General features: G+C 63.5%; 65 protein-coding genes and 1 tRNA gene (1 of these 66 only partly in view). 27 read left to right on the forward strand and 39 right to left on the reverse strand.

The window, feature by feature from the left end; genetic code table 11:
• Positions 1-436: helix-turn-helix domain-containing protein (locus NKI72_RS16990; RefSeq protein ID WP_352850359.1), on the reverse strand; the 436-nt coding region annotated here is incomplete at its 3' end.
• Positions 437-796: 360 nt separating this feature from the next.
• Between NKI72_RS16990 and NKI72_RS16995 the strand changes: the two genes are divergently transcribed.
• Entirely contained in the window at positions 797-1,429 is a 633-nt protein-coding gene (locus NKI72_RS16995; protein ID WP_352474734.1) for an HAD family hydrolase, read from the forward strand.
• A gap of 20 nt (positions 1,430-1,449) precedes the next feature.
• Here the strand turns inward: NKI72_RS16995 and NKI72_RS17000 are convergent, their stop codons facing one another.
• The 8 genes from NKI72_RS17000 to ureC all read right to left on the reverse strand — a co-directional run bounded on the left by NKI72_RS17000 (position 1,450) and on the right by ureC (position 7,895).
• On the reverse strand, positions 1,450-2,217 hold the full coding sequence (locus tag NKI72_RS17000) for a class II aldolase and adducin N-terminal domain-containing protein (protein ID WP_352836101.1): 768 nt from the start codon (positions 2,215-2,217) through the stop codon (positions 1,450-1,452).
• Between the two features lie 82 nt (positions 2,218-2,299).
• Positions 2,300-2,941, reverse strand: coding sequence for an urease accessory protein UreG (gene ureG, locus NKI72_RS17005; RefSeq protein WP_352836104.1), 642 nt, complete (start codon positions 2,939-2,941; stop codon positions 2,300-2,302).
• Positions 2,938-3,378: a DUF3995 domain-containing protein gene (locus NKI72_RS17010; RefSeq protein ID WP_352836107.1), complete on the reverse strand. Its 441-nt coding sequence runs from the start codon at positions 3,376-3,378 to the stop codon at positions 2,938-2,940. The genes ureG and NKI72_RS17010 overlap by 4 nt, the downstream gene beginning before the upstream one ends.
• Positions 3,375-4,064: an urease accessory protein UreF gene (locus tag NKI72_RS17015; RefSeq protein WP_352836110.1), complete on the reverse strand. Its 690-nt coding sequence runs from the start codon at positions 4,062-4,064 to the stop codon at positions 3,375-3,377. The genes NKI72_RS17010 and NKI72_RS17015 overlap by 4 nt, the downstream gene beginning before the upstream one ends.
• Positions 4,057-4,632 (reverse strand): urease accessory protein UreE, encoded by a 576-nt coding sequence (locus NKI72_RS17020; protein ID WP_352836112.1) that lies wholly within the window; start codon positions 4,630-4,632, stop codon positions 4,057-4,059. Before NKI72_RS17020 ends, NKI72_RS17015 begins: the two co-directional genes overlap by 8 nt.
• Before the next feature lie 57 nt (positions 4,633-4,689).
• Positions 4,690-5,283, reverse strand: a complete 594-nt coding sequence (locus NKI72_RS17025; protein ID WP_352474742.1) for a hypothetical protein — start codon at positions 5,281-5,283, stop codon at positions 4,690-4,692.
• Between the two features lie 114 nt (positions 5,284-5,397).
• Positions 5,398-6,174: a hypothetical protein gene (locus NKI72_RS17030; RefSeq protein WP_352836115.1), complete on the reverse strand. Its 777-nt coding sequence runs from the start codon at positions 6,172-6,174 to the stop codon at positions 5,398-5,400.
• Positions 6,175-6,182: 8 nt separating this feature from the next.
• Positions 6,183-7,895, reverse strand: a complete 1,713-nt coding sequence (gene ureC, locus NKI72_RS17035; RefSeq protein WP_502898626.1) for an urease subunit alpha — start codon at positions 7,893-7,895, stop codon at positions 6,183-6,185.
• A gap of 179 nt (positions 7,896-8,074) precedes the next feature.
• Here ureC and NKI72_RS17040 point away from each other — a divergent pair, with 179 nt between their 5' ends.
• A complete protein-coding gene (locus NKI72_RS17040) occupies positions 8,075-8,458 on the forward strand; it encodes a hypothetical protein (protein ID WP_023677006.1) in 384 nt (127 codons plus the stop codon).
• A gap of 126 nt (positions 8,459-8,584) precedes the next feature.
• Entirely contained in the window at positions 8,585-9,079 is a 495-nt protein-coding gene (locus NKI72_RS17045; protein ID WP_023677007.1) for a hypothetical protein, read from the forward strand.
• Positions 9,080-9,105: 26 nt separating this feature from the next.
• Here the strand turns inward: NKI72_RS17045 and NKI72_RS17050 are convergent, their stop codons facing one another.
• The 5 genes from NKI72_RS17050 to NKI72_RS17070 are packed head-to-tail and all read right to left on the reverse strand — an operon-like array spanning position 9,106 to position 11,470.
• Complete coding sequence (locus NKI72_RS17050; protein ID WP_023677008.1) at positions 9,106-9,411, reverse strand: urease subunit beta; 306 nt, start codon at positions 9,409-9,411, stop codon at positions 9,106-9,108.
• A 7-nt stretch (positions 9,412-9,418) separates the two neighbouring features.
• On the reverse strand, positions 9,419-10,012 hold the full coding sequence (locus tag NKI72_RS17055; RefSeq protein WP_352850361.1) for a HupE/UreJ family protein: 594 nt from the start codon (positions 10,010-10,012) through the stop codon (positions 9,419-9,421).
• Positions 10,013-10,040: 28 nt separating this feature from the next.
• The gene (locus NKI72_RS17060; protein WP_352539910.1) at positions 10,041-10,298 is read right to left on the reverse strand and encodes a DUF1272 domain-containing protein; all 258 of its coding nucleotides are present in this window, start codon (positions 10,296-10,298) and stop codon (positions 10,041-10,043) included.
• A 19-nt stretch (positions 10,299-10,317) separates the two neighbouring features.
• Entirely contained in the window at positions 10,318-10,620 is a 303-nt protein-coding gene (locus NKI72_RS17065) for an urease subunit gamma (protein WP_023677011.1), read from the reverse strand.
• Between the two features lie 28 nt (positions 10,621-10,648).
• A complete protein-coding gene (locus tag NKI72_RS17070) occupies positions 10,649-11,470 on the reverse strand; it encodes an urease accessory protein UreD (RefSeq protein WP_502901196.1) in 822 nt (273 codons plus the stop codon).
• Between the two features lie 223 nt (positions 11,471-11,693).
• Between NKI72_RS17070 and NKI72_RS17075 the strand changes: the two genes are divergently transcribed.
• From NKI72_RS17075 to NKI72_RS17085, 3 genes are all read left to right on the forward strand, one after another.
• The gene (locus NKI72_RS17075; RefSeq protein ID WP_023677013.1) at positions 11,694-11,948 is read left to right on the forward strand and encodes an acyl carrier protein; all 255 of its coding nucleotides are present in this window, start codon (positions 11,694-11,696) and stop codon (positions 11,946-11,948) included.
• A gap of 4 nt (positions 11,949-11,952) precedes the next feature.
• Positions 11,953-13,161: a beta-ketoacyl-[acyl-carrier-protein] synthase family protein gene (locus NKI72_RS17080; protein ID WP_352836119.1), complete on the forward strand. Its 1,209-nt coding sequence runs from the start codon at positions 11,953-11,955 to the stop codon at positions 13,159-13,161.
• A 136-nt stretch (positions 13,162-13,297) separates the two neighbouring features.
• The gene (locus tag NKI72_RS17085; RefSeq protein WP_352771134.1) at positions 13,298-14,002 is read left to right on the forward strand and encodes a glutathione S-transferase family protein; all 705 of its coding nucleotides are present in this window, start codon (positions 13,298-13,300) and stop codon (positions 14,000-14,002) included.
• Positions 14,003-14,023: 21 nt separating this feature from the next.
• Here NKI72_RS17085 and NKI72_RS17090 read toward each other — a convergent pair whose 3' ends face one another.
• The 4 genes from NKI72_RS17090 to NKI72_RS17105 all read right to left on the reverse strand — a co-directional run bounded on the left by NKI72_RS17090 (position 14,024) and on the right by NKI72_RS17105 (position 16,273).
• Positions 14,024-14,152 carry a hypothetical protein gene (locus NKI72_RS17090; protein WP_302893450.1) on the reverse strand — a complete coding sequence of 43 codons (129 nt, stop codon included), beginning with the start codon at positions 14,150-14,152 and terminating at the stop codon, positions 14,024-14,026.
• A complete protein-coding gene (locus NKI72_RS17095; RefSeq protein WP_352539907.1) occupies positions 14,139-14,399 on the reverse strand; it encodes a hypothetical protein in 261 nt (86 codons plus the stop codon). Before NKI72_RS17095 ends, NKI72_RS17090 begins: the two co-directional genes overlap by 14 nt.
• Positions 14,400-14,469: 70 nt before the next feature.
• Positions 14,470-15,090, reverse strand: a complete 621-nt coding sequence (locus NKI72_RS17100; RefSeq protein WP_352539906.1) for a nucleoside triphosphate hydrolase — start codon at positions 15,088-15,090, stop codon at positions 14,470-14,472.
• A 76-nt stretch (positions 15,091-15,166) separates the two neighbouring features.
• On the reverse strand, positions 15,167-16,273 hold the full coding sequence (locus NKI72_RS17105) for a hypothetical protein (RefSeq protein WP_352836122.1): 1,107 nt from the start codon (positions 16,271-16,273) through the stop codon (positions 15,167-15,169).
• 247 nt (positions 16,274-16,520) lie between these two features.
• Between NKI72_RS17105 and NKI72_RS17110 the strand changes: the two genes are divergently transcribed.
• Positions 16,521-17,411 (forward strand): D-alanyl-D-alanine carboxypeptidase family protein, encoded by an 891-nt coding sequence (locus NKI72_RS17110; RefSeq protein ID WP_352836125.1) that lies wholly within the window; start codon positions 16,521-16,523, stop codon positions 17,409-17,411.
• Positions 17,412-17,444: 33 nt separating this feature from the next.
• Here the strand turns inward: NKI72_RS17110 and NKI72_RS17115 are convergent, their stop codons facing one another.
• Positions 17,445-18,251 carry an AraC family transcriptional regulator gene (locus NKI72_RS17115; RefSeq protein WP_352474758.1) on the reverse strand — a complete coding sequence of 269 codons (807 nt, stop codon included), beginning with the start codon at positions 18,249-18,251 and terminating at the stop codon, positions 17,445-17,447.
• Between the two features lie 202 nt (positions 18,252-18,453).
• Between NKI72_RS17115 and NKI72_RS17120 the strand changes: the two genes are divergently transcribed.
• The 5 genes from NKI72_RS17120 to NKI72_RS17140 all read left to right on the forward strand — a co-directional run bounded on the left by NKI72_RS17120 (position 18,454) and on the right by NKI72_RS17140 (position 21,618).
• A complete protein-coding gene (locus NKI72_RS17120) occupies positions 18,454-19,374 on the forward strand; it encodes a zinc-binding dehydrogenase (protein WP_352501145.1) in 921 nt (306 codons plus the stop codon).
• A gap of 163 nt (positions 19,375-19,537) precedes the next feature.
• Positions 19,538-19,614 (forward strand) — tRNA-Arg (locus NKI72_RS17125).
• Between the two features lie 257 nt (positions 19,615-19,871).
• The gene (locus NKI72_RS17130; RefSeq protein ID WP_352539902.1) at positions 19,872-20,861 is read left to right on the forward strand and encodes a DUF2332 domain-containing protein; all 990 of its coding nucleotides are present in this window, start codon (positions 19,872-19,874) and stop codon (positions 20,859-20,861) included.
• A 274-nt stretch (positions 20,862-21,135) separates the two neighbouring features.
• Positions 21,136-21,345: a hypothetical protein gene (locus NKI72_RS17135; RefSeq protein ID WP_352474763.1), complete on the forward strand. Its 210-nt coding sequence runs from the start codon at positions 21,136-21,138 to the stop codon at positions 21,343-21,345.
• 39 nt (positions 21,346-21,384) lie between these two features.
• On the forward strand, positions 21,385-21,618 hold the full coding sequence (locus tag NKI72_RS17140) for a hypothetical protein (protein ID WP_352539901.1): 234 nt from the start codon (positions 21,385-21,387) through the stop codon (positions 21,616-21,618).
• Positions 21,619-21,724: 106 nt separating this feature from the next.
• On the opposite strand, the gene NKI72_RS17145 is transcribed toward NKI72_RS17140, so the two are convergent.
• The 3 genes from NKI72_RS17145 to NKI72_RS17155 all read right to left on the reverse strand — a co-directional run bounded on the left by NKI72_RS17145 (position 21,725) and on the right by NKI72_RS17155 (position 23,989).
• Complete coding sequence (locus tag NKI72_RS17145) at positions 21,725-22,039, reverse strand: hypothetical protein (protein WP_352540042.1); 315 nt, start codon at positions 22,037-22,039, stop codon at positions 21,725-21,727.
• Positions 22,040-22,112: 73 nt separating this feature from the next.
• Positions 22,113-23,411, reverse strand: a complete 1,299-nt coding sequence (locus tag NKI72_RS17150; protein WP_352539900.1) for a cytochrome P450 — start codon at positions 23,409-23,411, stop codon at positions 22,113-22,115.
• A 50-nt stretch (positions 23,412-23,461) separates the two neighbouring features.
• Positions 23,462-23,989, reverse strand: coding sequence for a metallophosphoesterase (locus NKI72_RS17155; protein WP_502898628.1), 528 nt, complete (start codon positions 23,987-23,989; stop codon positions 23,462-23,464).
• 257 nt (positions 23,990-24,246) lie between these two features.
• Here NKI72_RS17155 and NKI72_RS17160 point away from each other — a divergent pair, with 257 nt between their 5' ends.
• Positions 24,247-24,576: a hypothetical protein gene (locus tag NKI72_RS17160; protein ID WP_352615107.1), complete on the forward strand. Its 330-nt coding sequence runs from the start codon at positions 24,247-24,249 to the stop codon at positions 24,574-24,576.
• Between the two features lie 101 nt (positions 24,577-24,677).
• Complete coding sequence (locus tag NKI72_RS17165) at positions 24,678-25,226, forward strand: DNA-3-methyladenine glycosylase (RefSeq protein ID WP_352615109.1); 549 nt, start codon at positions 24,678-24,680, stop codon at positions 25,224-25,226.
• 36 nt (positions 25,227-25,262) lie between these two features.
• Here NKI72_RS17165 and NKI72_RS17170 read toward each other — a convergent pair whose 3' ends face one another.
• Entirely contained in the window at positions 25,263-25,529 is a 267-nt protein-coding gene (locus tag NKI72_RS17170) for a DUF3606 domain-containing protein (protein ID WP_352455899.1), read from the reverse strand.
• 157 nt (positions 25,530-25,686) lie between these two features.
• Here NKI72_RS17170 and NKI72_RS17175 point away from each other — a divergent pair, with 157 nt between their 5' ends.
• Together NKI72_RS17175 and NKI72_RS17180 are read left to right on the forward strand one after the other, a co-directional pair.
• Positions 25,687-26,217 (forward strand): EF-hand domain-containing protein, encoded by a 531-nt coding sequence (locus NKI72_RS17175; RefSeq protein ID WP_352836132.1) that lies wholly within the window; start codon positions 25,687-25,689, stop codon positions 26,215-26,217.
• 170 nt (positions 26,218-26,387) lie between these two features.
• Entirely contained in the window at positions 26,388-26,729 is a 342-nt protein-coding gene (locus NKI72_RS17180) for an antibiotic biosynthesis monooxygenase family protein (protein WP_352539894.1), read from the forward strand.
• Positions 26,730-26,755: 26 nt separating this feature from the next.
• Here NKI72_RS17180 and NKI72_RS17185 read toward each other — a convergent pair whose 3' ends face one another.
• The 11 genes from NKI72_RS17185 to NKI72_RS17235 all read right to left on the reverse strand — a co-directional run bounded on the left by NKI72_RS17185 (position 26,756) and on the right by NKI72_RS17235 (position 38,896).
• A complete protein-coding gene (locus NKI72_RS17185) occupies positions 26,756-27,589 on the reverse strand; it encodes an SMP-30/gluconolactonase/LRE family protein (protein ID WP_352836135.1) in 834 nt (277 codons plus the stop codon).
• 11 nt (positions 27,590-27,600) lie between these two features.
• Positions 27,601-29,376 carry a CoA-transferase gene (locus NKI72_RS17190; protein WP_352836138.1) on the reverse strand — a complete coding sequence of 592 codons (1,776 nt, stop codon included), beginning with the start codon at positions 29,374-29,376 and terminating at the stop codon, positions 27,601-27,603.
• Complete coding sequence (locus tag NKI72_RS17195) at positions 29,373-30,161, reverse strand: enoyl-CoA hydratase/isomerase family protein (RefSeq protein ID WP_352615119.1); 789 nt, start codon at positions 30,159-30,161, stop codon at positions 29,373-29,375. The genes NKI72_RS17190 and NKI72_RS17195 overlap by 4 nt, the downstream gene beginning before the upstream one ends.
• Before the next feature lie 2 nt (positions 30,162-30,163).
• Positions 30,164-31,369: a CaiB/BaiF CoA transferase family protein gene (locus NKI72_RS17200; RefSeq protein ID WP_352615121.1), complete on the reverse strand. Its 1,206-nt coding sequence runs from the start codon at positions 31,367-31,369 to the stop codon at positions 30,164-30,166.
• Positions 31,370-31,387: 18 nt separating this feature from the next.
• Positions 31,388-32,173, reverse strand: coding sequence for an SDR family NAD(P)-dependent oxidoreductase (locus NKI72_RS17205; RefSeq protein ID WP_023677038.1), 786 nt, complete (start codon positions 32,171-32,173; stop codon positions 31,388-31,390).
• A 1-nt stretch (position 32,174) separates the two neighbouring features.
• Positions 32,175-33,170, reverse strand: coding sequence for an ABC transporter permease (locus NKI72_RS17210; protein WP_352836141.1), 996 nt, complete (start codon positions 33,168-33,170; stop codon positions 32,175-32,177).
• A 30-nt stretch (positions 33,171-33,200) separates the two neighbouring features.
• Positions 33,201-34,733 (reverse strand): sugar ABC transporter ATP-binding protein, encoded by a 1,533-nt coding sequence (locus tag NKI72_RS17215; protein ID WP_352615123.1) that lies wholly within the window; start codon positions 34,731-34,733, stop codon positions 33,201-33,203.
• Complete coding sequence (locus tag NKI72_RS17220) at positions 34,723-35,706, reverse strand: ABC transporter permease (RefSeq protein WP_352539886.1); 984 nt, start codon at positions 35,704-35,706, stop codon at positions 34,723-34,725. The genes NKI72_RS17215 and NKI72_RS17220 overlap by 11 nt, the downstream gene beginning before the upstream one ends.
• A gap of 141 nt (positions 35,707-35,847) precedes the next feature.
• Complete coding sequence (locus NKI72_RS17225; protein ID WP_352473034.1) at positions 35,848-36,879, reverse strand: sugar ABC transporter substrate-binding protein; 1,032 nt, start codon at positions 36,877-36,879, stop codon at positions 35,848-35,850.
• A gap of 23 nt (positions 36,880-36,902) precedes the next feature.
• Positions 36,903-37,754 carry an IclR family transcriptional regulator gene (locus tag NKI72_RS17230; RefSeq protein WP_352615125.1) on the reverse strand — a complete coding sequence of 284 codons (852 nt, stop codon included), beginning with the start codon at positions 37,752-37,754 and terminating at the stop codon, positions 36,903-36,905.
• On the reverse strand, positions 37,754-38,896 hold the full coding sequence (locus NKI72_RS17235) for an ABC transporter substrate-binding protein (RefSeq protein WP_352615127.1): 1,143 nt from the start codon (positions 38,894-38,896) through the stop codon (positions 37,754-37,756). The genes NKI72_RS17230 and NKI72_RS17235 overlap by 1 nt, the downstream gene beginning before the upstream one ends.
• Positions 38,897-39,505: 609 nt before the next feature.
• On the opposite strand from NKI72_RS17235, the gene cyoA reads away from it, so the two are divergent.
• Genes cyoA through cyoD form a run of 4 tightly spaced genes read left to right on the forward strand, consistent with a single transcriptional unit; the run spans position 39,506 to position 43,510 of the window.
• Positions 39,506-40,429, forward strand: a complete 924-nt coding sequence (gene cyoA, locus NKI72_RS17240) for a ubiquinol oxidase subunit II (RefSeq protein ID WP_352539884.1) — start codon at positions 39,506-39,508, stop codon at positions 40,427-40,429.
• 2 nt (positions 40,430-40,431) lie between these two features.
• Entirely contained in the window at positions 40,432-42,438 is a 2,007-nt protein-coding gene (gene cyoB, locus NKI72_RS17245; RefSeq protein ID WP_352836144.1) for a cytochrome o ubiquinol oxidase subunit I, read from the forward strand.
• On the forward strand, positions 42,435-43,085 hold the full coding sequence (gene cyoC / locus NKI72_RS17250) for a cytochrome o ubiquinol oxidase subunit III (protein WP_352449535.1): 651 nt from the start codon (positions 42,435-42,437) through the stop codon (positions 43,083-43,085). The genes cyoB and cyoC overlap by 4 nt, the downstream gene beginning before the upstream one ends.
• Entirely contained in the window at positions 43,082-43,510 is a 429-nt protein-coding gene (cyoD, locus tag NKI72_RS17255; RefSeq protein WP_352769325.1) for a cytochrome o ubiquinol oxidase subunit IV, read from the forward strand. Before cyoC ends, cyoD begins: the two co-directional genes overlap by 4 nt.
• A 78-nt stretch (positions 43,511-43,588) precedes the next feature.
• Here cyoD and NKI72_RS17260 read toward each other — a convergent pair whose 3' ends face one another.
• Positions 43,589-43,786: a hypothetical protein gene (locus tag NKI72_RS17260; protein WP_352836147.1), complete on the reverse strand. Its 198-nt coding sequence runs from the start codon at positions 43,784-43,786 to the stop codon at positions 43,589-43,591.
• 46 nt (positions 43,787-43,832) lie between these two features.
• Positions 43,833-44,300 (reverse strand): YbhB/YbcL family Raf kinase inhibitor-like protein, encoded by a 468-nt coding sequence (locus NKI72_RS17265; RefSeq protein ID WP_352836149.1) that lies wholly within the window; start codon positions 44,298-44,300, stop codon positions 43,833-43,835.
• A 168-nt stretch (positions 44,301-44,468) separates the two neighbouring features.
• On the opposite strand from NKI72_RS17265, the gene NKI72_RS17270 reads away from it, so the two are divergent.
• From NKI72_RS17270 to NKI72_RS17280, 3 genes are all read left to right on the forward strand, one after another.
• Positions 44,469-45,650: a DUF3182 family protein gene (locus NKI72_RS17270; RefSeq protein ID WP_352836152.1), complete on the forward strand. Its 1,182-nt coding sequence runs from the start codon at positions 44,469-44,471 to the stop codon at positions 45,648-45,650.
• 99 nt (positions 45,651-45,749) lie between these two features.
• Positions 45,750-46,121, forward strand: a complete 372-nt coding sequence (locus NKI72_RS17275) for a SpoIIAA family protein (protein ID WP_352539879.1) — start codon at positions 45,750-45,752, stop codon at positions 46,119-46,121.
• 17 nt (positions 46,122-46,138) lie between these two features.
• Entirely contained in the window at positions 46,139-46,354 is a 216-nt protein-coding gene (locus NKI72_RS17280) for a hypothetical protein (RefSeq protein ID WP_352473044.1), read from the forward strand.
• A gap of 39 nt (positions 46,355-46,393) precedes the next feature.
• Here NKI72_RS17280 and NKI72_RS17285 read toward each other — a convergent pair whose 3' ends face one another.
• The gene (locus NKI72_RS17285) at positions 46,394-46,717 is read right to left on the reverse strand and encodes a hypothetical protein (RefSeq protein WP_352539878.1); all 324 of its coding nucleotides are present in this window, start codon (positions 46,715-46,717) and stop codon (positions 46,394-46,396) included.
• 197 nt (positions 46,718-46,914) lie between these two features.
• Entirely contained in the window at positions 46,915-47,352 is a 438-nt protein-coding gene (locus NKI72_RS17290; RefSeq protein ID WP_352449541.1) for an Lrp/AsnC family transcriptional regulator, read from the reverse strand.
• 129 nt (positions 47,353-47,481) lie between these two features.
• Between NKI72_RS17290 and rocF the strand changes: the two genes are divergently transcribed.
• Positions 47,482-48,402, forward strand: coding sequence for an arginase (gene rocF / locus NKI72_RS17295; protein WP_352473047.1), 921 nt, complete (start codon positions 47,482-47,484; stop codon positions 48,400-48,402).
• A 3-nt stretch (positions 48,403-48,405) separates the two neighbouring features.
• Positions 48,406-49,476, forward strand: a complete 1,071-nt coding sequence (gene ocd / locus NKI72_RS17300; protein ID WP_352834193.1) for an ornithine cyclodeaminase — start codon at positions 48,406-48,408, stop codon at positions 49,474-49,476.
• A gap of 16 nt (positions 49,477-49,492) precedes the next feature.
• On the opposite strand, the gene NKI72_RS17305 is transcribed toward ocd, so the two are convergent.
• Positions 49,493-49,654: a hypothetical protein gene (locus NKI72_RS17305; protein WP_292655465.1), complete on the reverse strand. Its 162-nt coding sequence runs from the start codon at positions 49,652-49,654 to the stop codon at positions 49,493-49,495.
• 270 nt (positions 49,655-49,924) lie between these two features.
• Between NKI72_RS17305 and NKI72_RS17310 the strand changes: the two genes are divergently transcribed.
• Together NKI72_RS17310 and NKI72_RS17315 are read left to right on the forward strand one after the other, a co-directional pair.
• Complete coding sequence (locus tag NKI72_RS17310; RefSeq protein WP_352449545.1) at positions 49,925-51,874, forward strand: PrkA family serine protein kinase; 1,950 nt, start codon at positions 49,925-49,927, stop codon at positions 51,872-51,874.
• Positions 51,875-51,893: 19 nt separating this feature from the next.
• Positions 51,894-52,962, forward strand: the 5' portion of a protein-coding gene (locus NKI72_RS17315) for a YeaH/YhbH family protein (RefSeq protein ID WP_352473049.1). 254 nt of this gene lie beyond the right edge of the window; only the first 1,069 of its 1,323 coding nucleotides appear in the window; its start codon is at positions 51,894-51,896; its stop codon lies beyond the right edge, outside the window.

Raw genomic sequence — 52,962 nt, forward strand, 5'->3', positions numbered from 1 at the left:
CGCCCCGCGCGGGCGCCCGCGGCCGCCGCCCCCGGCGGGGGCGCGGCCGGGCGGGCGCGGCGCGCCGGCGCCCCCGGCACCCCCCCCCCCCCCCCCGCGACCGCAGCCGCCGTTCGATCTCGGCCGCCGCCGCCTCGGCGACGCCGATGACGGTGGAGGACGAAGAAGGGTCGCTCGGCACCACCTCGACCAGATCAAGCGCAAAGCGCGATTTCAGCCGTGCCGCAAGGTCGAGGCAATTGGCGATCGGGTGGTCGACGCGCACCTTGATCAGCCCTTCGGAGACTGCGAGCGACACCAGCCGCTGCGCCGTCTGCCGCGAGATGCCAAGCGTGGCGGCGATCTGGTCCTGGGTGTTGCCTGCGACATAATAGAGCCAGCCGGCACGCGCCGCGTCGTCCAGCCTGTTGCCGCCGCTGTCCTGCCGCGAATTCAAGTTCCTACCTCCCAACCCCGCCGAGCATAAGAGGCGGAGCGCAGTAGTCTCGCAGGGAATGAACTTGCGCGCAATTGCCTATTGTAAGAGCAATTGCTTAGTGATGAAACTTGGTGTTTGGAGCGAAGTGACAGGTCGACCCAGTCTCGTTGCAACAGCAAGGCTGTCGAGGTCGCACCAATCCCGGTTCTAAAGCGCGTTGCGTTCGATCGGCCTCATGCGACGGGTTTTAGGTTGCTTTTTATGCATGTCGTCATTGCAAAACCGCTGCACACTTTGCGCGACATGCATTAGCGGGGACGCGGCGGTTTATCTCGTGCGCTAAACGCTTTAAGGAATTTTTTGAGAATGGAGCCTTGCATGACGCCGAAAGCGGTTTTCTGGGATATGGACGGCACGCTGGTCGACAGCGAGCCGCTGCACGAGGCGGCGCTGATTGCGGCGCTGCACAGCGTCGGCATCGCGCCGCCGGCCGACCTGCATGAGCGCGTGCTCGGCATCGCCGCATGGCCGGTCTACGAAATGCTGCGCGACGAGTTCGGCCTCGACCTGCCTTTCGACGACTGGATCGTGCGCAAATACGATCACTATCTGCCGATGGCCGAAACGCTGACGCCACGCACCGGCGCGATCGAGATTTTCAACGAGTTGCGGGAGCTTGGCGTGGCACAGGCGGTGGTATCAAATTCCGACCGGCTGATCGTCGACGCCAATCTGCGCGCCGTCGGCCTTTTCTATCCCGGCATGAAGACCATCAGCCGCAACGACGTGCGCGAAGGCAAGCCGCATGCCGAACCTTTCCTGCGCGCCGCCTGGTTGGCCGACGTCGATCCCGCCAAGGCCGTGGCGGTCGACGACAGCGTGACCGGCGCCACGGCGGGCCTGGCAGCGGGAATGAAGACGATCTTCTGGCCAGAGGTGCCCATGGAGGGGCCGCCGGGGGCGATTGTCATCAACAGTGCCGGCGAATTGCGGGCCGAACTCGGGCTTTAAGCCAGGCCCGGCGGGACCGCTCAACTCCGGTAGGCAGGCTCCTGCTCGTCGAGGATCGCCTTCAGTTCGGAAAGGTGGCGCTCGGCCTGGCCGGGATAGTCTTCCTGTTCCCTTGCCGCTTTCTCCGCGATCTCATCCGACAGTACCCGCAGCGGCCGGCCGGTCCACAGCGCCTTGATATAGGTTTCGGCGGCGCGCTCGAAATAGAACATGCGGTTGAAGGTGTCGGCGACGCTGTCGCCGATGACCAGCACGCCATGGTTGCCCATCACCATCACCTTGACCTTCGGGTCGACAAGAAGCTGGGAGCAGCGCTCGCCCTCTTCCTCGAAGGCCAGCCCGCCATAATGAGCGTCGACGACATGGCGGTTGAAGAAGATCGCCGAGTTCTGGTCGACCGGCGGCAGCGTCGAGTCGGCGAGCGAGGCAAGCACGGTGGCGTGGATCGAGTGAACATGCATGACGCAGCGCGCATGACGCACGTTGCGATGGATGGCACCATGCAGGCCCCACGCCGTCGGGTCAGGCGCATTCGGGCCGACCAGCGTGTCGGGATCATTGGCGTCGATCAGAAGCAGATCGCTCGCCTTGATGCGCGAGAAATGCACCTGGTTAGGGTTCATCAGGAATTGCGAGCCATCGTCGTTGACCGCCAGCGAAAAATGATTGGCCACCGCCTCATGCATGTTAAGCCGCGCCGTCCAGCGGAAGGCGCAAGCCAGATCGACGCGCTCCTCATAGAACGCCAGGTTGGTCAGCACTTCCTTCTGCAGGCGAGTGATGCTCATCGTAAACCTCCGTGAAAAAAGCAAGGATGCCGCGCGGCTGGAACACGCGCAACCCGGTTTCGTTTGGTGCAGGCGAGCGCCGTTATGCCGCCGTGCTGGTGGCCGCGCCGACCCTCAGCCCGCCATGCTCGACGATGAAATCGATCACCTCCTGCAGCCCCTTGCCGCGCGACAGGTCGGTGAAGCCGAACGGCCGCTTGCCGCGCATGCGGGCAGCATCGCTCTCCATGATGTCGAGATTGACGTTCACATAGGGCGCAAGGTCGCTCTTGTTGATGACCAGGAAATCGGACCGGGTGATCGCCGGTCCGCCCTTGCGCGGAATCTCCTCGCCCTGGCAAACCGAGATGACATAGAGCGTCAGGTCGGCAAGGTCCGGCGAGAAAGTGGCGGCGAGGTTGTCGCCGCCCGATTCGATGAAGACGATGTCGAGATCCGGGAATTTTTTGGTCATCTCGGCGATCGCCTGCAGATTGATCGAGGCGTCCTCGCGAATGGCGGTGTGCGGGCAGCCGCCGGTCTCGACGCCGACGATGCGATCCTCAGGGAGCGCCTGCAGCCGGGCCAGCATCATGGCGTCTTCCTTGGTGTAGATGTCGTTGGTGACGACGGCGATCGAGAACTCGTCACGCAGCGCCTTGCAAAGCTTTTCGGTGAGCGTCGTCTTGCCCGAGCCGACCGGACCGCCGATGCCGACGCGAAGAGGACCGTTGGGTGATATCATGCGGGGAACTCCGTGAGGGCAAGAATGGCAAAGCCAAGCCCGATCAGCAGGCACAGCGGCGAATAATAACGCAGATCGAGCCGCACGAAAGGCTGCTCGGGCGTCAGCCGGCGCCACCAAGGCGTGAAGCCGGCAATGCCGCGCGCCAGGAAAACCAGCGCGATGAGCAGCGCCGTGGCGGCCAGCCCGGCCTTGGGAAAGGGCGTGGCGAACACGCCTTCGAGCGCCATCGGCCACAGTGTCGCAAGGCCAAGGCAGGCGGCAACGGCGAAGCTGGCGAAGGGTGCCGGCATTTCGTCGACGCCGCGAAAGCCGATGACCGCACGAGCGCAGGAGGCAGCGTCCCTGCCCGGCCAGATGCCGCCAATGCCCCAATAGACATGCAGTGCCGTGATCAACAGCAGGACGAGCGAGAGGGCGAAAGCAAGGACGATCATGAGCGGAACAGCCGCGAATACTGGGCCTCGTGCTTCATCGCCGTGACGTCGGAGATGAAAGCGCAGCCGCCGAGATCATCGAGGGTCGAGCCGGCAGCGCGGTCGGCCGTGGCCAGGGCAAGCGGTTCGAAGGCGGCCAGTAGCGTCATCGCGGCACTCTGGCCAGCGATGCCAAGCCGGATCGCAGCCTGGACGAGATTGGAGAAGAAGGCCTGCAGAAAGGCCGCCAGGGCGTCCCGCAGCGCAATGCCGTGATCGCCGGCAACGGCGCCGACGGCAACGCAATAGGCACATTCGGCCGGCAGGCGATCCAGCACCTGGCACGGCCAGGCGATGGCCGCCTTCAGGAAAGCAGCGCCCTGCAGCATGGTCTCGGCATGGCGCTCGCGCGAGCCTGCCAGAGCTTCTGCAAGGGCGACGATTTCATCGAGATCGCCGGTTTCGCGCGCCCTGCGCCAGCTTTCGGCAAACAGCACCGCATCATTCCAGCCCGAACCCATCTCGACCAGCGTTTCCAGCCACGCGGCGAGCTCTTTGCTGTCGGCAACCAGCCCGGCATGCACGGCTTGCTCGAGACCATGGCTGTAGGAAAAGCCGCCGACCGGGAAGGAAGGCGACAGCCACGCCATCAGCCGCAACAAAGCAATATTGGAAGGCTGGGCAACGTCGGAAGGCTGGTCAGTCATGGTCATGGTCGTGCGAATGGCTATGGGAATGCGATTCGCTATGGGTATGGGAGTGCGCTTCGGCATGGCTGTGCGCATGCGCCTCGGCGTGAGAATGGCCATGGCCGGAATAAGCGCCGCGCACCGGCTTGAATGGCTCGGAGACGTCGCTCACCGTGGCGCCCAGCCCTTCCAGCATCGCCTTGATGACATGGTTGCGCAGAATGAGGATTCGGCCAGCCTCGATGCTTGCCGCGAGATGACGGTTGCCGATATGCCAGGCAAGTTCGGCCAGATGGACAGGGCCGCCGGCACGGATATCGTAGAGCGGCTCCTCGGCCGCGATGATCTCGATGTGGCGGCCATCCTCCAGCACCAGCCGGTCACCATGGTTCAAGGTCACCGGTTCGGGCAGGTCGACCAGCACTTTGTCGCTACGGGCCGTTTCGATGGCGCGACGGCGCAGATGCCGCTCGTCATGGGCAAGCACCGCACTGTCGTATGGCGTGGTCGTTCCGGCTTCGCCTGCGGCCAGGACGGAGACGGCGCGCGGGAATTTGGTGAAGTCGGTGCGAATATCGAGCTTCATGTAAAAACTGCCTCTCCCAAAAAGCCTAGCCTATCGCGTCCGCCGCCCCAATGGGGCTCAGACGATCGTGTCGAAGAGCCGCAGGATGAACGATATCTGATAGACGAGCGCGCCGGCGACAAAGGCGATGTGAAAGCGGCGGTCGCGCAGCAGGATCGCAATGACGCAAAGCGCGACGAAAACCGGCGTGCGGATCAGATATTCGACGCCAAAATGGGCGAAATGCTCCGGCCCTTTCAGCAGCGTATCGATCACGTCGAGCAGATAGGTCGCCGCCAGCAGGCCGAAGAACCAGGCCCGGCGCGAATAAAAGAAATCCTCATAGCTGGTGTAGTCCAGCATCGAATCCGGAAACAGCAGCGCGCAGAGCAGGAACAGCGTGACGGCGTAGAAGATGATGAACAGGTATTTGCCGAAGGTCCAATTCTCGATCTGGAACAGACCGAACTCCCACCACCAGAAATGCACCAGCATCAAAAGCACCGACGCAACCCAGGCGAGGTGAACGGGATAGAGCCGGTACTGGCCGGGATGCTGGACGATGCGGGCGAGCCCCGACAGCAGCCGTGTGACGCCGAGGCCGATCACCATGCCCAGGACGATGCGGATATGCGGGAAAATGTCGTGGGCGTAGGGGAGTTGCTGGTCCATAGGCCTGGCGCGGCATGTTCTACATTTGGCGTTCTAGATTGTGATCTGAAAAGTGAAAACCGGTTTCTGCTGCGCTGACCTGCCGTTCGAATGTTGAGTCCGTTGAGACCTTGGCTATTGGTGCGCCGCAAGCAGATCGGATGAAATGGATGGCGTCTGCGCCAGATACTTCGTTGCCTTGCGAAAATAGGCCAACGGCCCGGAATCCAGATACTCGCGCGCGTCCTGTATTCCCTGACCGCGCGCCTGGATGAACAGCGCCAGCGCAAAGGCGCGTTCCGCTGGCGACAGATAGCCTTGTCGCTCGAAGGACCAGCCTTGCGTGCCGGTGGCGGTGTCGCGGTACTGAGTGAAACTCGCCGCAGTGTTGGAATTGAAGATACCAAAGCCGAAGAAGGTGACCGCGAGATCGGTTGCGAACTCCTCCATCTCGGTGCCGCCCGGCGGTTCTTCAGGCACCGAGAACAGCAATGGATGACAAATCTCATGCGCGAACGTCGCAATGAGCTTCATGGACTTGGGAACGATCGCCGGATTGTAGGTGATTGTCATGGCACCGCCCCGGGACACGGAGAAGGTCCCGGCAGGCTCCCGCGGCGCGTCCTGAAGGACCTGAAGCGGTCCCAAAACCGGGTCGATTGAATCTTCCTGTGGCACGAGATTGAAGCGGGCCGCATCGATGCCAAAATATGCCGCCACCTGCCCGAAATAGTGCGATGCAGCGGCGTGCCCCTGTTCTTCAGAGGGGGTGAAAAATGTTCGTGTTGGCAAGATCAGCGAACGTTTGCGCAGCGCGGCTGCCCCGCCGAAATGCCTGAGCAGCCAACCCCAGCAATCGAGCTGCCACTCCTCGTCGTCGGCGTCCAGCGGGGAGCTTGTGCGCCAGAACACGCATCACCTCAAAACAAAAAGTACCTTTGCGCCATCGGTAGCACGGTTGCTGGCTCGCAGGTCAAGAGTTCGCCGTCGGCGCGGACCTCATAGGTTTCGGGGTCGACCTCGACATGCGGCGTGGCGTCATTGAGCACCATCGAATGCTTGCCGATGCCGCCGCGGGTGTTTTCGACCGCGACCATCTGCTTGTCGACGCCGAGCCTGCCGCGCAGGCCGGCGTCGAGCGCGGCCTTCGAAACGAAGGTCACCGACGAATTGGTCATCGCCTTGCCGTAGGCCCCGAACATCGGCCGGTAATGCATCGGCTGCGGCGTCGGGATCGAGGCGTTGGGATCGCCCATCGGGGCGGCGGCGATCATGCCGCCGATCAGCACCATGTCCGGCTTGACGCCGAAAAAGGCCGGATTCCACAGCACGAGGTCGGCGCGTTTTCCCACCGCCACCGAGCCGATGTCCTTCGACAGGCCATGCGCGATGGCCGGATTGATGGTGTATTTGGCGATGTAGCGGCGGACGCGGAAATTGTCGTTGTCGCCGGTCTCCTGCGGCAGCGAACCGCGCTGCCGCTTCATCTTGTCGGCGGTCTGCCAGCAGCGGATCGCCACTTCGCCGACACGGCCCATGGCCTGGCTGTCCGACGAGATGATCGAGAAGGCGCCGATGTCGTGCAGAATGTCTTCGGCGGCGATGGTTTCCTTGCGGATGCGGCTCTCGGCAAAGGCGATATCTTCGGGGATCGACGGCGACAGATGGTGACAGACCATCAGCATGTCGAGGTGTTCGGCCAGCGTGTTGATCGTGTAGGGGCGTGTCGGGTTGGTCGAGGACGGAATGACGTTAGGCAGGCCGCAGACCTTGATGATATCAGGCGCGTGGCCGCCGCCGGCGCCTTCGGTGTGGAAGGCATGGATGGTGCGGCCCTTGATCGCCGCGACCGTGTTTTCGACGAAGCCGGACTCGTTCAGCGTGTCGGTGTGGATCATTACCTGCACGTCGTAATCGTCGGCAACCGACAGGCAGCAGTCGATTGCAGCCGGCGTCGTGCCCCAGTCCTCGTGCAACTTCAGCGAGCAGGCGCCGGCAAGCACCATCTCCTCGAGCGCGGCGGGCAGCGACGCGTTGCCCTTGCCCGACAGGCCGATATTCATCGGGAAGGCGTCGAAAGACTGGATCATGCGCGCCAGATGCCATGGCCCAGGTGTGCAGGTGGTGGCCAGCGTGCCGTGCGCCGGGCCGGTGCCGCCGCCGAGCATGGTGGTGATGCCCGACATCAGCGCTTCCTCGATCTGCTGCGGGCAGATGAAGTGGATATGCGCGTCGAAGCCGCCGGCGGTCAGGATCTTGCCCTCGCCGGCGATTATCTCGGTGCCGGGACCGATGACGATGGTGACGCCGCCTTGGGTATCCGGATTGCCGGCCTTGCCGATCGCGGCGATACGGCCGTCCCTGAGGCCGATATCTGCCTTGACAATACCGGCGGTGGCATCGACGACCAGCGCATTGGTGATGACGGTGTCGACCGCGCCTTGCGCGCGCGACACCTGGCTCTGGCCCATGCCGTCGCGGATGACCTTGCCGCCACCGAACTTCACCTCCTCGCCGTAAAGAGTGAGATCCCTTTCGACCTCGATGAACAGCTCGGTGTCGGCGAGCCGGACCTTGTCGCCGACGGTCGGGCCGTACATCTGCGCATAGGCGGCGCGGGTGATTTTAGCCATCAGCAATTGCTCCCGAAATACAGCCCGAAAATACCGCTTGTCGAAGCCGGGCTCCACATTGCCGCCATCCTATGGTCACGCAATGACCCGCTGAGCGACACTTTCCGATCCCATTTAGCGTTTGAGGTGGCCGGGCCACCCCAAAACGACCATTTGCCAATCGATGGAAAGGAACATCCATGCGCAAAACGACCCTTCTGGCAGCCGCCGCCACGCTGGTGCTCGCAACCGCCGCCAGCGCCCAGCAACAGCCTGCGCAGCAGCCCAGTCCGGCGCCGGCTGCGCCTGCTCCTGCCGCGCCCGGGGCGCAGCCGCAGGCGCCCACCATCCAGGCGATCAACGTCGTCGATATCAAGGATCTGCCCGCGGACACTCAAGCCAAGGTCAACGAGGTGATCGCCAAGCGCAGCGATGCCGACCTGCAGAAACTGCGCGGCTCGATCGACGCGACACCGCAGGTCAAATCCGCGCTCGAAGCCAAGGGGCTCACCTCGGCGCAGGTGATCGCCGCCAGCATGAGCACCAATGGCGCGCTGACGCTGATCACCAAGAAAGCGAGCTGACGAGACGAGGCGGCGGGCCGGCGCCCGGCCAGCCCGCCGCATCACAAAGGGAACCTTCACGGGGGACGTTACGTTTCGGTCCTGTCGCCCTGACACGAGCCTCGAAAAGGACCCTGAGAACGAGCGATGGCGATCACCACCTTCTCCGACACCAGATGGCTGCATGGGATTGCCGCGACCGCGTTTCTGGCAGCCAGCATTCCGCACGCCGCGCTGAACGCGCAGAGCCTCGACAGCGCCGAGACCGTCAACCGGATCGTCGGCTCGGAGGTCGGCCAGGAAGAGACCCAGACAAATGCGGAAGCCGGCAAGGTCAGTTCGGCGATCGACCGCACGCGTGAAAACATCGCCGCCGTGCGCAAGACATCCAAGCTCGACAAGGTCGATATCGTGTTTCTTACCGATGCTGCGCGCACCGAAGGCGGCCCGCCGCCGGCGATCGAAAACAAGGTCAGGCAACATCGGGACGACATCGCCGAGCTGCGCAAGGAGATCGAAGCGAACGCATTGCTGTTCAACGCCATCGATTCGCGGCGAGTGCAAACCGAGGACGTTCTGGCGGTGGAATTCGACGATCCGGGAAAGGTCGTCATCTATGCGGCGGCCAAGCCGCCCGGCTGAGCCGAAACTGCTCAACGCCTTCGATCTCACAGCGCGCCCATGATCTTCTGCTGAAATCCGTAGACCTCGCGCTTGCCGCCGAACGGCACCAGGGTAACGTCGCGCTCTTGGCCGGGCTCGAAGCGCATGGCGGTGCCGGCAGCGATGTCGAGGCGCATGCCGCGGGCCTTGTCGCGATCGAATCTCAGTCCCTCATTGGTCTCGAAGAAATGATAATGGCTGCCTACCTGGATCGGCCGGTCGCCGCTGTTGGCTACCTTCAAGGTGACCGTCGCCAGACCCTTGTTCAGTTCGATCTCGCCGCTTGCCGTGATGATTTCGCCGGGGATCATTGCGGCCTCACATGATGCCAAAAGCGAGGCCGGCGCCAATCGCGGCACAAGCGGCGCCAGCGGCGCGGGCAAGCCCGCGGAAGCGCCAGCCGAGGCCGAGACCGGCGGCGATGCCGACGGCGTGGAGCAGTGCCGTGGCAACGGCAAAGCCCGCCATATAGCCGAGTCCGCCGACATTCTCAGGCACCTCGGTGCCATGGGCATAGCCGTGGAACAGCGCGAACAGGCCGATGACGGCGACGCCGGCCGAGACAGGAAGATCGACGGCGGGCGCAACCAGCAGCCCGAGTGCCACGACGGACGCCAGTATCGCCGGCTCGACGAAAGGCATCGGCACATGCAGCATGCCGAGCACGCCGCCGGCCAGCATGACGCTTACGAAGGCCAGCGGCCATGCCCAGATCGCTTTGTCGCCCTTGAGCGCGGCCCATAGCCCGACGGCAATCATCGCCGTCATGTGATCGAGGCCGGAGAGCGGGTGGGAGAGGCCGGCGGTGAAGGACCAAACCGTGCCGACGCCGACATGGGCATAGGCTGGCATTGCTGCCGCCAGCAGCAGGACCGCCGACAGCGTTGAGCGTTTCATCGTAGCGGGGATCATCGGCGTAGCTTCCATCTTCGAGTACCTCTCACGCCGCCTTGCGGGCCGGAGCGCAGCCCTCTGCCTTGAGGACGCGCCTGGTGGAGGCCGGATATTTCTTCAGCAGCGCTGCCGGACGGATCGGGCGGGCCGAGAAGTTGCCGCCGCAATTCGGACAGGCGCCGCCGAGCACGTTTTGTGCGCAGTCGGCGCAAAAGGTGCATTCGAAGGTGCAGATCACCGCATCCGTCGCATCGGGCGGCAGATCCTTGTCGCAGCACTCGCAGTTGGGACGCAGCTCAAGCATTTTCCTCTCCTTGGCGGTGTTATCTGATCGGCTCGTGCACGGTCACCAGCTTGGTGCCGTCTGGAAACGTCGCCTCGACCTGCACATCGTGGATCATTTCTGCAATGCCTTCCATCACCTGGGCCCGGGTGACGACATGGGCGCCGGCCTCCATCAGCTCGGCGACCGCGCGGCCGTCGCGGGCACCCTCGACGACGAAATCGGTGATCAGCGCGATCGCTTCCGGATGATTGAGCTTGACGCCGCGTTCGAGCCGCTTGCGGGCCACGATCGCCGCCATGGCGATCAGCAGCTTGTCTTTCTCCCTCGGCGTCAGATTCATGCTTTTTCCTGCAGTGGCACAATCGAAATCAGAGTGACCATAATTTGGGCAGGCCCGCCCGTCCGTTGAGCAATTCGACAAGCGGCACCAGCCGCTTGCGGAGCTGGTAGCCGTCCTCGGCGAACAGCCTCGCAAGAAGCTTGCCAGATTTCCGCACGCTCCAGAAACTGACGCCGCCCTGGCCGCCGACTATGCCCCGGGCCGGCTCGAGCAAAGCCTCTGCCCGTGGCGACACCATCAGCAGCGTCGCCACGGCGACGGCACCGCCGGCCGCTGCGGGACGGTTCAAGGCGGCCGCAATGTCCGGCCCGATGCGGAACTCCTCTGCATGGACCAGCGCCCCGTCCTGGCGGACGCGCCAGCGGTCGTGGAAATGGCCTTGCGTGGCCCGTTCACCCATGGCCAGGCGGCCGAAGACGGTGGCCTCCAGGATCAGCGCCTCGGCTCCGGTGGCAAGCTCCACGTCAAGGCTGCGGGCAAAGGCCGAGCGGTCGAAGACGATGGTTTCCTGTGGCAGCCAGGCAATGTGGCCTTCTTCCCCGACAGTCAGCTGCACCCGCACTTCGGCGCGATCGGATGCGGCGCGATAGATTTTCTCGCAGGCCTGCGTTGTCATGGTTGCGGAGGCGCCGGCACCGACATCGACCTCCCAGGCGAGACGGTCGCCACCGGTCAGCCCACCGGCGGTGTTGATCAGGACGGCTTCGAGCGGATCGGCCGAGACCGCCGGCATGCGGATCTTGGCCGAACCGTCCTGGTACAGACGCCGAAGACGCGTGCGGCCTCCGTTCCAGTCGCAGCCAAGCCGCGCGACGCCGGCAACACGCTGGGCCGGCGGCACTGAAGTCAAGCTATATGCGATCGTATCCACGACACCAACGTTAAGCACTGCGGCGGCTTTGTCGATATATAGCTTGTTGCTTGACAGCGTTTCGGTTTCTATAGAGGGAGCCACCTTGGTACGGTCACCGGCGCCTGGCGGGGGTAAAAGGCGACGATGACGACGTAATCGAGGACAAAAGGGGCGCTGATCAGTTGGCGTCGGGAAACGACAGAGTTGGGGAAGAAACCGAATGGCTGACCAGCTGGCAAACGATATCATCGCCAAGATCAAGGCTCATGCCGAGCCGGGCGGCGAGGAAATCACCACCAGTACCGAACTGACCGCCCTTGGCATCCATTCGCTGGAACTGACGGAGATCATCTTCGATCTCGAGGAAGAGTACGGCATCGAAATCGAGATGAACACTGTCGATGCCTGGAGCAATCTGAAGAATGTCGGCGACATGGTCGAGGCGGTTCGCGCGCTGATCGCGAAAAAAGCCTGACTGAATGCACAAGCGCGTCGTCATCACGGGCATCGGCGGATTATGCGGGCTCGGCACCAACGCACCGGCAATCTGGAATGAAATGCGCGCCGGCCGTTCGGCAATCGGCGCGATCGACAATCCGCTGCTGCATGATCTGAAGGTCAAGGTCGGCTGCGAAATCAAGGCGCTTCCCGAGCACGGCATCGAGCGCAAGCAGGTCGTGTCGATGGACCGCTTCAGCCTTCTGGCGACGATCGCCGCGCGGGAGGCGGCACAGCAGGCGGGATTGAACCCGCACGCCGCCAACACCTACCGGATGGGCACCGTCGTCGGCGTCGGCGTCTGCGGCTGGGAGGCGATCGAAGAGAACTATCGCGCCATCCTGCTCGAAGGCAAGAACCGCGCCGGCATCTTCACCGTCCCGAAAGTAATGCCGGGCGCTGCAGCCGGCCATGTCAGCATGAATCTTGGTCTGCGCGGGCCGGTGTTCGGCATCACTTCTGCCTGCTCGTCATCCAACCACGCCATTGCCTCGGCGGTCGATCAGATCAGGCTCGGCCGGGCCGACGTCATGGTCGCCGGCGGCACCGATGCGCCGCTGGTCTGGGGCATCCTCAAGGGCTGGGAGGCCCTGCGGGTATTATCGCCGGACACCTGCCGGCCGTTTTCGGCCGACCGCCAGGGGCTCGTGCTCGGCGAAGGCGCCGGCATGGTGGTGCTGGAAACATATGAGCATGCCATGGCGCGCGGCGCCGCCATCCTTGCCGAAATCGCCGGCGTCGGCCTTTCCGCCGACGCCTCCGATATCGTCGCGCCAACCATCGAAGGGCCTGAGGCGGCGATGCGCTTCTGCCTCGTCGATGCCGGGCTCAATCCCGAGGACGTCGACTATCTCAACGCGCATGGCACCGGCACCAAGGCCAACGATCAGATCGAGACGGCGGCGATCAAACGCGTGTTCGGCGGCCATGCCTACAAGCTTTCGGTGTCCTCGACCAAATCGATGCACGCCCACTGCCTCGGCGCCTCCGGCGCGCTGGAAATGATCGCCTGCGTGATGGCGATCCGCGAAGGCATCGTGCCGCCGACCGCCAATTATCGGGAAGCCGACGCCGACTGCGATCTCGACATCACGCCGAACGTGGCGCGCGAACGCACCGTGCGCACCGCGATCAGCAACAGCTTCGCCTTCGGCGGCACCAATGCGGTGCTGGCGGTAAAGGCCGTGTGACCGCACCCCTTGCGGGTCCTTCACCGGGGCCGGCGAAACTTTCCATGCGCATATTGATCGCGCCAGGCGTCGCGCCTAACTCTCTGCGACCCGCCATGACCGTGCCGCTCGGCGCGGTCCCCTACCAGGAGTTTCGATGACCGATCTGTCCGCGTTTCCGATTGCCAGGCGCTGGCCGGCGAGCCACCTCGACCGCATCCAGCTTTATTCGTTTCCGACGCCGAACGGGGTGAAGATATCGATCGCGCTGGAGGAACTTGGCCTGCCTTACGAGCCGCATGCCGTCGATATCGGCAAGAACGAGAGCTGGACCCCGGAATTCCTGTCTTTGAACCCGAACGGCAAGATACCGGCGATGATCGATCCGGACGGCCCGGGCGGCAAGCCGATCGGCTTGTTCGAATCCGGTGCCATCCTGCTTTACCTCAGCGACAAGACCGGCCAGCTGGTCCCGGCAGACGCGACGCTGCGTTATGAGACGATCCAGTGGGTGTTCTTCCAGATGGCTTCGATCGGGCCGATGTTCGGCCAAGTCGGATTCTTCCACAAATTCGCTGGGCGCGAAATCGCCGACAAGCGCCCGCTGGAACGTTATCGCGACGAGTCGCGACGGCTGATCGGCGTCCTCGAAACGAGGCTCAAGGGCCGTAGCTGGATCATGGGCGACGATTACACGATCGCCGATATTTCGATGCTTGGGTGGGTGCGCAATCTGATCGGCTTCTACGAGGCGCGGGAACTCGTCGGTTTCGACGATTTCCCCAGCGTGGGCGCATGGCTGGAGCGTGGCCTCGCCCGACCGGCGGTGCAGAGGGGCCTCACCATTCCGGCCAGAAGCTGATCTTACGTCGATTCCGCTCGGCTATTTTGCCTTGGTCCGGGGCTTTGAGCCGCCCTTGCCGACTACGGAAGCAGCAAGCGACGCCGCACCTTTGGCGGTGGCAAGCACGGCACCGGCGGCGACATTGGCCGTTGCTTTAACAGTGCGCATTGCGCTGCCTGCGATCGATCCTCTGCTGCTTGCCGATCTTTTGGGCTTGGGTGCAGCGGCTTTGGCCGCGGCAGGCATCACCTTTTTCGGCGCCGCCTTGCCAAAGCTGGGCTTTGCCGCATCCTTGGAGCGGGCCGCTGCTGCCGGGCCGGCGCTGGTTTTCACTCGAGTGGCTTTTGATCGTGTTGCCCTGCCCTTGGCGGGCGCAGGCTTTCTTGCCATGGTTTCCATCGAACGGTTCCCTCATGGGCACAATTGCCGTGTCCGGGATAACGGCCTGAAACTGGCAAGGTTCCGGCCGGGCGGTTCCTTGCAAGTCAGGCCAGGTCGCCGACCACCAGGTCGGCGGGCCGCCGACGGGCAAGCACGCGGTCGATGTTCGGCATATCGTTAGAGGCGATCCAGGCGCGCGCGTCCTCGTCGGAGCGGCCGTGCTCGTGCCATCGCGCCAGCAGTCGGCGCTCGAGCTCGGCGCGCGGCACATCGACGAAGATCGAGAAGTCGAACAGCGGCGCCAGCCGCGTCCAGGGTTCCTCGTCGAGCAGCAGATAATTGCCTTCGACCAGGATGAATTTGGTGTCGGCGGCGACAATCGCAGCGGCGGCGCGCGACAGCTCCATGCTGCGGTCGAAGACCGGGATGGCGATATCCGGCTCGCCGGCGCGGATGCGCTTCAGCAGCGCTTCGAAGCCGGCAAAATCAAAGGTTTCCGGAGCACCTTTTCGCGCGCGAAGGCCGCGTCGATCGAGCACGACGTCATCGTAATGGAAGCCATCCATCGGCACGACTTCCGCCGTGCCTTCCGGCAGCAGGTCGTGCAAGCCTGCCGACAATGTCGACTTGCCGGCGCCGGGCGGACCGGCAATGGCAACGATGAAGCGCGGCGCCTTGCCGGCGCGCTTGAAAATGGCAGCAGCGATATGGGCGATTTCTGACATTGGCCCCCTTACGGTGGTTCTGGCGCATTTTGGCGGCAGTTTTCGGAAATTTCAAACGCCGGATTGTGCCAAGCCTTCAATCGGGCCTGGATTGACCGATCCGCAGGAAATCGCCGTCGAAGCCGATGTCGCGCACGGCACCGTCAGCCGCCAGGATACGCATGCGGCCCGGCGAGGTCGTGACGTCGTGCGGCGGCTCGCCGGATGGCCAAGGCAGCGCGCCGATGACATGGCGGAACGAAAAGCGGCGCCCTTCGGAAAGGGCAAAGGCGGTCGCCACGCCTTCGCGCTTCAGCCAATTGTCGCCGAGCGATGCGGCGTGGCCGACGGCCGTGCGGCCGTCCTCGATGCCGAGCACGCCGCGGTGGCGGCCGCTCCACGGCGCATAGTCGCGCCCGCCATTGCTGACCCACAGCATGGTGACCGGCAGTTCGGCCGGGTTCTTCAGCACCAGCACGAGGTCGGCTTCCGCCTGGCGCGCCAGCGCCGTCCAGCCCGGTCCGCCATGGTCGGCTTCGACCAGCGTGACGAAGTCCTCACGCAGCTGGTCCATGCGATAGGTGGTCAGGTCAATCGTGCCGCCGTCGGCAGCGGGAAAGCGCGTCAGGTCGGCGGTTCGCGCCGGGTAGGCGAGCAACGAGCGGCCGCGGGCCGGATCGGGCTCCGGCGCCTCACTCGGCGTTGCGGCAAGGCGCTTCGGCGAGAACGCTAGCCTGCCGCCGGCCGTCATCACCGTCATCGGGTGGTGGGCGACGGGAATGGCGCCGGCGCCGCCGGAAAAGACGTGCTCCTGATAGAGAAAGGGATGATCGTCGCGCAAGGTCAGGATCTTGTCGACGGTTGCGCCCATGACCGGGCGCTGCAGGCGGAAGACGGCGCGCCAGCCGTCGGCCGTTGCCGCGCTGTCGACGACGTCCCAGCGACTATTTGCCGGCCAGCCATGCAAAGGTGCCGCTTCGACGTCGCTGATCGAGAAGGGTGCGCAGAGGAAATCGCCGGACAGGTGGACCGTCCCTTCGGGCAGGTCTTTCGGCAGCATCTCGCGCGGCTCGCCGACCCAGGGTGCGCGATGCAGCGGCTTCAGCCGGCGGCCATCGATATCGACCGTCATGTCGGCGAGATGGCCGACGGCAAGATCGACCGATACCGAAATGCCCTTCGCCGTGATCGTGACCGTATCCATGTGCACCTACCGATTCAGCCCGATTCTGCCAGCCCGATTCTGGCGGCCCGATTCTGTCGGCGCCAGCAAAGCCCACTCGCCGCCGGTTGCGCAAGCGCGGTGGCCGGCAATTCACATCAGGCGGCGCCACGTCGGCCTGTGGACAGGGCACCGTTCGAGGGCCAGACCGATATTAACCAAATGGACTGTGCCTTTGCGTTAAGATAGCTTCGCCTCGTCTCAGAAACTGCCTGCCTTCGGAACTGACTTGTCCGCCTTCCGGTTCTTTTCGTCCATCCACAAATGCGTCGCTGTGCTGGCGCTGCTGCTGTTTGCTGCCGGCTGCACGACTGTCACGCCGCCCGACAGCGTGCTGGCGGTACCGGCGCCGCCGCAGAAATATGCCGCCATGGTCATCGATGCCGGCACCGGCAATACGCTGTTCGAGGTCAATTCGACGGCGCCGCGTTATCCGGCGTCGTTGACCAAGATGATGACGCTCTACCTCCTGTTCGAGGCGCTGGACCAGGGCCGCATCAGCAAGGAGACGCAAATTCCGGTGTCGGACAACGCCGCCCGGCAGCCGCCGACCAAGCTGCGGTTCAGGCGCGGCGAGACCATCGACGTCGATTCGGCGATCCGCGCCATCATCGTCAAATCGGCCAATGACGTGGCGGTCGCCGTTGCCGAATATCTCGGCGGCAGCGAAGAGGCGTTCGCCGGCATGATGACCGCCAAGGCGCGCCAGATCGGCATGAGCAGCACCGTGTTCCGCAACGCCTCGGGCCTGCCGGACGGCGACCAGCACACGAGCGCGCGCGACATGGCGGTGCTCGGCATGGCGCTGCACGCCCGCTTCCCGCAGCATTTCCACTATTTCTCTGAAAGCGACTTCATGTTCCGCGGCAGGCTGGTGCGCGGCCACAATGACATGCTCGGCCGGGTGCGCGGGGTCGACGGCATCAAGACCGGCTACATCAGGGCTTCGGGCTTCAACATCGTCACCTCCTATAATGCAGACGGGCACAGGCTGATCATCGTGGTGATGGGCGCCGACAGCGCGCGCCAGCGCAACGACCACGTCGAGGCGCTGATCCAGCGCAGCCTGTTGCCGACCTCCGAGGCAAAGACGCGGCTGCTGTATGCCGAGGAGCAGTGATAGTTGAAGTCCGAGTGTTGACCGCGTGCGGGTTCAGGCGACAAACGCAGAGCCGCCGTTTTGCGCGACACTGCTGAGATACTTTGCCGGCGGCTTGCCAAGCGCTTTCTTGAACATGGTGATGAAGGCGGTGACCGATTCGTAACCGAGATCGGCCGAAACCTGCTGCACGCTGGCGCCGGAGGCCAGCTCGCGCATTGCGACGATCAGGTGCAGTTGCTGGCGCCAGCGCCCGAAGGTCAGCCCTGTCTCCTTCACCACGAGACGTGCGAGACTGCTCTCGCTGAGCGCGACGCGACTGGCCCATTCCGCCAGGGTGCTGCGATCGGCAGGATCTTGCGCCAACGCCGCCGCGATGCGCCTCAAGCGCGGCTCGGACGAGATCGGCAAATGCAGCTGCTGGACAGGCATGCGCGGCAGTTCGGTGAGCAGAGCCCTGGTCAGGAGCTCGCCCCTCGCGTCATCGTCCTCAACGCGATCCGTCAGCTCTATGATGAGCTCGCGCAGCAACGGCGTGATCGAAAGCGTGCAGCACCGGTCCGGCAGGTCGGCAGCTCCCGGTTCGATATAGACGAAGAAAATCCGGGCATTGGCGGTCGCGATATTGCTGTGCTCCATGTCGCCGGGAATCCACACCGCGCAATGCGGCGGCACCATCCACAGACCGCTGGGGACGCGACATGTGACGCCGCCGCCCAGCGCGAAGACGAGTTGCCCCTTGCGGTGGTGGTGGTCCGGCACCTCCGCCCCGGTTTCGGTAACGTCAACGCGCACGGCGATTGCCGGGGCGAGGACGTCATCCGGATCGAAAGGCCAGGGGTAGCGGAGCGGCTGTCTCACATTGACTGTTTTTAGCGATCGACTGCCAAGATATCTAAATTACTCAAACAGGAAAGTCGATAGTTTAGGGATGAGTAACTCAGAAGCCGACAGGCGGACTTCCATTTAGCCATGCCCTGCTTGCGTTCTGAACGTCGGACCAACAAGCCCGGCGCACGAAAACAGGCTGGCGTCCGCCACGCAGCAAGAAGGGACGATACCAATGCTCGCCTTGGTCACATCTTCCGACAGCGCCACCGGGTTGCGGCTCGCCGAGCTTGGTGAGCCCGAGCCCGCCCCGCATGAGGCGCTGGTCTCGGTCCGGGCAGTCTCGCTGAACCGCGGCGAACTGCGCTTGCTCAACATCCGTCCGAACGGCTGGGTGCCTGGCCAGGACGTCGCCGGAATTGTCGAGCGCGCCGCGGCCGACGGCTCCGGGCCGGCCGTCGGCGCCCGGGTTGCGGCTCTGGTCGACGAGGCCGGGTGGGCCGAACGGGTCGCCGTTCCGACCGACCACCTCGCCGTCCTGCCGGACGACGTCAGCTTCGTCTCCGCCGCCACTGTTCCGGTCGCGGGCACGACCGCGCTGCGGACCCTGCGCCTCGGCGGCGACCTGGCCGGCCAGCGGGTCCTGATTACCGGCGCAAGCGGCGCGGTCGGCCGTTTCCAGATCCAGATCGCCCGCCAGCAGGGCGCGTCGGTGGTGGCGGTCGCCGCTGAACGGCATGCCGACGATCTCCGCGGCCTCGGAGCCGAGCGGGTCGTCGAAACGATCGAGCTGACCGAAGGACTGTTCTCGCTGATTACCGAATCGGTGGGCGGCGATAGCCTCGCCCACGCGATCGAACGGATCGCGCCCGGCGGGACCGTCGTCATGTTCGGCTCGAGCCGCGGCGAACTCACGCCCATCGGCTTCCGCCAGTTCGTTCCGGGGCACGAAGGTGCGCGGCTGCAGACCTTCGCCTACTACGCTTCCGGTCCGGAGGTAGGCGCCGACATCGCCTCGCTGCTCGCGCCGATCGCAGCCGGCCGGCTCGAAACGCGGGTGGTCCTCACCGTGCCGTGGCGGGACGTCGGTCAAGCCCTCGACGCGCTGCGGCAGCGCAGCATCAGCGGCAAGGCGGTGCTTACCGTGACCGAATGAGCAGGCGGTGGCGGCGGACGGGACGGTGTCTGTCTCCCCCGGGCTGCTACGGCAGTTTGAGCCCGCTGGCGATTGCCCGTTGAAGCCGGCGCCTGCTTCCGCTAAGAAGCCGTGGCTGGCCGGTTTACCGGCTGGTTCGTTTTTGGGATCACCGATCCTGAAAGCACCCGTAGCTCAGCTGGATAGAGCGCTGCCCTCCGAAGGCAGAGGTCACAGGTTCGAATCCTGTCGGGTGCGCCAAATCTCAAATTGTCCAACCCGGAGACAAGGGTTGCGGTTTATACCGGAGACATGGTGGACCGCATCCCTGGGTGAGACACCAATTAGGGACAGTTCCCCAGATTTTGGATTGCGTACGACCTCATAACGCAACGGTTAAGTAGGCGACCGCGGCAAGTCCGCTGGGGTCAAGCCTGTGTAAAAACGCCGTGGCCTGGTCCAATCAGATCCGTGGATCGTGTATTGTGATGGGACGTCGGGACCGAGGATCAGCGGATATGGACGAGGAGGGCTTGGCCGAGATCTCAGCCCGATATATTCGCTTCGCCGATACGGAAGCTCGCGGTCGCTCGCCGCTCTACGAGGAGTTGGCTCGGGCAGTCGCTGGGGATCGGGAGGCGCTCGGTTTCCTGTCGACTCTTCCGGACCTAAAGCGGCAACCGAACCTTCTACTTGCAGCGGTGCGTCACTTGTTCGGCACGCCAACAGGGTGGACCGAGCTTCGCCAGGCGCTTCAGGCTAATCCCGACGCTATCCGCTCGCTCATGCTCGAGCGCTCAACGCAAACCAACGAGCCGGGAAGATGCGCCACCCTGCTCCCCGTCCTGGCGCGTTTGCCGCAGCCGCTGGCCCTCATCGAGGTCGGGACCTCCGCAGGGCTCTGCCTCATGCCCGACCTCTACGGCTATGACTACGGACGCAAGGTGATCCGCGCACCTGCAATGGCCTTGGAGCCGCCTGTCTTCCGATGCCTCGCTAGCGAAACAACGCCATTGCCGACGGCCTTGCCGCAAGTCGTCTGGCGGGCTGGATTGGACCTGAGCCCGATAGATGCTTCGGACGACTCGCAAGTCGCATGGCTTGAGACACTGGTCTGGCCGGAACAGACAGCACGGCTTGCCAATCTGCGGGCGGCCCTAAAGATCGCTGCCACAGTCAAGCCTCGGGTGGTGAAGGGCGACCTGCGCGGGAGCGACCTCGTGCAACTCTGCAACGAAGCGCCAAACGACGCTACACTCGTCATCTTTCACACAGCCGTCCTCGACTATGTCTCCGACCTTGGTGACAGAGAAGCTTTCGCCGAGCAGGCGATGCGTCTCTCGCCTTATTGGGTATCGAACGAGTTCCCTCGCGTCTTCCCGTCCATCGCCACACGCGCCGGAACAAGCTGGCCGCCTGGCCGCTTCCTCCTATCTGCGAACGGCTCCCCTGTAGCTTGGACTGACCCGCATGGCGCCTCGCTCGAATGGATCGCGGACGAGGCGTAGGCTATAGGTCGTGGATTGCCGTCCTTGGCCAGAGACGCCATCAGTTCTCAGTTTCATCAATGCTCGTCTGCCACTGCTTGCGTCTTGAATTCGCGGCAAGCGCCCTTCGGACTTGCTACCGGGCGGTTGAACCCAGGAACAGCGCGTTGGGCGCGCGAAGACCGCATCCGCAGTCGGGAACCACAGCTATCGGCAAGCCGTTTACGCTGCAAACCCGCCTGTCGATCCTCAGAGCCGGGCGAGTTTTCCGAGATCCACAAATTGGAGATTGATCATGACTAGCGCTGCCGACCGCGATCCGCGCCACCACACGCAGAAAATGCAGAAAAAGTTGGAGGAGGTGAAGCAGCACCTTCGCGAGGACATCGAGAAGGTCGATGAGCCGCAGCTGAAGGCGATGTTCGAGACGTCCGCCGAGGTGATCGGCGGTCTCCAGAAGGCGTTCCAGGACTATGAACAGAAGAATGAACCCGCTTGGCGTTAAACGGCTTCTTCGCGGGTAGGTTTCAAAGGAGCGCCCCCCGTGCCTGCACCACCTGAAATGGATGTCGTCCTCGAAAAGCTGCCTTTGAGGATAGGCGCCTATATCCCCGACGACTTGCTGGAGGACTGGTTTGCGCCGGGAACCGGCATGAACCCGGTCAGCAAGGAGGCGCTTGCCGCCGCCAAGAACTACGGCTGGCGCTTCGAATGCGAGTTCAAGCACTACCCCGAACGCAAGGAAGGCGTGTTCTGGAAGTGGGTGCCGGCGATCTGACCGCCGCTGGACGGTTCATCGTTCCGCGGAAACGCAGAACCGGTCTATCGTATTGTTTGACGCAAATACCGGACGGAAAACCGCTTCACACTTTTCCTGGAATTGCTCAGCCTCCGCCTATCGGCGTCGTCACCTTGCCGGTTCCGCCGCATTCGGGGCAGGTGCGGCCGTCGATCATGCCTGACCCTGCACAGCGGCGGCAAATATTCTCGCCAGCGCCTGGAGTGCCTGCGGGGACTTCGTCCGTGTTGGTCTGACCGGCTTGCCGGGGCTTGCCCTGCAGCTTGTTTCTCAGCCGGGCGACCCAGCCTTCGTCGACCTCGAGCGGCCTGCTGCTATCGTCCGGCAGGCCTTCGCCGGATTGGCCGATGGTTTCATTGCGCGGCCGGTCGTTCGCGCCTGTCGTGATCTTCTGAGCCATTGCGTTTGCCTTTACGCCTTGCAATTTTCGAACGCCTCAGCTCCGCAGAGGTTCCGGTTCGACCGGCAGCCTTTCAGCGGGGTGTTTGCCGCACATTATCTATCCTGAACCCGGATTTCGGCCGCGCCGGCATGCGGGCAAGCGAGACGGTCATATCCTGATCAGGCACCTGGTAGGCCATCGACCGCGTCAGCAGGCGAACCGCTTCCATGATCAGCGCGACGGTGACGGCTTCTCCGGGGCAGCGATGGGTAGTCGCCGGATCTCCGCCGCCATGCGGGATGAAGTCGAAGCCGTGGGTTTTCCAGCTCAAGCCGCGCTCCGGGATAAATCGGTCCGGCTCCACAAACAGGCGCGGATCATGGTTGGTGCCGTGCAGGTCGAGCAGGACCCAGTCGCCTTGGTGGAAACGGTAGCCCTTCCATTCGAAGGGGTGGCGGGCGCGGCCGCCGATGAACGGGAAGAACGGGTAGAGCCGGCGAATCTCCTCGGCGAAGGCTTCCAGCCCGTCGTCATCGCCGGCGGCGAACTTGTCATACCATTGGCGGTGCTGGTGAAGCGCCAGCGCCGCAAACATGATGAAGCGGCCGATGGCGACGATTGGACGGATAATGTTGATGATTTCGACCGCGGCACTGGCAAGATCGAGCGGCATTCCCTCGGCATCGACATGTTCGCTGACCAGGCGGACCGGGCTGTTTGCCGGCAAATCAAGCGCGCCGCTTCGAACGCGCCGTACAAGCTCGCCGATAGTGCGTTCGGTCCGGCGTCGCCGCCACAGCGCCAGCACGGTCGACGGCCCAATGCCGCCGGCGTTCTCGACCATGCCGCTGAGCTCGCGGCAGAGTTCGGCGCGATCCTTGTCGGCGGGGATGCCGGCCCAAGCCGCTGCCGCCTGGGTCAGGACGAGGTTTACGGCGTCGAACAGGACGATCTCGTCACGCCGCTGCCAGTCTTCCAGCTGGTCGAGCCAGGCGCGACGGAAGGTTGCGCGGAGCCGCTCGATCTGGTCACCATCCAACAGGATCGACAGGAAAAGCGCCTTGCGGTGGCGGTGAGCGGCGCCGTCGAGCGCCTGGACGCTGCCCTTGTCCTGCAGCAGACGCAGCGTGGTCTGCGGCATCGCACCAATTCGGGTGAAGTGGTCGCCGCCATAAAACATCTCGGCAGCCTCGGCACCACGGACACAGATTGCCGGCCGCAGCATCAGGCGCGTCGCAAAGATGTCGGTGTTCATGCGCCGGCAGCGGGCCGAAATGAAGTCATAGCCCTCGCGCAGCAGGGCCAAGGTGCTGTCGAACGCGGCATCGCGCGGGATGGGCTTTGCGACACGCTTGCCGCCGTCGGCATCGATCAGTTCACGTCTGTTCATGGCGTGCTCCCTGGCGTTGAAATTCCTCAACGCACGGCCGGCACTTTCGATCACTCGACTTTTTGACGGCTTTGCCGCGCCGCCCTTTGGCCGCGGCTGGCAAGGATGGTGGTCAGCGTGACCGGACGAAAATCCCAGCTGTCGACGCCGACGTCATACTGGCGCGTGACCGGGGTCAGCCTGCCGTGGGAATGGCCATGCAGGTCGATCGATTTCCTGCCGATCTGGTTCCAGGTGCGAAAAGGGTAGTGACAAAGGATCAGCAGACTGCCGTCGAGCGCCAGCTCCTTGTAGTGTTGCGTGCTCGCCCAACCTGTGGCCTCGATGGTGGCCGCAGCATCGTTGTTGCCGATGATCAAATGCTTGCTGCCATGAAGAGACGCCAGAAGCGACGACACGAACGCGGCCGATCCCCTGGCAAAATCGCCGAGATGCCAGACCTCGTCGTCCGGCCCGACAGTCTCGTTCCAGAACGCAACGAGCGACCGGTCATGTTCCGCCAGCGAGCCGAACGGGCGGCGGTCGATGCGCAAAATGCGCGGGTCGCTGAAATGCGTGTCGGCGGTGAAGTAGATCATGCGCTGGAGCCTGTTTCGAACTGCCGATCTGGGCGCGTGGCGCACCAAGTCCATGTTGCTCTCCCGATGCTTGCTCAACCCGCTCGATCGCCGGTTGTTCCTGGAAGCAGGCCCAGGCGGTTTCCGCTCGTTGGCACTTTGAAACGGGGGAACTTTGAACCGGGGAACTTTGAACCGGGGAATTTTGAAACGGGGGAACTTTGAAATGAGACGCAGGTTAGAATGCTTGAGGCCGATGCTCTGAAAGGACCTCGACGATGACCGACGCAGCACCTCTTGGGCGAAGCCCGGCTCAGGCGCGGGGCGATATCGACGCCGGGCGCGAAGGGGACAAGACCCCGGGCATCGATCCGGCTGCGGCTCCCATGGAAACGGACGCGGAATCCGCCGGCAACGCTCCGCCGAAGAGCCCTGCCGCGCGCCATGAAACGCCGAAGTTTACCAACCAGGCGAGCTATGCCAATGCGATGCGCCCGCTGACGGATGAGCCCGACGTCCAACCGAGCAGATATGGGCCAGTCATGGTGATTGCCGCCATCGTCGTGCTGGCCGCTGCAGTTTTCATCGGCGCGGCCATGCTGCGCTGAATACAGCCGTTCCAGACCCGCGGCGCAGTGGCTGGACATTTTGCTTCCGGTCCGAGAATTTGTTGTCGCGCCAGGTCCAGGCGCGATCAGTCCGGTGCACGTTGGCTACGAACCATCAATTCTTTGCCCGTGACGCCACCATCGTGGCGCGCGACATGATTGGCGCCTCGCTGCTTTTGCACGGCGTTGGCGGCAGCATCGTCGAGACCGAGGCCTATCGCCCGGATGACCCGGCTTCGCATGCTTTCGGTGGCAGGACGGTGCGCAACGGCGCAATGTTCGGCGCCCCGGGCAGCGCGTATGTCTATCGCTCCTATGGCCTGCATTGGTGCCTCAATGCCGTGTGCCTGCCCGGCAGTGCCGTGCTTATCCGCGCAATCGAACCGCGATTAGGGCTGGAGGTGATGCGGGCCAATCGCCGCGTTGACGATCCCCGGCTGCTTTGCTCGGGACCGGGCCGCCTTTGCCAGGCGCTGGCTATCGACAAATCTTATGACGGGCTGCCGCTGGACCTGCCGCCATTCGAATTCAGGCCGCCGAGCGAAGCCGGCGCCGTTCTGACAGGCCGCCGGATCGGCATTTCCAAGGCTGTCGATGCCGAGTGGCGGTTCGGACTGCGCGGCTCGGACTATTTGAGCCGCAAGTTCTGATGCCCGCGGCAGCGGCAGAGCAGTTGCCCCCCGGCATCACTCGTCGGGTTTGCCGAGATGCATGGGTGTCGCCTGCTGGCGGGCTTCCCTGGTCACCTCGTCGGCTCCGGCAGGTGAAATCCCTCGCAATGCCTTCGCAGCTACGGTCAGGCGCCCGCGATCATTGCCGAAGCTCTTGATCAGCTGGCGGACCTGGTCGGCCGTGACGCCGTTCTGTTGGGCAAAATACTCGACTTCACGGTCGTCTTCCGCAGCAACGCGGTCGCGCTCGCGGAAATCTCGCTTGCTCTTATCGTCGGCCATTTTTTCCTCCTGGTGGAGCTTTGCATCAATGGCAACGTGAGCAAGCGGCTTTCGTTGCCGCGACCAGGCGGACTTTTGCGCCGTCGAGCCGGACTGCCCAGGAACCATGAGGCGAGCAGCCGGTTTGGCTTGGATGCAGCGGCCCACAATTCACACGATGGAGATTACGATGACGCTCGCAAGCAAAACCACTGTAATTGCTGCGGCGCTGGCCATGTTGGCCGCGCCGGCATTCGGCCAGACGAGCCCACCTGCGCCCGCCGCGCCGGCGCCGGATCGTGGCGCCGAACAGTCGCCCGCAATGAGCGGGCAGAGCCAGGATGCCATGCGCGATATGATGCGCCAGATGATGACTGAGATGCTGGAGGAGAGAATGCAGGAAGATCGCGCGCCCCGGGAGGAACGGCGAGGTCCCGACCGCTGGCATCGCGGCTACAGGATGGGCCCGCCTGAGCGAGGGTGGGAGATGGGAGGGCGCGGCGGCATTCCACGCGGGATGCATGGCGCGAAGATGCGAATGATGTTCGCCATAGTAGATGCGGACGGCGATGGCGCGCTTTCTCAGAGCGAAGTCCAGGATTTCGTCGGGCGAATATTCAACGCCGTCGATGAGGACGGTGACGGCAGCGTCGACATGCAGGAAATCCGGTCCTTCTTCCACGGAGGCGGCGCCGAGGATCAGGAGTAAGTCTCCTACCGGTCGGCAGGAGGCCTGTCTGGGGCAGCGCGAGCTCGTCGGCCGGGGAGGATAAAAAGTCGCCGGCAACTGGATACCAGGCTGCCAGCCGGGGAGATGCGTTCCTTGGCTGGCCTTGCCGAACGCCGCGGACCAATCAGACCAGCAGGAATTCATTGGCCATGACAGAGAAAGCTACAGAGAAATCCCCGACCATCGCTCGTATCTGGCGCGGCAGAACCGTGCCTGAAAAGGCGGATGCCTATGAGAGTTACAATTACGAGGCCGGCATCAAGCCGCTGATCGAGAAGGCCCTGGGCGTTCAGACCTTTCGCGAGGACACGACGACCCATTCGGAATTCGTGACGATCTCCTATTGGGAAAACGTCGAGGCGATGGCGGCGCTCACCGGCGGCGATCCGACAAAAATCCACCATCTCGAGCGGGACGAAGAGTTCCTGATCGAGCTGCCGTCGCGGGTGCAGGTGTTGCGCATCCGATCGAGTCACGGGCGGCTGGGATAGGGCAGCGCCGCCCGGTTCGGCCCGATCTAGGAAATCGCCGTCAAGTCGATTTCGGTGATGTGCCAGCGGCCGAGATTTGCGGTGTAGAGCTTGTCGCCCTTGAAGGCAATGTTGGTTGGGTGGGCGAGCGTCGTTGCCGCCGGATCCTCGATCAGCACCTCGAGCCCGCTGTGTTTTCGCCAACGATAGATGCGGCTGGGCTCGTAGCATGAGATGAACAGCGACCCGTCCGGCGCCAAGGCGACGCCATCGGGAACGTTGCTCACGCCGTCCACGACGAGTTGGCGAGGTCCTGCCGTGCCGTCGGCACGGATTGGCACATAGCTGAGGCAGGCCGCATGGCTTTCCACGACGTAAAGCCCATCGCCACCCGGCGCCATCGCCATGCCGTTGGCGAAGGCCATGGTCTCGCTGCACCACAGGCCGCCTTCGCCGGTCTTCAAATCGTAGCGAAAAATGCCGGAGCGGTTGTCTTCGCCGAGGCTGTCCGACACGTAGAGCCAGCCGCGTGTCTCGTCGACGATCGGATAGTTCGGCACGCGGATGCCGGCCGAGGCGAAGCGCTGCATACCAGCCGTCGCGGCATCCCAGCGAAAGATCGCCGAATGTCTCAAATCGCATGCAAAACAGTTTCCCGCGCTATCGAAGGCGATGCCGAGCAGAAAGCCCTCCGTACCGCCCATGCGTTCGACCGAGCCGCCATCGGCGGCCAAGCGCAGCAGGTCGCCGGTTTCGGTGCCGCACCAGATCGAGCCGTCGCAATGGATGGCCACGCCTTCCGGATGGGCGATGCGCGGGCTGGTGAAGATGCCATCGAAGAAGACCCTCGCGGCCGACATTTCGAGCAACGGCTTTGCCATGCGCACCCCCTTCAATCCGGTGCAGTATGCGACCGCTGTGCGGCGATGCAGCGCTCGACCATCCGCCGGTCGGTGGCCAGGATCTCGGCGATCAGGGCGCTGCGCTCCCTGGCGCTGACGAATTCGAGGCGCCGCAGGCCGAGCGGGTCGATGCGGTTTCGCAGGATGTCGAGCGTCTCGTTTGAGGGTAGCGCAACTTCGCGGCAATCGGCATCGAATGTCAGGGCAAAGCCGGTGGCATCCTGGAGCTGCTGGCGCGTCACGCACGGCATGGTCTCGATGACGGCCAATTGCCGGCTCTCCCCGTCGAGCCGAAACACGCAAAGGTCGGTGAACACCAATGCCGCGCCGGTCCGATAGCCCATCGGCTCGCGTTCGGCCTCAGTCAACAGGCCGCGCGCCGAGCTGGCAATCTCGACCGTCTCGACCAGCGACTGCACGGAATGGCGGGGGACGTAGAGCAGATAATCGCGATGCATGTTGGCGACGTCGGCCATGCCGCCTTGCCCGGGCAGCCGGATAAGGCTGCCGTCACGCTTGCGCAGCGCAATGGTGTTGACGCGCCCACGGCGGTCGACCTGCGCGGCACCGACGATCTCATGCGTCACCGCGCCGGCCTGGTAATAGGTCGAATAGGTGTCGTCGCCGCCGGCATGCGCCACCGCCGTCTCGCAATCGAGGCTTTCGATCAGCGACAGGATCATCGGGCTCGGTGCTATGTCGAGATGGCCGCAACTCATGGTGGCGATGATCATGTCCGGCGCGTGCGTCGCTTTGGCCAGCCGGTAGGCGACATTGGCGAGCGGCGACACCGCGCCGGCACTTGCAAAGCTCTCATTGTCAAGCTCAGCGGCGATGCGGGCGGCGATGATCTCGTCGATGGACGCCTCCTTGTTGCCGTGCACGAGCCTGGGCATTGCGAGGACTGTTTCAGCGCGGACTTTTGCAGCATCTTGAACCCGCTCCGGCACGCCTTCCGAAGGCATGCTCAGGCTGTCCGGCAAAGGTATTTCCTTGGCCGCGAACGCCCCCGCCAACGCTTGATAATCCGTCACATAGAATGGCAGGCAGGAGGCGGGATAGGCGCCGCCTGGTGCCAGCGCGATCGCCGACACCTGGTTGCGGGTCAAAATGCTCTGCCGACCATCATGCCGCAGCGCTCCGACCGGGACGATCTCCTCAACCGTGACCAGCACCTCGCGCGCCGCGCCGGCCATGGCGAAGTCGAGCGCCCGTGGTCCGATGATCTGGACATTGCCGCTCTCGTCGGCACGCTGGGCATGGACGACGAAGGTATCGAGCCGCAAGGCCGGGATGATCCCGGTCGTGATTCCCGCGATCGGATCGGGCGCGGCGATCGCACCCGGCACGCGCGCCAGCATGTCCGAACCCTCCGGAAGCTGAAACGGCATCAACGGCAGGTTCTGCTGCCCCGCCCGCAGCGCCTGGATCATGGCCAGCGCCGTCCAGTCGCGGACCGGCACGGCATTGGTCTCGGCGGCCGCGCGGAAGCGCGGCGGCAAGCCAAAAATATCGAGGCTGGAAAAGCAGATATCGACCTCCGCCACGGCATTCGCTTCGAGAAGCAGTTCGAGCGGCAGGCCGCCGGCCCAGCAGACATAGCGAAGATCCTTGACGCCCAAGCGGGCGATGGCCCGCAACAAGGCGATCGGCAGCCGGGCAAAATGATGGCCACCGACACCGAAGACGTCGCCGCCGCCGACCATCGCGGCCAGGCCCTCGACATCGGTGAAGCGCGGCCGGTTCGGCTTGACCAGGGAGATCATTGCCCGGCCTTCTTCGGCCGCGTCGCGCTCTTTTCAGCAAATTCCTTGACGCGCCGCTGGCCGATCTCGCTGCGGTACAGGCCACCCAGGACATCGCGCTCCATGGCAAGGCCGTCGGCCAGATCGCCCGACACGGCGTGCACGGTCAGCGCTTTCAGCCCTTCGATCGCTGCGGCCGGTTCGGCGGCGATCATCTCGGCGAGTTCCCGCACCCGCGGCATCAGCCTTTCGGCATCGACGATCTCGTTGACCAGACCGGCGCCGACGAACTCGGAAGCCGGCACGATGGCGCCGGTCATCAGCAGAAAATTGGCGCGGTTGCGGCCGAGCTTCTGGACGCTGCGCTGGGTGCCGCCGCCGCCGGGGACCAGCCCGAGCTTGATCTCGGGCAGGCCGAGCTTCGCGAACTGGTTGGCGATGACGATGTCGCAGCACAGCACCAGCTCCATGCCGCCGCCGAGCGCAAAGCCGTTGACCGCGGCGATGACCGGCTTGCGGTTGTTCTCGACCGCCGCATACATGCGCGTGCCGGCAGCCTGGAAGGCATCGAACTCGATAGCTGTCTGGGCGGCATATTCCTTGATGTCGGCGCCGGCCATGAAGCCGCGCCCCTCGCCGGTCACCACGATCGCGCCGACCCCGTCATCCCGCGACAGCGCCTCGAAAACCTCGGTGATCTCGCTCTGCATCAGCCGGTTCATGGCGTTGAGCTGATCGGCGCGCCGGAAGGTAACGACCGCGACGCGCCCAGATATTTCCAAGGTGAGTGCCTGGTAAACGCTCATCGTCAGGCAGCATCCACGGTCATGTCGCCGGATGCCTCAAGTGCTGCAATCTCGCCGCTGGAGAGGCCGAATTCGGCCAGTATCTCGCGGCCATGCTGGCCGACCAGCGGCGCCGGCCGCTCTATGGTAGCCGGCGTCTCACTCATCTTGACCGCCGGCGCGACCACCCTGACCCTGCCGCCGCGGGGATGATCGTAGCTGGTGATCATGCCCAGGTGCTTGACCTGCGGGTCCTCGGCTGCGCGCCTTATGTCCTTCACCTCGGCACACCAGATGTCGGCTGCCAGCAGCCGCGCCAGCAGGTCCTGCGTGGCAAACTTCCTGGTTTCGGCGTTGACCTTGTCGAACACCTCGTCGCGCCTGTCGAACAGCGTCTTCAGATCGTCGTAGACAGCAAGCTGCGGCGCCTCCAGCACTTCATACAGCGTCTTGAACGGGCTCATGGCGATCGACACATAGCCGCCGTCCTTCGCTTCATAGACGCCGAACGGCGCCTGCATGCCGGGGTGGCCGATGCCGGAATTCGGGCGCACGAAATCCTCACCGAGATTGAGCACGGCGACATATTCCTGATTGAGATGCGCCAGCATGCCGGCGAGCAGATTGACCTCGATCTTCTGGCCCTTGCCGGTCTTCTCGCGATAGTAGAGCGCCGACAGGATGCCGTAGACCATGTTCATGGCGCCGATCTGGTCGGCCAGGCCGGCACCGGCCGGAACAGGAGCCTGATCGCCGCGGCCGGTGTTGGAGATCAACCCGGACAGCCCCTGGATCAGCATGTCCTGGCCGGGGCGCTCGACATAGGGGCCTTCCTCGCCATAGCCGGAGCCCGAGCAATAGATAATGGCGGGATTGACCGCCCTGAAATCCTCGTAGCCATAGCCGAGCCTGGCGAGCACGCCGGGGCGGAAATTCTGCACCACCACATCGGCCTTCTCAGCCATGTCCATGATGATGGCATGCACCTTGCGACTTTTCAGGTTGAGCGCGATGGAGCGCTTGTTGCGGTTCCAGGCGAGGAAATTCGGGCTTTCGGAGCCGCCGACCCATTTGGCGAAGAAGGTCATGCCGCGGAACATGTCGCCGGCGCCGGCACGCTCGATCTTGATGATGTCGGCGCCCATGTCGCCGAGCAGTTGCGTGGCGAACGGCCCTTGCAGCAGATGGCTGAAATCGAGAATGCGGACGCCTTCGAGGGCTTTGTTCATTTCATGTCTCGTTGGTTGTCAAAGCAGGTCGGGTACGTAGCGGGGTGCCGCGGTGAGGCCGCCGTCGACGCGCAGGTCGGTACCGGTGGTGAAGCCGGCGGCGTCGGAGGCCAGATAGACGGCGGCTTCGGCCACCTCGGACGGTTTGCCGATGCGGCCGAGCGGATGCATCTTGACCCAGGCCTTGGCGAGATTGCCGCCGATCTCCTTGACCAATTTGTCGTTCATCGGCGTGTTGATGGTGCCGGGCGAGATCGAGTTGACGCGGATGTTGAGCGGGCCGAACTCGACCGCCATCTGGCGCGTCATCGCCATCACCGCACCCTTGGCGCCGGCATAGGCGGTCCAGCCGTCGAGCCCGATATGCCCTTGTGCCGAGGCCATGTTGATGATCGAGCCCGATTTCTGCGCGATCATATGTGGCAGCGCATATTTGCAGCCGCGGAACACGCTGGTAAGGTTGACCGCGATCAGCCGGTGCCACTGCTCGTCGCTCATTTCGTGAACCGGCATGCCGCCGATGGCGATGGCGGCATTGTTGACGAGAATATCAAGATGGCCGGTCTTGCCGACGGCTGCGTCGATCAGGGCGGCGATGTCGGCCTCCTCCGCCACGTCGCAATGGATGTAGTCGGCGCGGTGGCCGGCGGCGCGCAGCTCGGCTGCGAATTTTTCACCCTTCTCGTCGGCGATGTCGCCGAGGAAGACGTGCGCGCCTTCCCTTGCCATCGCCTCGCTGATCGCGTGGCCGATGCCGTCGGCGGCGCCGGTGACGATTGCGGTTTTCCCTTTGAGACGATCCATATCAGCCTCCAATGGCGCGCCGGCGCTTTGCTTCGTCGAAGGCGACGGCGGCAATGATGATCATGCCGGTGATGACCAGTTGCCACTCGGTCGGCAGGCCGAGACCGCGCAGCCCGTTGGACAGGAACTGCAGGATCAGCACGCCGAGCGCCATGCCGGTCAGGCTGCCTATGCCGCCGGCAAGGCTCACCCCGCCGAGCACGGTGGCGGCGACGACCTGGAACTCGAAATTCAGCCCGGCCGTATGCTGCGCCGAACCGACGCGGGCTGCCAGGATGATGCCGGCTACCGTCGCCAGCAGCGCGCTGATGATGAAGCAGGTGAACTTGACGCGGGGCACGTCGTAACCCGCCAGCCGTGCCACTTCCGGATTGCCGCCGACGGCATAGATCTGCCGTCCGAACGGCCGGTGCTGCATCACGTAGGCGAAGACGGCGAGCAGGACGATGGCGATGACAGCCGAATAGGGAACGACGTTGAACAGGCGGCCGTCCGACAGCGCGATGAAGCTGTCGAGCGCGGCGTCGTCTGGAATAGCACGCTGGCCGGTATAGAGATAAACGCCGCCGCGCATGATGAACATCGTGCCCAGGGTCACGATCAGCGAGTTGATGCCGGCATAGGCCGTCAGATAGCCATTCACGACGCCGATGATCAGCCCGAACAGCAGCGCGCCGCTGATGCCGAGCAGCAGAGAATTCGTGTCGTTCATGATGATGATCAGCGGCAGTGCGATCGTCGCCAGCAGCGAGCCGATCGAGATGTCGACCTCGCCTGATATGAAGACGATGGCGCAGCCGATGCCGGCTGTCAGCGCCAGCGAAGCCTGACCGAGCACATTGGTGATGTTGCGCACGGAGAAGAAATTCTCGGCGGTGAAGGAAAAGAACGCGATCACCAGGATGAGGCAGAGGAGCAATGCCAATTCCTGCCGCGCGACGAGCCGCGCCAGCATGGACGGCCCAGCTTTCATGGTGTCGGTGCTTGCCAGGCTCATCGCTTGGTCCCTTTGCGAAGCGTCATCGTCTTAGCCGATTGCCGCATTGAGGATGTTCTCCTGCGTGGCCTCGTCGCGAGGCATGATCGCGGTGAGGCGGCCTTCGCACATCACCGCGATGCGGTCGGCAAGCCCCAGCAGCTCGGGCATTTCGGACGTCATCATGACGACCGCCAGGCCTTCGCCGGCGAGCCGGTCGATGAGCGCAAAAATCTCCGACTTGGCGCCGACGTCGATGCCGCGGGTCGGCTCGTCGACGACGATCACCTTCAAGCCTCGCATCAGCCAGCGCGAGATCAGCACTTTCTGCTGATTGCCGCCGGACAGGTTCTTGACCTGCTGGAACAGGCTGGGCGTCCGGATGCGGAAACGGTCGACATAGTCCTGCACCGCCTTGCGTTCGCTGACCTTGTCGACGAAGCCCATTCTGGCGAAGGCGCCGAGTGAGGCGAGGCTGGCATTCTGGTAGACCGGCAACTCGCCCATCAGCCCCTCGCTCTTGCGGTCCTCGGTGAGCAGGCCGATGCCGAGCCGGACGCCGGTGTGCGTTTCGTGCGGCAGCAGCCGGCTGCCATCGACCGAAATGGCGCCGGAAGTGATCGGGTCGTAGCCGACGATGGCCTTGGCGAGCTCGGTCCGGCCGGCGCCCATCAGGCCGAAGAAGCCGAGGACTTCGCCGGCATGCGCCTCGAACGACACATCCTTCAGCTTCTTGGCGGTGCTGAGTCCTTCAACGGAAAGCGCGACCTTGCTGCCCGGCGCGCCGCGCTTGCGCGGGAACAGGTTTTCGATGCGCCGGCCGATCATGTCCTGGATCAGCGTGTCGTTGGTATGTTGGCCGATCGGCCTGGTCGAGACGTGGCGGCCGTCGCGCAGCACGGTCACGGTGTCGGCGATCTCGAAGACCTCGTCGAGCTTGTGGCTGACATAGAGCACCGCGATGCCCAGCGCGGCCAGCCGGCGGATGACGGTGAACAGCAGCGAGACCTCGTTAGGCGTCAGCGAGGAGGTCGGCTCGTCCATCACCACGACGCGGGCCTCATGGGCGAGTGCGCGGGCGATCTCGACCATCTGCTGCTGGCTGACCGGCAGCGATCCCGTGCGCGCCGCCGGGTCGACGTTGAAGCCGATACGCTTGAACAGAGCGGCCGCATCGGCACGGATCTTCTTCCAGTCGATCGAGCCGCCTTTGCCGGTCGGATAGCCTTCGAGGAAGATGTTTTCGGCGACGCTGAATTCGGCGATCAGCGCGATCTCCTGGAACACCACCTTGATGCCCTCTTTCAGGCTATCGCGCGGCGACTTGATGTCGGCCTCGCGGCCGCGCAGGCGGATGGTGCCGGCATCCTTGCCGTAGACCCCGGCCATGATCTTGATCAGCGTCGACTTGCCGGCGCCGTTCTCGCCCATCAGGGCATGGATTTTGCCGGGTTCCAAGGTCAGATCGACATTGTCCAGCGCCATCACGCCGGGAAAACGCTTGCCGATGCCGCGCATCTCCAGCGCCGGCACGCTTTTGTCGACAGCCACGGTTTCGCCGGGGTGAAGGAAATCAACCGACATTGGCTCTGTTCCGCACGATGTCGAGATAGGTCGCCAGGATGATGACGATGCCGGGCACCACCATCTGCAGGTCCTGGTTCCAGCCGAGGATGATGATGCCGTTGTCGATGACCTTCAGCACCAGCACGCCCAGCAACGTGCCAAGCAGCGAGCCGCGGCCGCCAAGCAGGCTGGTGCCGCCGAGGATGACGGCGGCAATCACCGTCAGCTCGAAGCCGCGGCCAGCGGTCGGCTGGCCGGCATTCATCAGCGACGACAGGATCATGCCGGCGACGCCGACGCACAGGCCGGTGACGACGAAGGCGAACAGTTTCAGCCGTTGCGAGCGCACGCCGGAGAGACGAACCGCGCGCTCGTTGGCGCCGACAGCGTAGAGATAACGGCCGAGCGTGGTGAAGCGCAGCGTTGCCGCGGCCAGCGCGAAAATCACCGCGGCAACGACCACGGGCAGCGGGATCGCGCCGATATAGCCAGCGCCGAGATCGGTGAAGCCGGCAAGCCGGTGGTGGTTCTGCACCGCCTCGCGGGTGAACAGGTAAACGCCGCCCTGCAGCATCATCATGGTGCCGATGGTGGCGATCAGCGAGTTCACCTTGAGGCTGGTGACGACGAGGCCGTTGAAAAGGCCGACCGCGCCTGAAAAGACGAGCGCCGCCAGCAACCCGAGCGTCAGGCTGTGCGTTGAATTGAGCACGGCCATGCCGATGCAGCCGACAAAAGCCAGCGATGCACCGACCGACAGGTCGACTTCCGCAGTGATGATCAGCATCGTCATGCCGGAGGCAACGATCAGCACCAGCGCGCATTGGCGCAGGATGGCGATGATGTTGGCCTCGGAATAGAATTGCGGCGCGGCAATCGAGATGGCGATGCAGAGCACGGCCAGGATCACGCCGAGCACCAGCTGGCTGCTGCCCAGCAGCTGGCCGCCGATGAAACGCCTTGGCGCAGAGGATTGCGTAAGCTCGCTCATGTCCATTTCATTTCCGGGCCCGTATCGGTGCCGTCGCCATCTGGAAACTGCCGGCCAAAACAGGACGGTCGCCCTGTTTTGCCGTTCGGCATATCCGATCCGCCGCCCTTCCCGCCGGGCGGGAAGGGCTACCCGGAATCCTTACTTCTTCAGATCGGCGGAAGTTTTCATGCATTTTTCCGGTGGCTGAAGCGCATTGACGGCATCCCATTTGATTTTGCGTGTGGTGCCATCGTAGTCGTAGAACTTCTTCCAGTCGTCGCCGTTCATCGGCGCGGTCGGGCTGACGATGTGTTCCGGCACCTCTTCGCCATTGAAGAGCTTAACCGCTGCATCGATGGCGGTGTAGCCTTCCTTTTCCGGGAACATCGCGGCCTCGATGCGGTAGGACGGCTCGTTCTGCATCGCATTGATGAAGGCGAGGCCTTCGCCGCCGGTGCCGACAGTCAAGAGGCCGTCCTGCGACTTGCCGGCCGCTTTCCAGGCCTGAAGGCCGCCGAGCGAAGAGGAATCGTTGATGCCGTAGATGATGTTGATGTCGGCGTTCTTGGCAAGAGCCGCCGAAGAGACTTCGAGCGCGCGATCGGGATTGCCGCCGCCGTCGAGGTCGTGGACCATGACCGCGTCGGGGATGATGGTCTTGAGGCCATCCATGAAACCCTGCGACCGCAGCACGGTGGCGGACAGCAGCGGCAGGCCGACATTCATCACCTTGGCTTTGGCTTCGAGCTTTTCCTTGGCGTATTTGCCGGCTTCGACGCCGGCGGTGTAGCCGGTGTCGTAGTCGCAGATCGCGACCATTGTGGTCATGCCCTTGACCGGATTGCCTTCGAGCACGACCGGAACGTTGTTGGATTTCGCCTGGCGCAGCAGCGGCACGACGCCTTCCTCGTTGACGGGCGTGATGATCAGGACGTCGACGCCCTTGGCCATGAAATCTTCGGCGGCGGAGACCTCCTTGGCAACGTCCAGATTGGCGTCCTGCACCTCGAGCTCGATACCGAGTTCCTTGGCGCGGGACTGCATGCCCTTGATGACGTTCTGATACCACTCATGCGTGGCGTAGTTGGTGACGTAGCCGATGCGCTTCGGCATGTTTTCGGCGTGTGCCGCGGCGGCGCTCAGAGCAAGCACCGCCGCCGAGGCAAACAGCATCGATTTGGACCAGTTCATGTTTCTTCTCCCTGTATTTCTTGTCAGTTGCTGAACGGATAGTCCCGCCGTTCCGGGTCGGCACGTGAAGAGGCGGCAGCTTCGCCCGCGCCCAGCGCCGACGATATCGCCTCGGCCGCCGCCTTCGTCCGCTCGAACACAGTGCTGCGATCGAAGCGGGCGGCCTTTTGCGGCAGGAAGGGGACGGTGAGCGCGGCAATGACGGCGCCGGTATGGTCGCGCACCGGCATCGAAATGTTGGTGCAGCCCTCGACAGCCAGCGAGGCGCGCATTTCATAGCCGAGCCTTGCGACTTCGTTCAGCCGCGCTTCGATTTCCGCCCGGCTGCCTTGGCCTTCGCCTGCAGCGACGATCCGTTCGACGATGCGGTCGCGCTCGGCGCGGCTCGAATGCGCCAGCAGCACCGCGCCGGAGCTCGTTTCGAGGATCGGGAAATGCGAGCCAAGGGCAACCGAATAACGCATCGGCAAAGGCGAATCGATCTGCAGCACGACCAGTGCGCTCTCGCCTTCGCGCACGACCAGATGGCAGCTCTGGTCGGCATTGGCGGCGAGGCCGCGCATCACCGGCAGCGCGCATTCGACCAGGCGGTTCACCGGCGGATGCATATGCGCCAGTTCGAACAGCTTCAGCGACAGGCGGAAGCGGTCCGATTGCGTCCGGAAAATGTAGCCGCGCTTCTCCAGCAGCAGCAGGATGCGGTAGATCTCGTGAATGGAGCGCCCCATTCCGGTGGCGATCTCGGTCTGGGTCAGCGGCTCGCCGCTGGCAGCCATGAATTCCAGTATGTCGAGCGCCTTCTCCACAGCGGGCACCCGATAGCCGTTGCGGCCGCTTTCGCCTTCGTCGACGATCTGGGCAATATCGGCGGCCATTACGCGACGCTCCGTTGCGGCTGGCCATGCCTGGTCTCGCGATAGAGCCGGTTCAGCCGATCCGCGAGCTCGGCCGCCTGCAATTCGCCGGCGATCGCCGCCGCGGCATGAGGGGCGCATTGGCGGAAGAAGCTGATGAAGCCCGGATGGGTCGGGCGCAGATAAGAGGCTTCGATCGTCGCCAGCGTCGAGGCGAAGAAGCCGCCCGAGAGCGCGTTGACCTCGGTATCCTGCCACGCCGCCAGCGACCCCGGCTGTCCGCCGGATTTCACATAGTCGCCGCGCTGATAGCCGGGCGAGCACAGAAATAGCGCGTAATCGATGGCTGCCTGCTTGTGTTTCGATTGGGCGCTGACGCCGATGCCGGCGCCGCCGAGCAAGGCGCCGGCGGATCGCGGCGTCGGCACGTCGGCGAAGCGCAGATACGGCCTGTCTGCCCTGGAGGCGTAGTTCACGTAGCCGAAGGCGAACGGCACGTAGACCACGTCGTCATGCGCAATCATGTGATCGTAGCAACGGATCGGGTTCCATTTCGGCGAGTTCGGATGCGACAGCGCCGCAAGCTGGCGCAATTGCCCGACGGCCCGCTCGATTTTTTCCCCGGCGATGAACCCGTCGCCGTCTTCCCGGGGCCCACCGAGCGTCAAAAGCAGGCACATGGCGTCAGTCGGCACCAACGGCAGCCCAAGCCATTTGCCGTCCTTCAAGGCGCGCCGGCCGAGCTCCAGCACCTCGTCATGGCTGCGCGGCAGCGGTCCGTAGCGCTCCAGGAGATCGGGGCGATACGAGGCAACCTGACAGGCGGCGTCGATCGGCAACGCCCATTGAAGCCCGTCCCTTGCGTAGGATTGCCAGGATGCGCCGACCGAATCCCGTTCGAAGCCGTGGCGCTGCTCGGCCGACAAATCGAACGGCACCATCAGCCCGCCTTCGGCAATATCGCCGATGAACGGATGGTCGAACACGACAAGGTCATAGGCGCCGAGCACCGGACCAAGCGCGCCCTCGCCGAACTCATAGAGGCTGCGGCGGTCCCATTCGATCTCAAGACCGGGATTGGCGGCACAATACGGCCCGATGCTGGCGTCGAGCGGACCCCAGCAGCGTCGGTGATCCCACGCGAGGCCCCGCAGTCTTGTCATGCCGAAATTCCTCCCAGAGGCGGCCATGCGCCGGCCCAGCCGATTAGTAGCAACTATTTTCACCTAGACAAGTAGTTTTTACATACGCAAAGCCAGTCCTCGCTTCCGCTTGGCGAGAAAGCCGCCCAACCATCCCTGGTGCGCATCGCGTTGCCGCCGGCCTGCAACCAAAGGCTGCGACGGATCTGGCTTTTTGGAACTTTCGCGACGAACATTCGTTCGGTTGGCGCAACCATCTTGAGCAGCATCATTGGAATCAGCAGCCACGTCGCAGGGAGCGGACTAAATGGACCAACCGTGGGCGGGGCCATGAACCGGTTTACCGCCTTGGCATTCGCCACGTTTCTGGCGATAACTTCGATCTGGGCACTGTTTCTGATTTCTTAGGATTTGGCTCTGGTTGCTTGGGATTTGCCGCTGGTTTTTAGGATTTGGAGGGTTCTCGACAGGTTGACCGCTTAACGATGACGTCCGCCGCGTGTGGTTCTGCCAGCCGGAGCCCCGTGCGTGAAGAAACTGTCGCCAGGAGCACACCGGCGCGCACATTCGGGGGTTGGCAGCCACGCTGCCTGCAACGTTCCATCGGTTTTCAGGAAACGGCGAGATGTCATGCTGCTGAGGGCGATCGTTCGAAATTGTGCCGCCATCCGTGTTGGCCGCGTCGGCGCGACGATGCTTGTTGCCGCGCTGCTTGCCGGCTGCCAGGGCGGCGTGCTCGATCCGCAAGGGCCGGTGGGGGCGGCGCAGCGGACGATCCTGCTCAATTCGGTCGCTATCATGCTGGCCATCGTCATCCCGACGATCGTGGCGACGCTCGGCTTTGCCTGGTGGTTCCGGGAAACCAACACAAGAGCGCGGTACCTGCCGGAATGGGCCTATTCCGGACGCATCGAACTGGTAGTCTGGTCGATCCCCATCCTCGTCATCCTGTTTCTGAGCGGCATCATCTGGATCGGATCGCATGACCTCGACCCAATGAAGCCGTTGGATTCCCAGCAAAGGCCGTTTGAGGTGCAGGTCGTCTCGCTCGACTGGAAATGGCTGTTCATCTACCCCGAGCAGAATGTCGCGAGCATCAACCAGCTTGTGGTGCCGGCGGGCAGGCCGGTGCATTTCTCGCTTACCTCGGCAAGCGTCATGAATGCGTTCTTCGTGCCTCAGCTCGGCGGCATGATCTACACGATGAACGGCATGACGACGCAGCTTCACCTGCAGGCGGATCAGCCGGGCGAATTCTATGGGCGGTCGGCCCATTTCAGCGGTGACGGTTTTCCAGGCATGCAATTCGTGCTGCATGCCGTCGCGGCCGATGCCTTCGAGGCGTTCGTCAATTCGGCGCGAAGCCAGGGACAGGCACTCGACAAGGCCAGCTACCAGGAACTGGCCAGACAGAGCATCGACGTGCCGCCTTCGACCTATCGCTCGGTCGAGCCGGACCTTTTCCACGAAATCGCGACGCAGGGCGTTCCACCCGCGCCCGGCCCCCAGGCCGGTCGCCCCGGGCCGAGCGTATCGCCCAAGGCAGGAGGCTGACAATGCTCGGAAAATTGAGCTGGGACGTCATTCCGTTCGATCAGCCTCTGCCGATGATCGCCTCGGCGGTCGTCGCCCTGGCAATCCTCGGCGTGCTGGCCTGGGTCTTCCTGGCCGGCCATTTCCCCTATCTCTGGCGCGAATGGATCACCAGCGTCGATCACAAGCGGATTGGCGTCATGTACACGCTGCTGGCGCTGCTGATGCTGCTGCGCGGCTTCAGCGACGCCGTCATGATGCGGTCGCAGCAGGCCCTCGCCTTCCAGGCGCCCGGCTATCTGCCGCCCGACCACTTCAACCAGGTCTTTTCCGCCCACGGCACCATCATGATCTTTTTCGGGGCGATGCCGTTCGTCATCGGCCTGATGAACCTGGTCGTGCCGCTGCAGCTCGGCGTCCGAGACGTTGCCTTTCCGACGCTCAACTCGGTGAGTTTCTGGCTCACCGCCACCGGTGCGCTGCTGGTCAACATCTCGCTGGTGATCGGTGAATTCGCGCGTACCGGATGGCTTCCCTATCCGCCGCTCAGCGAGACCGCCTATTCGCCGGGCGTTGGCGTCGACTATTATCTGTGGGCCGTGCAGATAGCGGGCGTCGGAACGCTGCTCACCGGGATCAATTTCGTCACCACGATCCTGAAGATGCGGTCGCCCGGCATGAGTTACCTCAGGATGTCGATGTTCTGCTGGACCTCACTTGCCGCCAGCCTGCTCATCGTCGCCGCCTTCCCGATCCTCACCGCCACGCTCGCGATGCTGACGCTCGACCGCTATTTCGGCTTTCATTTCTTCACCAATGAAGCTGGCGGCAACATGCTGATGTTCGTGAACCTGATCTGGGCCTGGGGCCATCCCGAGGTCTACATCCTCGTCCTGCCGGCGTTCGGCATCTTCTCGGAGGTCATCTCCACCTTCTCCAGCAAGCCGCTGTTCGGCTACCGCTCGATGGTGGCCGCGACGCTCTTCATCTGCATCGTCTCCTTCATGGTGTGGGTGCACCACTTCTTCACGATGGGCGCCGGCGCCGACGTCAACGCCGCGTTCGGCATCGCCACCAGCATCATCGCTGTCGGTACCGGCGTGAAGATCTATAACTGGATGTTCACCATGTATGGCGGCCGCATCCGCTTCGCGACGCCAATGCTGTGGTCGCTGGGCTTTATGGTGACATTCGTCATCGGCGGCATGACGGGTGTGTTGCTGGCGGTGCCACCAGCCGATTTCCTGCTCCACAACAGCCTGTTCCTGGTGGCGCATTTCCACAACGTCATCATCGGCGGCGTGCTGTTCGGCGCCTTCGCGGGATATACCTACTGGTTTCCCAAGGCATTCGGCTTCCGGCTGCACGAGGGCTGGGGCAAGCTGGCCTTCTGGCTGACGCTGATCGGGTTCTACGCCACCTTCGTGCCCCTCTACACTGTCGGCCTGCTCGGCATGACCCGCCGCATGCAGCATTTCGACGTGCCGGCCTGGCATCCGTGGGTGCTGGTTGCCGGCGTCGGCATGTTGATCACCACCGCCGGCGTGGTCGCGCAGATCGTACAACTCGTCGTCAGCATCCGGCAGCGCGCGGCGCTTCGCGACGCCACCGGAGATCCCTGGGACGGCCGCTCGCTGGAATGGGCCACGCCCTCGCCGCCGCCGGTCTTCAACTTCGCCGCGCTTCCGCATGTCGAGGGCGAAGAGCCCTACTGGAGCATCAAGCAGCGGGCACGCGAGCAAAACCGGCTGCGCGACGAGCCTGACTACGAGCCGATCGAGATGCCCCGCAACAGTCCCACCGGGTTCATCTGCGCCTTCTTTGCGACCGTGATGGGTTTTGCCCTCATCTGGCACATCTGGTGGATGGTGGCGCTCGGCGCGCTCGGTGCTTTGGCCACCTTCGTCGTATTCGCGTGGCGCGACATCCCCGAATACGTCATTCCTGCCGCCGAAGTCGCCCGGATCGACCGCGCCAACCGAAGTGCGCGCCGCGAGGCGCTGGCCACTTACACGGGGCCAAGGCCATGACCGCGATCGACGTTCGAGAGCGTGACCCCTACCGCCTCCATGGCGGGCACGGCCATGCACCCGGCCACGGAGACGGCGGCCCGGCACCGATCCGGATCGTCGTGGGCTACGGCTTCTGGATCTTCCTTCTGAGCGACATCGTGATGTTCTCGGCCTTCTTCGCGGCCTATGCGGTGCTGGCGGGCAAGACGGCGGGCGGACCAAGCGGAGCCGAGCTGTTCGACCTGCGCAACGTCGCGATCGAGACGGCCGCTTTGCTGTTGTCGAGCTTCACCTGCGGTCTCGCCAGCCTCGCCGTGACAGCGCGGCGAAGCTCCTGGTTCTATGTCGCGATGGCTGTCACCTTCGTGCTCGGCGCCAGCTTCATCCTGCTCGAGTTGCGCGAGTTCGCGCATATGGTTGCCAGCGGTGCCGGACCGACGCGCAGCGCTTTCCTGTCGGCGTTCTTCACGCTGGTTGGATGCCATGGCCTTCACGTCACGGCGGGGCTGCTGTGGCTGCTCACGATGATGGCGCAGATCTTCGCCAAGGGATTCCGCGACGATATTCTTCGGCGTTTCATGTGTTTCAGCCTGTTCTGGCACGCCCTCGACATCATCTGGGTCGCCCTGTTCACGGTGGTCTATCTCCTGGGAGCAAGTCGATGAGCAATGCGGACGATCGCCACGCGCAACGGCGCGACACCGATGGGCTGGAGCGCTACGACATCGATACGGCGCCGGGTGACGAATACCTCGGCGACACCGAGGTCGGATCCGGGCTACGCGGCTATGTGATCGGCCTCGGGCTGGCAACGCTGCTGACCATCGCCTCGTTCTGGTTGCCCGGAACCAACCTGATATGGGCACCCGGCATTCCGGTGGCGCTGGTCGTGCTGGCGATCGCCCAGATGGGCGTCCATCTCGTCTTCTTCCTGCACATCACGACGGGACCGGACAACACCAACAACGCCCTGGCGCTTGCCTTCGGCGTGCTGATCGTAGTTCTGGTGATCGGCGGCTCGATCTGGATCATGGCCAATCTCGACCACAATTTGATGCCGATGAATGCGACCATGAACATGAACCGCTAGCGATGTGAGGCGCAGCGCAGTGCCTCCAGCCCGGCCTTGCCCGCCGCTTCAGACGCATTGCCGGATGACGGACCGGTATCAGCTGCGCTGGCTGGAGTTTTGATTTTTGCGATCCTTCGGCGATATCGCGCCTTTCGAGGCCTTTGAGCCGCCGCCCCACTCCTGGGCTTTCCGTGCCTGATCGCCTGCTTCCTTCGGTGCCTCGGCCTTGTCGCTGCCGCTGGCTTTCTTGCCGGATATGGGTTGGTCGACAGGGTTTGATTTGTTGTCCATCATGCTTCTCCGTTTGTGCCGAACCAGGCGACGGGGTGGCGTGGCGTCCTCAAGCCCGTTCGAACGTGCCGACGAGCTCGGCCTCTCCCACGACGTGCGGCTCGGCCTGTTTCAGCACGTCGTCGACGGCAGCCTTCTCGCCGAGATGAAGCGTCTCGGCGTCGAGTGCAAGAAGCCGGAAATGGTAATGGTGGAGCCCATGCCCAGGCGGCGGCTGGGGGCCGTCATAATGAGGATTGCCGAAATCGTTGACGCCGTGTCCGAGGCTCTCGGTCTTGGCGCCGGCGGTCGTGCCTTCGGGAAGAAAGTTGCGCTGTGCGTCGATGTTGTAGACCGCCCAATGACGGAACGTGCCTGAAGGGGCGTCGGGGTCCTCGACGGCCAGGACGAAGCTTTTGGTTCCTTGCGGGGCGTCCGTCCACTCCAATGGTGGCGAGACGTTGCCGCCGTCGCGGGAATAGCGCGGCGGTATTTTGTCGCCATCGGCAAAGGCAGAGCTTTTGAGAGTGAAAGCCATGGTCTCCATCTCCCTGTCTGACGTTCCCTCATAAACAGCTACGAGCCGCCGATGTTCCGGTCGCCGCCCCGGTCAAACCGGATTGCCGGCCGTTGGCCGGAACATTCGCCGAGGAAGCGGGTTTTTCGGTTCGGACGCATCGCCGCGGAAACGGCAATGGGCTCGGCAATGGACGAAGGGCGCGACATGACCGGGCTAAGCGGTAAGCAACCAAGCGGGGCGAAAGGTGTTGTGGTCGCATTCTCCGCGCCGGGCGGCGAGACAATCTATACCCACGAGCGGGAAACCGTCGCTGCCGTTGCGCGCACGATTGCGGCGTTGAAGGGCTTTGCCTTCCGCGAGGGCCTGAGTGAGGGCGGCGGTGACGGTCGCCGACTGTATTTCGTGCCGGACGACAGCCTGCTTGCCGTCGATGCGCTCCAACTGGGCATAAACGGGCCCGACGACCTCTTCGGCGGTGTGGTGCCCTGGCGCCTCGCAACCACCAAGGCCATAACCCACGAGCTGGTGGACGGGTCGGCGGCACGGCCAAAAGAATGGCCAGCCGGCTTCGGCAGAGCCGTCGGCGCGGCCGTACTGCCCGGCTATACCGCATTTTCACGCGATGACGCGCTGCGCGCAGCGGAACGTCTGCTGCAGCTAGGGCTGGTCCGGTTCAAGCCACCGCGCGCTTCGCGGGGCCGCGACCAGCACACCGCCGCGACCGTTGCCGACATCGAAAGGCTGCTGGAACGATATCCATCCTCCGACCTGAGGGAATACGGCCTTGTTCTCGAAACGGAGCTTCGCGATATCGTCACGCTGAGCATTGGCAGAACGGCGATCGACGGAACATCGGTCGCCTATTACGGCGTGCAGCGAATGACGGCCGACAATGCCGGACAGCCCGTTTACGGCGGATCCGATCTGGTCGTCGTGCGCGGCGGATGGGAGGCGCTGGACGGGCTGCAGCTTTCTCCGGCGCTAAGTTTGGCTGTGGCGCAGGCGAGGATCTACGACGCCGCGATGGATGGCTATCCCGGATTCTTTGCCTCACGGCGCAACTACGACATCGGCCAAGGTGTCGATTCCTCGGGCATCTGGCGATCGGGAGTGCTGGAAGCCAGCTGGCGGATCGGTGGCAGCAGCAGCGCCGAGCTTGCGGCGATGGACGCCATGAAGCGCGACCCCGACGTGCAGATCGTGCATGTCTCCGCCGTCAAGCAGTTTGGCAGCACTGCCCACCTGCCGCTGAACGCAGCGATCCATTTCCACGGGGAGGACCCCGAGGAGGGTCAAATCACGCGTTATACCGTCGTCACCCAGGCGATCCGAGGGCCGGTCGGGGAGGCCGGCCGATCGTCGTTCTAACCATGTCAGGTTGAAGCCAAGCACGCCTCCGGCAGGGAACATCCGCCAATGGCCCGAGTTTGTTTCGGGCAGGCAGCAAGTCAGAGACCGGAGGAAAAAATGATCGAGATGATTGCCGCTCCCCAGAATGTCGCCGCCTTTCGTGTCACCGGCACCGTGACGGCGGACGACTACGACAAAGTCATCCCGGCAATCGAAGCGAAACTGAGCGACCACAAGGACATCGGCGTCCTGACCGATCTTGCCGATTTCGAGGACATGACGGCTGGCGCCTTGCGGCGCGACCTGCAGTATGGCCTGAGCAAACTTGGCGAGGTCCACCGCTTCAAACGTGCCGCCGTGATTTCCAACAAGCAGTGGATCAAGGCAGCCACGGAAATGACGGACGCGCTGTTTCCGCAAATCGAGGCGCGGGTGTTCCCGGAGGACGAAAAAGCCCAGGCCCTGAAATGGGTGGCAGGCGTACAATAGCGGTGTTGGGGAGTGCCATGCCGTTCGACAAACGACAGGATCCGGAAGGCCTCTGGGAGGTCTATGACAGCGAGAGCGACGAAGCCGTCGTGGTCGGCGGGTTGCCGCTTTCCGGTCTCGACGAAAGCGAAGCCGATGAAGCGATTGAAAAGCTCAATCGGGGCGATCTGACGTCGGACAACATCCCCGAGACGGTTCGGTCAGGGTGGCCTCCGACCAAGGACGGTTTGTGATGACAGCCTGACGGACGTCACCGAGGACCGGTCGCGGATCTACGACGAGGCCTTGACCCCAAGCTTGCGGGCTTTGTCCTCAAATTCGTCGCGAATATCCTCGATCGTCGGCAGATGCAGGCGCCGCAGCTGGGCGTGCAACTTTTTGGCGGCATCTGAGCTCAGGTCGCGCTTGAAATTGGTCGCGACCTCCTCGGCCGAGCCGTAATGGCGATAGCGCTCGATCTCGGTCTTCGTGGCTTGCTGGACGTGCTCGAGCGTCTTGCGTTCGGCATCGGATTTTCCGTCTGGTTTGGCCCGCATGACCGGATTGAACGCTTTGCTGATAACGAATTCGACCAGTTCCTGCTGGGCGTGAGCCATGATTGTTCTCCCTCGAAGAAGGGCTGTCCGAGCCTAGAACGGTTCATCGGGGGAAACGCTGAACCGATCACTCTTGTTTTGACGCAATTCCGAACGGAAAACCGTTTCACACTTTTCCTGGAATTGCTCTAACCGCGGCGGCAATTGAAGGTTCCCTGGCTTGGGATTTCATTGCCGCTGGAGGTCAAGGGCGAAGATCACAGCCGCGCCTTGGTGGTGCGCGGCGTTGCCAGGAGCAGGCTTGTTTCGCTGCCGGTAATTCCGGGAATCAGCCGGATACGTCTCAGCACCGCATCGAACTCGCTCAGCGTCTGGGTTCCGAGTTCTATCACCAGGTCCCACCGGCCATTGGTGGTGTGGATGGTCGAGACCTCGGAGAAGCCGCCCAGCGCCCGGATGACGCGATCGGCGGCATGGCCCTCGATCTCGATCATCATGATGCCACGCACCCGCTGATCGACCGCGTCGGCGCGTAGAATGACGGTGTAGCCGACGATGACGCCGTCTCTTTCAAGTCGCTCGATCCGGGACCTTACCGTTGCCCGGGAGACACCCAGGCTAACGGCAAGGTCGGAAATGCTGCGCCGGGCGTCGTGCCGCAAAGAGGTGATGATCTGCTCATCGAGACGGTCCATGTTTGCTCACAACGGAAGTAGATGCTGCCGCTATGGTAAGGCACTTCGACAAATTTGCCAATTTGACATGTTCATTCTGCCAGCGATGCCGGCTTCAATAAAGCCATCGTAATTGGCGGGGTATGACAAATGCATTGCACGATCGTTGGGGCGCCGATCCAGGCCGGCTCAGGCCGCATGGGCTGCGAGATGGGGCCGAGCGCGCTTCGCACGGCAGGTCTGGCCGGCGCGCTGACCGAGCTTGGCCATACGCTGACCGACCTCGGAACGATTGTCCCTGCCGATATGCGCCCTGTCGTACACGGCAACGCGGCGGTGAAGGCGCTGCCGGAAATCGCCGCCTGGACGGCAGCGATCAGCGAAACTGCCTATGCCGCAAGCGCCGATGCGATGCCGATCTTTCTCGGCGGCGACCACAGCATTTCGGCCGGCACGCTCGCCGGCATAGCCCGCCGCGCGGCGAATGCCGGTCGGCCGCTCTTCGTGCTGTGGCTCGACGCCCACCCCGATTTTCATACGCTCGACACGACGACCAGCGGCAATCTGCATGGCGTGCCGCTGGCCTATGCCAGCGGGCAGCCCGGCTTCGAGGGCTATTTCCCCCGGCTTGCAGCACAGGTGGAGCCGGCTTGCATATGCGCGCTGGGGATCCGCAGCGTGGACCTGGCGGAACGGGATGCATTGCGCAGAGCCGGCGTGACGGTCCACGACATGCGTTCGATCGACGAGCACGGCATAGCGCAACTGCTTCGCGCCTTTCTCGAACGGGTGAGCGCCGCCAATGGCATGCTCCATGTCAGCCTCGACGTCGATTTTCTCGACCCGTCGATCGCCCCGGCGGTGGGCACCACCGTTCCCGGCGGCGCCACCTTCCGCGAGGCGCATCTGGCGATGGAAATGCTACATGACAGCGGCCTCGTCACCAGTCTCGACCTGGTCGAGCTCAACCCATTTCTTGACGAGCGCGGCCGCACCGCCACGCTTTTGGTTGACCTGACCGCAAGCCTGATGGGCCGGCGGATCATGGACCGCCCGACGAGGGGGTTCTGAGCCATGACCGTCAATTTGAACATCGTCCCGTTCGTCAGCGTCGACCGCATGATGAAGCTGGTGCTTGCCATCGGCATCGAGCGCTTTCTGGTCGAGCTTGCCGCCTATATCGAAGAGGATTTCAGGCGCTGGGAGCTGTTCGACAAGACGCCGCGCGTCGCCTCGCACAGCATTGACGGCGTCATCGAGCTGATGCCGACCAGCGACGGGCAGCTTTACGGCTTCAAATACGTCAACGGGCATCCGAAGAACACGCGTGACGGCCGCCAGACCGTGACCGCTTTCGGCGTGCTTGCCGATGTCGGCAACGGCTATCCGATGCTGCTTTCGGAAATGACCATCCTGACGGCGCTCAGAACCGCCGCAAGCTCGGCCGTCGCGGCGAAATACCTCGCTCCAGAGGCCGCCAGTTGCATGGCGATCATCGGCAATGGCGCGCAATCGGAATTCCAGGCCATTGCCTTCAAGGCGCTGCTTGGCGTCGACAGGCTGCGTCTCTACGATATCGACCCGGCGGCCTCGACCAAATGCATGAAGAACCTTGCCGGCGGCCTGGGCTTCGACATCAAGCTCTGCGCGTCGGCGCAGGAGGCCGTTGAGGGTGCAGAGATCATCACCACGGTTACCGCCGACAAGCGGTCGGCAACAATCCTGACCGACAACATGGTGGGATCCGGCGTGCACATCAATGCGGTAGGCGGCGATTGCCCGGGCAAGACCGAGCTGCATCGCGACATTCTGCTGCGCTCGGATATTTTCGTCGAATACCCGCCGCAGACGCGCATCGAAGGCGAGAGCCAGCAGCTCGATGCGGATCATCCGGTCACCGAATTGTGGCAGGTGATGACAGGAAAGGCAGCAGGCCGGACGGACGCCCGACAGATCACATTGTTTGATTCCGTCGGCTTTGCGATCGAGGATTTTTCCGCGTTGCGTTACGTTCGCGATCAGCTTCAGCGGACCGGCCTTTACGAGGAACTAGACCTTCTGGCCGATCCCGATGAGCCGCGTGACCTGTTTGGCATGCTGCTGCGCGCCGAAAAAGCGACCGGGCTGGCGGCCGCCGGCAGCTGAGCTGCGATCCTGTCGGTCAGTCCTTCTTTTCCTGATACAGGCGCTCGGTGGCGCGCTCGCTTTCCCTGCGCTCCGCCGGGCCGCGACGGCGCTGCGTGAGCAGGGCGTAGGCGATCAGGATTGCCAGCAGCAGTGGACCGCCTGCAACAACGAGCAACCACAAACTATTCCCAGACATCGACCGTCTCCTTTCCCTCACAACCGGGAAGGACCCGAACCGTTCCTCCGTCTTGTTGGGAGTCGTCAGCGGGGCGCGGTGCAATTCAGGATTTTATGCCTCGGTCAGGACGTTGCACGCCTTGTCTGCACTCAGGATGTCCTTATCTAGACTCTTATCCTTCGATCACATGCACTCTCTGCGAAGTGAAGGGAACCACAAGGGCTTTCTGACATTTGGTTGTTCAAGAGACAAACGTGCAGCCACACCGGCTCCGGGGCTAGGAATACCATGCGTGAGAATCAATCCGACGTCTTCGATCTGTTTTCCGAGGTTTACAAGAATGCGGCTCAGGAGGAGATAAGCCTCCAGCAATATCTGCTTGCCTGCCGCGAGGACAAGTCGATGTACGCCTCGGCACCCGAACGGATGGTCGAGGCGATCGGCGAGCCGACCTTTGTCGATACCAGCAAGGACGAGCGGCTCGGCCGTATTTTTTCGAACCGGACGATCAAGATCTATCCAACCTTCGCCGACTTTTACGGCATGGAGGATACGATCGAGCGTATCGCCGGTTATTTCCGCTATGCCTCGCAAGGGCTCGAGGAACGCAAGCAGATCCTCTATCTGCTTGGCCCGGTCGGCGGCGGCAAGTCCTCGCTTGCGGAGCAGCTGAAAAGGCTGATGGAGCAGCGTCCGATCTATACGCTGAAGGTCGGCGGCCAGGTCAGCCCGGTCTTCGAATCGCCGCTCGGGCTGTTCGACCCCGACCGCATGGGCGACCTTTTGGAGGACAAATACGGCATCGCCCGACGGCGGCTGAACGGCCTGATCTCGCCCTGGGCGGCCAAGCGCCTCGACGAATTGTCCGGCGACATCTCCAAATTCAGCGTCGTCAAGCTGATGCCGTCCAGGCTGCGCCAGATCGGCATTGCCAAGACCGAGCCGGGCGACGAGAACAACCAGGACGTTTCGGCCCTGGTCGGCAAGGTCGACATCAGGCAGCTGGAAAACTTCAGCCAGTCCGATCCGGACGCCTACTCCTATAGCGGCGGGCTGAACCGGACGACGCAAGGGCTGCTCGAATTCGTCGAGATGTTCAAGGCGCCAATCAAGGTGCTGCATCCGCTGCTGACCGCCACCCAGGAAGGCAGCTACAACGGCACCGAGAATTTCGGCGCTTTCCCCTATCAGGGCATCATCGTTGCCCATTCCAACGAATCGGAATGGCTGCAGTTCAAGAACAACAAGAACAACGAGGCGTTCCTCGACCGCATCCTGGTGGTCAAGGTGCCGTATTGCCTGCGCGTCACCGAAGAGCGGCAGATCTACGAGAAGCTGTTGCGCGAAAGCGAATTGGCTAACAGCCCCTGCGCTCCGGAAGTGCTCGATATCCTCAGCCGGTTCACCGTCTCGACCCGCCTGGCCGAACACGACAATTCGCCGCTCTACACCAAGATGCGCGTCTATGACGGCGAGAACCTCAAGGAAACCGATCCCAAGGCGAAGTCGGTCCAGGAATACCGAAACGCCGCCGGCGTCGACGAAGGCATGACCGGCGTCAGCACCCGCTTCGCCTTCAAGATCCTGTCGCAGACCTTCAATTACGACACCGAAGAGGTGGCGGCCGATCCGGTGCATCTGATGTACATCCTTGAAGAGGCGATCAAGCGCGAGCAGTTCCCGAAGGAGACCGAGGCGGACTATCTCGATTTCATAAAGTCGGAGCTGGCCACCCGTTATGCCGAGTTCATCGGCCACGAGATCCAGAAGGCCTATCTGGAATCCTACAGCGAATACGGCCAGAACCTGTTCGACCGCTATATCGCCTACGCCGATGCCTGGATCGAGGATCAGGACTACAAGGATACCGATACCGGCCAGATCCTCAATCGCGAGGTCTTGGACAACGAATTGTCGCAGGTCGAAAAGCCGGCCGGCATCGCCAATCCCAAGGACTTCCGCAACGAAGTGGTGAAGTTCACGCTGCGCGCGCGGGCCAGAAACCATGGCCGCAACCCGTCATGGACAAGCTATGAAAAGCTGCGCGAAGTCATCGAGAAGCGGATGTTCGGGCAGGTCGAGGACCTGCTGCCAGTGATCAGCTTCGGCTCCAAGCAGGACAGCGTGACGGAGAAGCGGCATACCGAATTCGTGCAGCGGATGATCCAGCGCGGCTACACCGAGCGCCAGGTCCGCCGGCTGGTGGACTGGTACATGCGGGTGAACAAGGCGGGTTGAAGCCAGCCCGGGGTAACATATGCCGATCTTCATTGATCGCCGACTGAACCCGAAGGACAAAAGCCTCGGCAATCGGCAGCGTTTCCTGCGGCGGGCGCGCGAAGAGTTGAAGCGCACCATCCGCGATCAGATCCGCGCCGGCAAGATCGCCGACGTGGACGCCGAGCATGCCGTTTCGATGCCAGCGCGGGGTACCGGCGAGCCGAGCTTCAACGATGCCAGGAACAGCGGCAGCCGCCAGCACGTCCTGCCCGGCAACAAGCATTTCACCCCAGGCGACCGGCTGCCCAAGCCCGGCCAGGGCGGCGGCATGGGATCAGCCCCGGGAAGAACCGAATCGGAGGACGATTTCCGTTTCGTGCTGTCGCGCGAAGAGGTTCTCGACCTCTTTTTCGAAGACCTCGAACTGCCGGACATGGTCAAGCTCAACCTCAAGGAGATCCTCGCTTTCAAGCCGCGCCGGGCCGGCTTCGCCGCGACCGGCTCGCCGACCAACATCAATGTCGGGCGCACAATGCGCAATAGCCATGGCCGCCGCATAGCACTCAGGCGCCCCAAGCAGGAGGAACTCGACGCAATCGCGCAGGAGATCACGTCGCTGGAGGCGAAGCCGCAGAACGCCGAGAGGCGCCAGCGCATCGTGGCGCTGCAGGAAGAGCTTGAGCGACTGGAGCGCCGCCGCAAGCGAATCGCCTATGTCGACCCGGTCGACATCCGCTTCAACCGCTTCGACGCCCAGCCGGTGCCGAATGCCAATGCGGTGATGTTCTGCCTGATGGACGTGTCCGGCTCGATGGGCGAACGCGAGAAGGATCTGGCCAAGCGCTTCTTCGTGCTGCTGCACCTGTTCCTGAAACGGCGCTACGACCGGACCGAGGTGGTCTTCATCCGCCACACGCACGAGGCGCAGGAGGTGGACGAGGAGACCTTTTTCTACAACACCCAGAGCGGCGGCACGGTGGTTTCCACGGCGCTCGAGGAGATGCACCGCATCGTCGAGCAGCGCTATCCCAGCCGCGAATGGAACATCTATGTCGCCCAGGCCTCGGACGGCGACAATTTCGTCACCGATTCGGAGCGCTGCATCA

The sequence above is a fragment of the Mesorhizobium sp. M0437 genome (genome assembly GCF_040321335.1).
Lineage (GTDB): Bacteria > Pseudomonadota > Alphaproteobacteria > Rhizobiales > Rhizobiaceae > Mesorhizobium.

Bases quoted from the DNA above. Each gene is read 5' to 3' on its own strand.
- NKI72_RS17085 (WP_352771134.1), top strand. From the start codon at position 13,298: ATGACCGATCTGTCCGCGTTTCCGATTGCCAGGCGCTGGCCGGCGAGC.
- NKI72_RS17045 (WP_023677007.1), top strand. From the start codon at position 8,585: ATGGCGATCACCACCTTCTCCGACACCAGATGGCTGCATGGGATTGCC.
- rocF (WP_352473047.1), top strand. From the start codon at position 47,482: ATGCATTGCACGATCGTTGGGGCGCCGATCCAGGCCGGCTCAGGCCGC.
- NKI72_RS17225 (WP_352473034.1), bottom strand. From the start codon at position 36,879: ATGAACTGGTCCAAATCGATGCTGTTTGCCTCGGCGGCGGTGCTTGCT.
- NKI72_RS17210 (WP_352836141.1), bottom strand. From the start codon at position 33,170: ATGAGCCTGGCAAGCACCGACACCATGAAAGCTGGGCCGTCCATGCTG.
- NKI72_RS17055 (WP_352850361.1), bottom strand. From the start codon at position 10,012: ATGATCCCCGCTACGATGAAACGCTCAACGCTGTCGGCGGTCCTGCTG.
- NKI72_RS17100 (WP_352539906.1), bottom strand. From the start codon at position 15,090: ATGTCAGAAATCGCCCATATCGCTGCTGCCATTTTCAAGCGCGCCGGC.
- NKI72_RS17190 (WP_352836138.1), bottom strand. From the start codon at position 29,376: ATGATCTCCCTGGTCAAGCCGAACCGGCCGCGCTTCACCGATGTCGAG.
- NKI72_RS17180 (WP_352539894.1), top strand. From the start codon at position 26,388: ATGACAGAGAAAGCTACAGAGAAATCCCCGACCATCGCTCGTATCTGG.
- NKI72_RS17170 (WP_352455899.1), bottom strand. From the start codon at position 25,529: ATGGCCGACGATAAGAGCAAGCGAGATTTCCGCGAGCGCGACCGCGTT.
- NKI72_RS17130 (WP_352539902.1), top strand. From the start codon at position 19,872: ATGGACGAGGAGGGCTTGGCCGAGATCTCAGCCCGATATATTCGCTTC.
- NKI72_RS17015 (WP_352836110.1), bottom strand. From the start codon at position 4,064: ATGACTGACCAGCCTTCCGACGTTGCCCAGCCTTCCAATATTGCTTTG.
- NKI72_RS17185 (WP_352836135.1), bottom strand. From the start codon at position 27,589: ATGGCAAAGCCGTTGCTCGAAATGTCGGCCGCGAGGGTCTTCTTCGAT.
- NKI72_RS17000 (WP_352836101.1), bottom strand. From the start codon at position 2,217: ATGAGCATCACTCGCCTGCAGAAGGAAGTGCTGACCAACCTGGCGTTC.
- ureG (WP_352836104.1), bottom strand. From the start codon at position 2,941: ATGATATCACCCAACGGTCCTCTTCGCGTCGGCATCGGCGGTCCGGTC.
- cyoA (WP_352539884.1), top strand. From the start codon at position 39,506: ATGCTGCTGAGGGCGATCGTTCGAAATTGTGCCGCCATCCGTGTTGGC.
- NKI72_RS17305 (WP_292655465.1), bottom strand. From the start codon at position 49,654: ATGTCTGGGAATAGTTTGTGGTTGCTCGTTGTTGCAGGCGGTCCACTG.
- NKI72_RS17265 (WP_352836149.1), bottom strand. From the start codon at position 44,300: ATGGCTTTCACTCTCAAAAGCTCTGCCTTTGCCGATGGCGACAAAATA.
- cyoB (WP_352836144.1), top strand. From the start codon at position 40,432: ATGCTCGGAAAATTGAGCTGGGACGTCATTCCGTTCGATCAGCCTCTG.
- NKI72_RS17025 (WP_352474742.1), bottom strand. From the start codon at position 5,283: ATGGACCAGCAACTCCCCTACGCCCACGACATTTTCCCGCATATCCGC.
- NKI72_RS17080 (WP_352836119.1), top strand. From the start codon at position 11,953: ATGCACAAGCGCGTCGTCATCACGGGCATCGGCGGATTATGCGGGCTC.
- NKI72_RS17290 (WP_352449541.1), bottom strand. From the start codon at position 47,352: ATGGACCGTCTCGATGAGCAGATCATCACCTCTTTGCGGCACGACGCC.
- NKI72_RS17230 (WP_352615125.1), bottom strand. From the start codon at position 37,754: ATGGCCGCCGATATTGCCCAGATCGTCGACGAAGGCGAAAGCGGCCGC.
- NKI72_RS17095 (WP_352539907.1), bottom strand. From the start codon at position 14,399: ATGAGGGAACCGTTCGATGGAAACCATGGCAAGAAAGCCTGCGCCCGC.
- cyoD (WP_352769325.1), top strand. From the start codon at position 43,082: ATGAGCAATGCGGACGATCGCCACGCGCAACGGCGCGACACCGATGGG.
- NKI72_RS17215 (WP_352615123.1), bottom strand. From the start codon at position 34,733: ATGTCGGTTGATTTCCTTCACCCCGGCGAAACCGTGGCTGTCGACAAA.
- NKI72_RS17195 (WP_352615119.1), bottom strand. From the start codon at position 30,161: ATGAGCGTTTACCAGGCACTCACCTTGGAAATATCTGGGCGCGTCGCG.
- NKI72_RS17260 (WP_352836147.1), bottom strand. From the start codon at position 43,786: ATGATGGACAACAAATCAAACCCTGTCGACCAACCCATATCCGGCAAG.
- NKI72_RS17075 (WP_023677013.1), top strand. From the start codon at position 11,694: ATGGCTGACCAGCTGGCAAACGATATCATCGCCAAGATCAAGGCTCAT.
- NKI72_RS17010 (WP_352836107.1), bottom strand. From the start codon at position 3,378: ATGATCGTCCTTGCTTTCGCCCTCTCGCTCGTCCTGCTGTTGATCACG.
- NKI72_RS17050 (WP_023677008.1), bottom strand. From the start codon at position 9,411: ATGATCCCCGGCGAAATCATCACGGCAAGCGGCGAGATCGAACTGAAC.
- NKI72_RS17090 (WP_302893450.1), bottom strand. From the start codon at position 14,152: ATGCGCACTGTTAAAGCAACGGCCAATGTCGCCGCCGGTGCCGTGCTT.
- NKI72_RS17155 (WP_502898628.1), bottom strand. From the start codon at position 23,989: ATGATCTACTTCACCGCCGACACGCATTTCAGCGACCCGCGCATTTTG.
- ureC (WP_502898626.1), bottom strand. From the start codon at position 7,895: ATGGCTAAAATCACCCGCGCCGCCTATGCGCAGATGTACGGCCCGACC.
- NKI72_RS17280 (WP_352473044.1), top strand. From the start codon at position 46,139: ATGCCGTTCGACAAACGACAGGATCCGGAAGGCCTCTGGGAGGTCTAT.
- NKI72_RS17120 (WP_352501145.1), top strand. From the start codon at position 18,454: ATGCTCGCCTTGGTCACATCTTCCGACAGCGCCACCGGGTTGCGGCTC.
- NKI72_RS17060 (WP_352539910.1), bottom strand. From the start codon at position 10,298: ATGCTTGAGCTGCGTCCCAACTGCGAGTGCTGCGACAAGGATCTGCCG.
- cyoC (WP_352449535.1), top strand. From the start codon at position 42,435: ATGACCGCGATCGACGTTCGAGAGCGTGACCCCTACCGCCTCCATGGC.
- ocd (WP_352834193.1), top strand. From the start codon at position 48,406: ATGACCGTCAATTTGAACATCGTCCCGTTCGTCAGCGTCGACCGCATG.
- NKI72_RS17285 (WP_352539878.1), bottom strand. From the start codon at position 46,717: ATGGCTCACGCCCAGCAGGAACTGGTCGAATTCGTTATCAGCAAAGCG.
- NKI72_RS16995 (WP_352474734.1), top strand. From the start codon at position 797: ATGACGCCGAAAGCGGTTTTCTGGGATATGGACGGCACGCTGGTCGAC.
- NKI72_RS17160 (WP_352615107.1), top strand. From the start codon at position 24,247: ATGACCGACGCAGCACCTCTTGGGCGAAGCCCGGCTCAGGCGCGGGGC.
- NKI72_RS17135 (WP_352474763.1), top strand. From the start codon at position 21,136: ATGACTAGCGCTGCCGACCGCGATCCGCGCCACCACACGCAGAAAATG.
- NKI72_RS17020 (WP_352836112.1), bottom strand. From the start codon at position 4,632: ATGAAGCTCGATATTCGCACCGACTTCACCAAATTCCCGCGCGCCGTC.
- NKI72_RS17275 (WP_352539879.1), top strand. From the start codon at position 45,750: ATGATCGAGATGATTGCCGCTCCCCAGAATGTCGCCGCCTTTCGTGTC.
- NKI72_RS17270 (WP_352836152.1), top strand. From the start codon at position 44,469: ATGGACGAAGGGCGCGACATGACCGGGCTAAGCGGTAAGCAACCAAGC.
- NKI72_RS17200 (WP_352615121.1), bottom strand. From the start codon at position 31,369: ATGAACAAAGCCCTCGAAGGCGTCCGCATTCTCGATTTCAGCCATCTG.
- NKI72_RS17235 (WP_352615127.1), bottom strand. From the start codon at position 38,896: ATGACAAGACTGCGGGGCCTCGCGTGGGATCACCGACGCTGCTGGGGT.
- NKI72_RS17065 (WP_023677011.1), bottom strand. From the start codon at position 10,620: ATGAATCTGACGCCGAGGGAGAAAGACAAGCTGCTGATCGCCATGGCG.
- NKI72_RS17145 (WP_352540042.1), bottom strand. From the start codon at position 22,039: ATGGCTCAGAAGATCACGACAGGCGCGAACGACCGGCCGCGCAATGAA.
- NKI72_RS17040 (WP_023677006.1), top strand. From the start codon at position 8,075: ATGCGCAAAACGACCCTTCTGGCAGCCGCCGCCACGCTGGTGCTCGCA.
- NKI72_RS17175 (WP_352836132.1), top strand. From the start codon at position 25,687: ATGGAGATTACGATGACGCTCGCAAGCAAAACCACTGTAATTGCTGCG.
- NKI72_RS17105 (WP_352836122.1), bottom strand. From the start codon at position 16,273: ATGGATACGGTCACGATCACGGCGAAGGGCATTTCGGTATCGGTCGAT.
- NKI72_RS17310 (WP_352449545.1), top strand. From the start codon at position 49,925: ATGCGTGAGAATCAATCCGACGTCTTCGATCTGTTTTCCGAGGTTTAC.
- NKI72_RS17205 (WP_023677038.1), bottom strand. From the start codon at position 32,173: ATGGATCGTCTCAAAGGGAAAACCGCAATCGTCACCGGCGCCGCCGAC.
- NKI72_RS17220 (WP_352539886.1), bottom strand. From the start codon at position 35,706: ATGAGCGAGCTTACGCAATCCTCTGCGCCAAGGCGTTTCATCGGCGGC.
- NKI72_RS17150 (WP_352539900.1), bottom strand. From the start codon at position 23,411: ATGAACAGACGTGAACTGATCGATGCCGACGGCGGCAAGCGTGTCGCA.